We start from the raw sequence: 54,295 nt of genomic DNA on the forward strand, positions 1-54,295 counted from the left end.
CCCACCACGGGTGCCCCGGCCCACTCCTCACGTCCGGTACGACTAAAGCCCCTGCCACAGTGGCTTCGCCGCATACGTGGCGCGGAAGTAGTCCGCCAGCTTCAGCTTCGACGCGGCAGCCTCGTCCACCACCACCGTCGCATGCGGATGCAACTGCAGCGCCGACGCGGGCACGATCGAGGCCACCGGCCCCTCCACCGTCTGCGCCACGGCGTCCGCCTTGCCCTCCCCGGTGGCGAGCAGGATCGGGTGGCGGGACTCCAGGATGGTGCCGATGCCCTGGGTGATCACGTGGTGCGGCACCTGCGTGATGTCGTTGTCGAAGAAGCGCGCGTTGTCGACCCGGGTCTGCTCGGTGAGCGTCTTGATCCGCGTACGGGAGGCGAGCGAGGAGCACGGTTCGTTGAAGCCGATGTGCCCGTCGGTGCCGATGCCGAGGAGCTGCAGGTCCACCCCGCCGGCCTCGGTGAGCGCCTGGTCGTATGCCTGGCAGGCGGCCAGGACGTCCTCGGCGGAGCCGTCGGGGCCCATGAAGGACGCCTCGGACAGGCCGAGCGGTTCGACGACCTCGCGCAGCACCACGGAGCGGTAGGACTCGGGGTGGCCCGCCGGCAGCCCGACGTATTCGTCGAGCTGGCAGATGCGGGCGCGCGAGGCGTCGACGGCGCCGGAGCGGACCTTGGCCGCCAGCGCCTGGTAGATGGGCAGCGGGGTAGAGCCGGTGGCAACGCCGAGAAGGGCGTCGGGCTTGCGGCTCAGCAGGGCGCCGATGGCTTCCGCGATGAGTTCGCCGCCTGCCTTGGCGTCCGGGACGATGACAACTTCCACGCGGGGCCTGCCGATCTGAGAGTTGAATCATGTGGTATAGACCAATCGGGGTCCAATCTAGCAGAATCCGGTAACGCGGACACGACGGCCGTACCCGCCCCGGCCGCGGCCCGCTGGCGAGTGTCCGGTTCGCCGTGGTCGACTTGGTCGAACGGCGTTCCTGACGCACCGGGACACCCCTGGGAGGCACTCGACATGTCCGCCACGACTTCGGCAGGGGAGAGTGAGCGGCCGGGCCGGATCATGTCCGGCGAGATGGCCGAACAGCCCGGAGTGCTGAGGCGCATCCTCGACCGGGGCGCCCCCAGGATCCGCGAGGTGGCCGCCGGGATCGCGGCGAAGAAGCCGCGCTTCGTCCTCCTCACCGCCCGCGGTACGTCGGACAACGCCGCGCTCTACGCCAAGTACCTGCTGGAGATCCGGCTCGGCCTGCCCTGCGGTCTCGCCTCGATGTCCACCACCACCGCGTACGGCGCCAAGCCGGACCTCAAGGATGTCCTGGTCGTCACCGTCAGCCAGTCCGGCGGCTCGCCCGATCTGGTGGCCTCCACCGGAGCGGCCCGCGAGGCCGGCGCGATCACCCTGGCCGTCACCAACAACCCGGACTCGCCGCTCGCCGCCGTGTCCGAGCACCACATCGACATCCTGGCGGGCCCGGAGAAGGCCCTCCCGGCCACCAAGACGTACACCGCGTCGCTGCTGTCCCTCTACCTCTTCGTGGAGGGGCTGAGAGGCGGCGACGGGGCGGCCGCCGCGATCCTGCCGGAGCTGGCCGAGGCGATCCTGGCCCGCAGGGACGAGGTCAAGACCCTGGCCTCGCGCTACCGCTTCGCCGAGCGCATGGTCATCACCTCACGCGGCTACGGCTACCCCACGGCCAAGGAAGCCGCTCTGAAGCTGATGGAGACCAGCTACATCCCGGCTCTCTCCTACTCCGGCGCCGATCTGCTGCACGGCCCGCTCGCCATGGTCGACAACATCTCCCCGGTGATCGCCGTCGTCACGGACGGCCGGGGCGGCGAGGCCCTCCAGCCGGTCCTGGACCGGCTGCGCGGCCGTGGCGCGGACCTGTTCGTGGTCGGCCCGAAGGCCCAGGTGGAGGCGGCGTCCGCGGGCTTCGTGCTGCCGACGGCTGGGGTCGCCGAAGAGGTCCAGCCGATCCTGGAGATCCTGCCGCTGCAGATGCTGGCATACGAGGTGACGATCGCCCGCGGTCAGGACCCGGACGCGCCGCGTGCGCTGGCCAAGGTCACCGAGACCCGCTGATCACGGGGCCGGGCACGGGCGACGCCCGTAGAACACCCGCGGGCCGCGGCGCCGGGACGGGACCCTCAGCCCGTCCGGCACCGCAGCCCGGAGTTGCTCGGCCGGCGGTGTGCGGTGCCCCCGGCCGGGGAGAGGTGCCTGCGCAGTCAGGGCAGAGAGCGCGGGTACCTCGATCCACTCTCCTGTGCGGGGAGAGCGGAAGCTCTGTCTTGAGCATTGTGGACTAGACCATTCACCCGTGTCCATCCATCGGACCGCCGCAATTTTCCGGGTCCTCTACCTTTACACGCGCGGCCGGGTCGTTCGGTTCGGAACCATTGCCCATCCGCGGGTACGCTCGCACACGTGCCCTCCATGAACGACCTGGTCCGCCAGCACACAGCCCTCAGTGACACCGACCTGGAGTGGCTGCATCTGCTGGTCTCGGAGTGGCAACTGCTCTCCGATCTGTCCTTCGCCGACCTCGTGCTGTGGGTGCCCACCCTCGACGGCACCCGCTATGTGTCCGTGGCCCAGATGCGGCCCAACACCGGTCCCACCTCCTACCAGGACGACATGGTCGGCCACCTGGTGCCGCGCGGCCGCCGCCCGCTGCTCGACGCGGCGCTGGACGAGGGCCGGATCGTGCGCGAGGGCGACCCGGAGTGGCGCGAGGAGGTGCCGGTACGGGTCGAGTCGATCCCCGTACGCCGTGAGGGCCGGGTCCTCGGTGTCATCGCCCGCAACACCAACCTCCTGACCGTCCGTACACCGTCCAGGCTGGAGCTCACCTACCTCCAGTCGGCCTCCGACCTGGCCCAGATGATCGCCGCCGGGTCCTTCCCGTTCCCCGGCCAGCAGGTCGACATGGACGCATCGCCGCGCGTCGGCGACGGGCTGATCAGGCTCGACGCCGACGGAGTCGTCCAGTACGCCAGCCCCAACGGTCTCTCCGCGTACCACCGCCTCGGCCTCGCCTCCGACCTGGTCGGCCAGCACCTGGGCGGGATCACCGCCGAACTCGCCCCCTCCCGCGGCCCGGTTGACGAGGCCCTGGTCAAACTCGCCAGCGGCTACGCGCCCCGTGAGTTCGAGGTCGAGTGCGCGGGCGGGGTGATCCAGCTCCGGGCGATCCCGCTCAAGCCCAAGGGGGTCAGGATCGGCTCCCTGGTCCTCCTCCGGGACGTCACCGAACTGCGCCGCCGCGAGCGGGAGTTGATCACCAAGGACGCCACCATCCGGGAGATCCACCACCGGGTGAAGAACAACCTGCAGACCGTCGCTGCCCTGTTGCGGCTCCAGGCCCGCCGGATGGACTCGGCCCAGGGTCGCGAGGCGCTCAACGAGGCGGTACGGCGCGTCGGTTCGATCGCCATCGTCCATGAGACGCTGTCCCAGAATCTGGACGAGCGGGTGGAGTTCGACGAGATCGCCGACCGGGTCATCGCGATGGTCGCCGAGATCTCCCCGGGCAAGGTCACCTGCCGCCGTACGGGACGCTTCGGCATTCTCGACGCCGAAGTGGCCACACCGCTGGCGATGGTGCTCACCGAGGTCCTGCAGAACGCCCTGGAGCACGCCTTCACCCTTGCCGAGTCCGGCACGGTGGAGGTGTCGGCGGTACGCGGCGGTTCCTCTGCCGGGACGCGGCTGCTGATCACGGTCCAGGACGACGGCTGCGGGCTGCCCGAGGGTTTCGACCCGCAGCGCGCCGGCAACCTGGGGCTGCAGATCGTGAGGACGCTGGTGGAGGGCGAGTTGAGCGGCACCTTCGGCATGGTCCCCGCCCCGGACCGCGGCACCCAGGTCGTCCTCGACATCCCGGTCAGCGCCGAGAAGTAGCCCCGGCGGTCGGCAAGGCACGAACACAGCAGTGAGCCCGGACCGTTGATCACGGTCCGGGCTCACTGTTCATGCATGCGCTTCGGGGGTACTGCGCGCTGCGACTCGGGGGGCGGGGTTGTGCGTACGCTCTGTACGCGCCGCCCGGCTGAGGCTCGTAGCGGTGGCGTCGGATCAGGCGCTGGCGTTACGCGCCCGGTTGCGAGCGGCACGGCGCTTCATCGCGCGGCGCTCGTCCTCGCTGAGGCCACCCCAGACGCCGGAGTCCTGGCCGGACTCGAGCGCCCACTGCAGGCACTGCTCCATGACGGGGCAGCGACGGCAGACGGCCTTGGCTTCCTCGATCTGCAGCAGCGCAGGACCGGTGTTGCCGATGGGGAAGAACAGCTCGGGGTCTTCCTCACGACAAACGGCGTTGTGACGCCAGTCCATGGCTGCTACCTCTCCTTGGTAATTACATACTGTTGCTTGTGAATGTGAACGCTTTCACGAATCCCCCCGCAGCTGATGGGCCGACGCCCAGATGAACTGGTTGTGGTCCTGTGAAGTGAGGAGGGGTTCTGGCTCTCAGTGGAGGCCGTTGTTGCGGGCCGTCCCGATCGCCATGTAGAGATTCGCAAACCTCAGCTGCGGATACAACCCCTTCTGGAAACTTTTTTTTGATTCCTCGGTGTCGACTAGGTCACAGCCGTACTTCTATGGGGTGGAGCCCAGCCCAAACGTTCGAGTTAAAGGACTTTGGTCCCTTCCACTCACACAATCACACGCAGTGCACGGCGTACGCCTGTGAACGTCACACTGGTACGCACTCCCAGGTGGTCGCCGTCCATCTGGAAGGGCAGTGGCACCTTTGAATGCAAGGTGAAGTCCGTGAGGTCATGGAGTGAAACGGCGTGCTTGCCGGACGGGCCCTTCTCCGGGCTCGAAGTGAGCAGCTGGGTGCCGTAGCGGGTGACCGCCGGGGTGGAGAGCCGCTTCAGTCCGAGCACGTCCAGGCCGGTGTCGAAGGTGGCCTTCGGGGACGCGTACAACGGGCGATTCCCCAGGTAGGACCAGGGTGCGGTGTTGGAGATTATGGACAGCGCGAGGTCGGTGACCGGTTCCTGTCCGGGCGTCTCCAGTGTCATCACCCCGCGCCGCCGGTGCGGCTCCTCCAGGAACTGCCGGACCACCTGGCGTACATACAGCGCATGCGTCGAGCGCTTGCCGCGTTCGCGTTGCTGTTCGACCCGGCCGACCACGCCCGCGTCGAATCCGAGACCGGCGCAGAAAGTGAACCAGCGCTCCGGGACCGACTCGTCCTCGGTGCCCGGGGTGCCGGCTGCCAGCCCGAGACCGACCGTGCGTTCGGTGTGGTTGGCGAGCGCGTCCAGGATCGCGCCGGTCGCCTCCACCGCATCATTGGGCAGGCCCAGGGCGCGCGCGAAAACATTGGTGGAGCCACCGGGAACCACCGCGAGACTCGGCAGGTTGTCCAGGTCGGGGCCGTTGTGGAGCAGTCCGTTGACGACCTCGTTGACCGTGCCGTCGCCGCCCAGGGCTACCACCAGGTCGATCTCCGAGGAGTCCGCGGCCCGCCGCCCCAGGTCCCGGGCGTGGCCCCGGTACTCCGTGGTCACGGCCTCCAGCTTCATCTCGCTGGCCAGCGCGTGGATGAGCACATCACGCGTCCGCGCACTGGTGGTGGTAGCTGCTGGATTGACCACAAGGAGTGCGCGCATGACGGCCAGACTACCTACCGCGTGGTATCGCTCTGAAGTCCTGCCCCATGACCTTCACGCTCGGTGACGACCGGGCGCGGTCGGACGGGGGGTGGCCGTCCGTTTTCCTTACCCTTCCCGACCCCGGCTTCGCTTTCGCAGGGCCGGGATGTCAACCTGCAAGGGTGAGTACTCAGCAGAACACGCCCTCCTCGTCGCCTTCGCCGTCGGTCGGACAGGCGAAGCCGAGCAGGATCACTCTCGTGGCCGGACTCACCGCTCTGGAAGGGGCGGCGCTCGTCGGCGGCGGGATCTACATGCTGGTGATGGGGCTGCTCGGGCGCCCCGAGAGCCCGCAGCAGGCGGAGATGGGCGGCCTCACGCTGATCGCGCTCGGCCTGATCCCGCTGTTCGCCGCGCGTGGTCTGCTGCGGCGGCGCAGCTGGAGCCGCGGCCCCGCGCTCATCACGCAGATCATCGCGCTTCCGGTGGCCTGGACGCTGCTGAGGTCCCACGGCGTACTGATCCCGGCCGGGATCGTCCTCGCCGCGGTGGTCCTGACGGCGCTCTACCAGCTGGTCAGGCCGACGACGGTCGAGGCACTCGGTATCCGCCGACCGGGCACCACGCCGGACGCCTGAGCCGGATGCCCGGTGTCCGGGTGAGGCGGCCTTCGGGTGCCGACGACTCCCCGGGCGCAGGGGCTGCACGCACGAGCTGACCTCCGGGCGCCGCTGCCGCGCGTGGGCGCGGCCGTTTCCGCCGGCCCACCCGCGCCCGGATCGGCCCTTTGCGCTACTCCTCGATGAGCAGCCGCTCGCGCAGCTGCGCCAGCGTGCGGGCCAGCAGCCGCGAGACGTGCATCTGCGAGATGCCGACCTCCTGCGCGATCTGCGACTGGGTCATGTTGCCGAAGAAGCGCAGCAGCAGAATCCGCTTCTCGCGCGGCGGCAGGTCCTCCAGCAGCGGCTTGAGCGACTCCCGGTACTCGACGCCCTCCAGTGCCTCGTCCTCGGAGCCCAGCGTGTCCGCGACCGCCGGGGACTCGTCGTCCGTGTCCGGCACGTCCAGCGAGAGCGTGCTGTACGCATTGGCCGATTCCAGGCCCTCCAGGACCTCTTCCTCGGAGATGCCCAGCCGCTCCGCCAGCTCGTGCACCGTCGGCGAGCGGCCGTGCTGCTGGGAGAGTTCGGCGGTGGCCGTGGTGAGCGAGAGCCGCAGCTCCTGGAGCCGGCGCGGCACCCGGACCGCCCAGCCCTTGTCACGGAAGTGGCGCTTGATCTCGCCGACGACCGTGGGGGTCGCGTACGTTGAGAATTCGACGCCGCGGTCCGGGTCGAACCGGTCCACCGACTTGATCAGGCCGATCGTGGCGACCTGGGTCAGATCGTCCAACGGCTCGCCGCGATTGCGGAACCGGCGGGCCAGATGCTCCACGAGCGGCAGATGCATCCGCACCAGCTGATTGCGCAGCTCCGCCTTCTCGGCCGACCCGTCGGGAAGCTTGCGCAGTTCGATGAACAGCGCCCGCGCCCCGCTGCGGTCGTGTGGATCGTGGTGCCCGTGCTCGCTCATCTGGCCTGCCCGCTCCGCCTGCGACTGCTCCACCGCGACCGTACGGCCCGCAGGCCCGTCCGCCCCGTCCTCCGGATGGGGCAGGGCCTGCTGTTCCGGGATGCCTGCTGGTCGCACCACCCCTGGTCGGATCGTCTCGTCCCGCACAGGACCGTCCCCGTTCCCGTTGCTCACGCCGGCCCGGGTCCCGCGCCGCGCTGTTTGTAGAGGCTGATGCTGACAGTACGGTCGTCGGCAACCGAGGAGTCGACCTTTCCTGCCAGTGCGGAGAGCACCGTCCAGGCGAAGGTGTCTCGCTCGGGCGCCCGGCCGTCCGTCGTGGGGGCCGACACCGTCACCTCGAGAGAATCCTCGATGAGTCGGAAGACGCAGCTGAGGACGGAGCCCGGCACGGCCTGCTGAAGCAGGATCGCGCAGGCCTCGTCGACCGCGATGCGAAGATCCTCGATCTCGTCGAGAGTGAAGTCCAAGCGCGCTGCGAGACCGGCCGTTGCCGTACGCAGCACCGACAGGTAGGCACCCGCAGCGGGCAGCCGGACCTCTACGAAGTCCTGATTCCCGGGCTCGCCTGCGATCTGGGACACCCTCACCTCCAAGGTGGCACAAACTCTTTCGAGGATCCGGGAAGGGTGCCCCGGAGCCATGCGGTACGTCTTCGGTTCTGGTCCGGCGACGCTATCGCGATCCATGATGCCGTGTCGCCGGACCCCCAGCCCATGGCTGTCACTCATGGTAAGCCCATGAGTACACACAGTGGGTAGAGGTCTGCGGCGGTCAATTACGAACAACCGGCGCCGGTTTGACGTACCCAGGCGTCAGACGATCGAACCGTCCTCGAAGCACCAGCGCCAGCTTTCGCCCGCCTCGAAGCTCCGCATCACCGGATGACCGGTCTCCTTGAAGTGCGCGGTGGCGTGCTGCAGCGGTGACGAATCGCAGCAGCCGACATGACCGCAGAGCAGACAGAGTCGCAGCTGCACCGGGTGGGTGCCCGCCTCGAGACACCCGAGGCAGGTCTCGCTGAGCGGGGCCGGCTCGGGGCGCGGCAGTTCGGACACATGCGCGCAATCACTCATGATTGTCAGGTTACGACGGATGCGAGGACCGTGAAATGGACGCATTGCCGCTGGTGGCATTGGTCGCGGCCAGTGCGGCCGTGGCAGGGGCCGCCCGCCGTACCCCGGTGCCGGCCCCCCTGCTGCTGGTCGCGGTGGGGCTGATCGCCTCGTATCTGCCCGGGGTGCCGACGTACACCCTGAACGCGCACATCGTGCTGCCGCTGCTGCTGCCGCCGTTGCTCTACACGGCGGCCGTCGACAGCTCGTACCTCGACCTGCGGGCCAATCTCCGGCCGGTCGCGCTGCTCTCCGTCGGTTACGTCCTGTTCGCGACCGTCGCGGTCGGCTGGCTGGCCTACCGCCTCGTACCGGACCTGCCACTCACCGCCGCGCTGGTGCTCGGCGCGGTCGTCGCCCCGCCGGACGCCGTCACGGCCGCCGCGATCGCCCGCCGGGTCGGGCTGCCCGGCCGGGTCACGACGATCCTGCAGGGCGAGTCCCTGGTGAACGACGCCACCGCGATCACTGCCTACAAGGTGGCCCTCGCCGCCGCCGTCGGCGAGGGCATGAGCTGGGGTGCCGGGATCGGTGAATTCCTCCTCGCCGCGGTCGGCGGCGTCGTGGTCGGCCTGGCGCTGATGGTGCCGCTGCACTGGCTCCGCACGCACCTCAGGGAAGCCCTGCTGCAGAACACGCTGTCGCTGCTGATCCCCTTCGTGGCGTACGCGGCGGCCGAACGCGTGCACGCCTCCGGAGTGCTCGCCGTGGTCGTCGTCGCGCTCTATCTGGGCCACCGCTCCTGGCAGGTCGACTTCGCGACCCGGCTCCAGGAGGCAGCCGTCTGGAAGATGGTCGCGTTCATCCTGGAGTCCGCGGTCTTCGCGCTGATCGGGCTCCAGCTGCCCTTCGTGCTGACGGGGCTCGGCACGTACGCAGTGGCAGACGTCCTCTGGCACGCGGTGGCCGTGTTCCTCGCCGTCGTCGTGGTCCGCTTCGTCTGGGTCTACCCGGCGACGTATCTGCCCAGGTGGCTGTCGAAACGGATCAGGGAGCGCGAGCCCGAGACCAACTGGACGGCGCCGCTGATCGTGGGCTGGGCCGGGATGCGCGGGGTCGTCTCGCTCGCCATCGCCTTCTCCATCCCCGTGCTCGCGACCGACGGGCAGGCCTTCCCGGCCCGCAATCTGGTGCTGTTCCTGACCTTCACCACCGTCATCGGCACTCTCGTCGTCCAAGGGCTCAGCCTGCCATTGCTGGTGCGCGTCCTGAAGCTTCCGGGGCGCGATGTCACGGCGGATACCCTGGCCGAGGCGCAGGCGCAGAGCGAGGCGTCCACGGCCGCCGAGGCGCGCCTGGAGGAACTGCTCACCGACCGGCGCAACTCGCTGCCGGGACCGCTCGCCGACCGGCTGCGCACCGTCCTGGAGCGCCGCCGCAACGCGGTGTGGGAGCGGCTGGGTGCGGCCAATCCGGTGACCGGGGAGTCGGCGGACGACACGTACCGGCGCCTGGCCAGGGAAATGATCGAAGCCGAGCGCGAGGTCTTCGTACGGCTGCGGGACGAGCGGCAGATCGACGACGAGATGCTCCGCACGCTGCTCAGACGGCTCGACCTGGAGGAGGCTGCTGCCTACCGGGAGGAGTCGCAAGCGCCTTAGGTGTTCCGTCCGGTGGGATGCGCCTGCGGCCGGCCCGTGACGACGGCCGCGACCGTGGTTCCCGCGGGGAACGCGCCCTCCTCGGCCAGCGCAGTGAGTGCGTACAGCAGCTTGGCGACATAGAGGCGCTCGACGGGCAGCCCGTGCCGCTGCTCGAAGTCGTCCGCGAAGGCGTGCAGCTGCGGGGTCGTACGGGCGTAGCCGCCGAAGTGGAAGCGCTCGTCCAGGGACCACGACCCGGCGGGCCCGCCGAACGCCTCCTGCTGCAGTTCCCGTACCGCGTCACCGAGGAAGCCGCCGCGCAGCACCGGGATACCGAGGGCGCGCTGCCCCGGTGCGAGGCCGGCAGCCAGTCCGGCGAGGGTGCCCCCGGTGCCGCAGGCAACCGCGACCACATCGGCCCGGCCGCGCAGCTCGCGGCCCAGCTCCGTACAGCCCTGTGCGGCCAGGGCGTTGCTGCCGCCCTCCGGGATGACGCAGCAGTCCCCGAAGGCGCTCAGCAGCCCCGCCAGGACCTCTGGATCGGCCTTCGCGCGGTACGTCGTACGGTCCACGAAGTGCAGGGTCATCCCGTCGGCGGCGCAGCGGGCGAGCGAGGGGTTGAGGGGGCGGTCGGCCAGTTCGTCACCGCGTACGACCCCGATGGTGGGAAAGCCGAGCAGCCGTCCGGCGGCGGCGGTGGCCCGCAGATGGTTGGAGTACGCGCCGCCGAAGGTCAGCACGGTGCGCCCGGCGGCGGCCCGCAGGTTGGGGGAGAGTTTGCGCCATTTGTTGCCCGGGAGATCGGGGTGGATCAGATCGTCGCGTTTGAGCAGCAGCCGTACGCCGTGGCGCGCGAAGCGTCCGTCCTCGGCCGGTTGCAGGGGCGAGGGGAGTACCGGCCGCAGGCGGGAGAGGTCGAGTGCTTCGGAGCGCATGCCGCAATTGTCGCCGTGCCATGCCGCGCCGGGTGGGTGCGGGTCATTTCAGGCGGTCGTGGATCCGGTCCCGCATGGAGTCCATCGAGAAGCCGCGGGGATCGACTTTGCCGGGCTGCCACTCCTTGTGGCCGATCACCGAGCGGGACGTCCAGCCGTGGTGACGGCAGACCGCGGCGGCGGCTTTCTCGATCGCTTCGAGCTGTTCGTCGGGCCAGGGGTCCTCGCCGTCGCCGAGGTTCTCGCACTCGAAGCCGTAGAAGTGCCTGTTCCCGTCGGTGTCGGCCTCGTTGTCGGACGGGAGGCGCTTCTCGGCGACGACGGCGCGCAGCACGTCGTCGTCGCCGAGTCCGGCGTGGTTGGCGCGGCCGTAGCCGACCAGGTGGACCCGGCCGTCCTTGGCGATCACGCCGTGGCACAGCGGGCCGGGCAGCTCCGGATGGCCGTCGCGGCAGATGCGGACGGTGGAGGCGGTGCCCTCGGTGACCGTGTGGTGGATCATCACGCCGTTGACCGGGCCCCAGGGGCCCTTGTGGTTGCGGTTGTGGGTGCGCCAGTCGCCGATCTGGACGATGGTGAGCCCCTCGTTCATCAGGGCTTCCAGAAAGGTGCTCGCGGACATGGGTGAGGACATGGCCGACTCCTTTTGCGCGTGGGGGACCGGGCTTTAATGCGCTTGTATCGGAATGTCGGTCTCCGGGCCATCCCCGGACCGGTTGTTCGGTCCGTGTGCGAACCGATGCGGTCAATTCCGCGAGCGGTGGGCCGGGTTCAGCCCTGGGCGAGCCACAGGTCGGGGCCGAACACCTCGTAATGGATGTCCGCCGCCGGGACGCCCTTGGCCAGCAACTGGGTGCGTACGGCGCGCATGAAGGGCAGTGGTCCGCAGAGGTAGGCGTGGGTGCCGGGGGCGACCGCGAGGCCGCTCAGGTCGACCCGGCCGGTGCGGTCGGCGGGGTGGCCGGGCTCCGGGGTCTCGTACCAGAAGTGGGCGATGGCGTCGGGGAGTTTGCCGGTGAGCAGGGCGTGGTCGTGGCGCATCGGGTGGTCGGCGGGGGAGCGGTCGCCGTGCACGACGGTGACCGGGGCGCGGTGTCCGGTCGCCGCGAGGTGTTCCAGCATCGACAGCATCGGGGTACAGCCGATGCCCGCGGAGGCGAGCAGGAGCGGGGCGTCGGCGGAGTCGAGAACGAGATCGCCGTACGGGACGGAGACGCGCAGCCGGTCGCCCGCCCCGACCTCGGCGTGCAGATGACGGGAGACCTCGCCATCGGGTGAGCCGCCGCCGTGCACCCGCTTGACGGTGATCGAACGGAGCGGGGAGCCGGGGGCGCTGGAGAGGCTGTACTGGCGTATCTGGCGGGCCCCGTCGGGGAGTTCCACCTGTACGGAGACGTACTGGCCGGGGCGGAAGGCGGGGGCGGGTGCGCCGTCTGCCGGGCGGAGCTGGAAAGTGGCGACATCCGCCGTCTCCTCGATCCGGGCGGCCACCTCCCACTCGCGCCACACGTCACCGGCGACGACGCCCTGCTGTGCGTACAGCCGCTCCTCGATCGAGATCAGGGCGCCCGCCATCAGCCAGTAGACCTCGTCCCAGGCGGCGGCGACGTCCGGGGTCACCGCGTCGCCGAGCACCTCGGCGATGGCGGCGAACAGATGGGTGTGCACGATGTCGTACTGGGCGGCGGTGATGCCGAGCGAGGCGTGCTTGTGCGCGATCCGGCTGAGCATCACATCGGGGCGGGTGTCCGGGTGCTCGACCAGCTGGGTCGCGAAGGCGGCGATGGAGCCCGCGAGAGCCTGGCGCTGGGCGCCGGATGCCTGGTTGCCGCGGTTGAAGAGGTCACGCAGCAGCTCGGGGTGGGCGTCGAAGAGCTTGCGGTAGAAGAGATCGGCGATGTCTCCGATGGCCGCTCCCACGGCGGGGAGAGTGGCACGGACGGTGGCGGTCGACGTCTCGGAGAGCATCGGTGACTCCTGGGTCATTGAATTGGTATTTGAGATTCGCATTTTTGAGCAGTGTGAAACCGGGCGATGGCGCCCGTGGTGCGGTGTGCGGTGGCTCAGTCGGTGGCCGGGCGGCCGCTGCTGATGCCGATGAGCAGCGGTCCGGTGGGGGAGGTGACGAGTTCGGCGACGGTGATGGGATCGAGCGAGGCGTAGAAGGCCTCCTCCGCCCGGCGCAGGGCGCCGCGCAGCCGGCAGGCCGAGCGCAGGGGGCAGGGGGTGGCGCCCTCGCACTCGACGACGTCGCCTGGTCCCTCCAGCTCCCGGACGAGTCCGCCGATCGAGGCGGCCCGGCCCGCTCCGGTGAGGCTGAGCCCGCCGCCGCGGCCCCGGCGCGCCTCGATGAGGCCGAGGTGCTGGAGCCTGGCGACGACCTTCGCGGTGTGGGTGTACGGCACCTGCATGGTCGCCGCCACCTCCCGGGTGGTCGGCGGGTCCTCGTTCTCCACGACGGCGAGGCGCATCAGTACGCGCAGCGCCACGTCGGTGAATCTCGTCAGCCGCATGACGGACACGATAGATATGTTGCATCAGGGATGCAAATTAATGGGATCCGTGGACATCGCTGAGCGTCGTGCCCAGCCCAAAGCCCGAATAGTCACACTCTTTTGTGTAATGGCGTGCCGACTCTCCGTGCTGAAAGGCTTCTTCACGCAGGTCAGCCGATGATCGAGAGGACGTCAGATGTCCGTTGGTGAAGAGGTTCAGAACGCGCCGGTGCCGCCACAGCAGAGTCTGGGCACGGCAGCGGCGCGGAACCTCGCGACGACCACCAAGTCCGCTCCGCAGATGCAGGAGATCACCTCACGGTGGCTGCTGAAGATGCTGCCATGGGTGCAGGTGCAGGGTGGCACCTACCGGGTGAACCGCAGGCTGAGCTACTCGGTCGGGGACGGCCGGGTGACTTTCGTGCAGACCGGTGACCGGGTCGCGGTCATCCCCGCCGAACTCGGAGAGCTCCCCGCCCTGCGGGAGTTCGGCGACGAGGAGGTGCTCGGCGAGCTGGCCCGGCGGTGCGAGCAGCGTGAAATCGCCGCAGGCCAGGTGCTGGCCGGTGCGGGGGACACGGCGGACCGTGTCTTCCTGCTGGCGCACGGCAAGGTCGAGAAGGTCGGCACCGGCCCGTACGGGGACGAGGCGGTGCTCGGGGTCCACGCCGACGGGGCCTACTTCGGCGACCATGCCCTGATCGACGGCGACGCCGTCTGGGAGTACACGGCCCGTGCCGTCACCGCCTGCACGGTGCTGACACTGAGGCGGGCCGATGTGCTGAATCTTGCCGAGCGCGCGGATTCGCTCCGCACCCATCTCGCCGCACTGCTCAGCATTCCGCAGCAGCGCACCAACAAGTACGGCGAGGCGGAGATCGATCTCTCCGCCGGCCATGTCGGCGAAGCCGTCGTCCCGCACACGTACGTGGACTATGAATCGGCACCGCGCGAGTACGAACTGAGCGTCGCCCAGACCGTGCTGAAGGTCCACAGCCGGGTCGCCGACCTCTACAACCAGCCGATGAACCAGACCGAGCAGCAGTTGCGGCTCACGGTCGAGGCGCTGCGCGAGCGCCAGGAGCACGAGCTGATCAACAACCGGGAGTTCGGTCTGCTCAACAACTGCGACTACGAGCAGCGCCTCCAGCCGCACGACGGGGCGCCCGGCCCGGACGACATGGACGAACTGCTCTCGCGCCGCCGCGGCTCGAAGCTCTTCCTCGCGCATCCGCGGGCCATCGCCGCGTTCGGCCGTGAATGCAACAAGCGCGGTCTGGTGCCGGAGAGCGTGGAGGTCGGCGGACACCATGTGCCGGCCTGGCGGGGCGTACCGATCTTCCCGTCCAACAAGATCCCGGTCACCGACGCCCGGACCACGTCGATCATCTGCATGAGGACGGGTGAGGCCGAGCAGGGCGTCATCGGACTGCAGCAGACCGGTATCCCCGACGAGATCGAGCCCAGCCTGTCGGTCCGGTTCATGGGCATCGACGAGCAGGCGATCATCTCCTACCTGGTGACGGCCTACTACTCCGCAGCCGTCCTCGTACCGGACGCCCTCGGCGTACTGGAAAACGTAGAGGTCAGTCGCTGGCGGTAGCCCATCGGGGGCCCGGACGGCGATGTCCGGGCCCCTGTCAACCTCCGCCACCGGGCAGCCGTGCCCGGGGCGGCCTCGGGAGGACGCCCCAGTGAAGACCCACCATGCACCCCAACCACCCACACCCCGGGCCCCGGGCGACAACGACCCGGCCGCCCTCGCAACGCAGGGCCATGAGGCCACAGCCCTCCTGGAACAGACGCGCACCCTCGTCGATCCCCAACTGCACGCCGCCGTCGACTCCTTGCCCGGATCGATCCGGCGCGTGGCCATGTACCACTTCGGCTGGCAGCAGGCCGACGGCACCCCGTCATCGGGGCGGGCGGGCAAGGCCATCAGGCCCGCGCTCGTCCTCGCCGCCGCACGGGCGCTGGGCGGTGACCCGCAACGGGCGGTACGGGCAGCCGTCGCCGTGGAGCTGGCCCACAACTTCACCCTGCTGCACGACGACGTCATCGACGAGGACCGGACCCGTCGGCACCGGCCCACGGCCTGGGCGGTCTTCGGCATTCCGGACGCGGTCATCGCCGGCGACGCCATGCTCGCCCTCGCCCAGCGGCTGATCGCCGAGGACACCGGCCCGGCCTCGGCCCGCGCCTCGGCGAGGCTCTCGACCTGTGTCATCGAGCTGTGCGCGGGCCAGCAGGCCGACTGCGCCTTCGAGGAACGCGGTCCGGACGAAGTCTCGCTGGACGAGTGCCTGACCATGGCCACCGCCAAGACGGGCGCCCTGCTCGGCTGCGCCTGCGCACTGGGTGCGCTGTACGCCGGCGCGGGGGAGCGGGCGGTCGGCGCGATGGACGGATTCGGCCGGGAGGCGGGCCTCGCCTTCCAGCTCATCGACGATCTGATCGGCATCTGGGGGGATCCGGCACAGACCGGAAAGCCGGTCGGGGCGGATCTCGCCGCCCACAAGAAGTCCCTGCCCGTGGTCGCCGCACTGACCTCCGGCACGCCCGCAGCGGCCGAACTGGCCGCGCTCTACCGGGGATCGATGAACACGCCCGGTGAGGTGAGCCGTGCCGCCGATGCCGTCGACCGGGCCGGCGGCCGGGACTGGGCTCAGATCTGCGCGGCCGACCGGATGGCACGCGCGGTCCACCACCTGTCCCGGGCGGTCCCCGACCTGGCCCCGGCGGGCGATCTCCTGACCCTGGCGGAGTTCGTCACCCGCCGGACGCACTGAGCGCAGAAAGGAGGGAGCGGGACACGGAGCGGGATCGGAGGGGGCACGGAGAAAGGAGCGGTGAGCCGAGAACAGCGAAGGGGGCGGAGGAAGGAGGACGGAGCAAGGTGCCGAGGTCACAAGGCCCGTGAGAAGAAAAGGAGGGCGACCGGGCGACTGTCATGGGCACGGGCTACAGTCCGTGCCCATGACAGATGAGTCATGGGCAGGGTGGTACCGGGACCGACAGGGTTCCGACGCCGTCATCCTCACCACCGACGGACAGCAACTCCGCCTCCGGATCAGGGGCATCGACTTCGAGGGCGAAAGCTTCGACGGCCTCACCCCGGCGGCCGGCACACCACCGGCCGACGAGCAGTTCGCCCTGGTGGACGGTGCGTTGGGCGACTGTGTCCTGGAGTGGGACCTGCCGCTCCCGGTCCTCTGGGACGAAGCGGTCCATCAGGCCACGCTCAGCTGCCTGTTGTCGCTGCGCCGCCCCGATCCGTATCTCTACCTGGAGCTGCAGTTCGGCGGCGCGGCCTACCGGTCCCATCGCGCGGAGAGCGACTTCGCCTCCGCCCTAGCCACGATCCAGCGCGCCCTGCCGCCCGGCGTGCGCCTGCAGACCTGCATCGCCTGCGCCTTCTCGGACTACTTCCCGGCCCCCGGCCGCGGCCTCTCCGGCGGCCTCGCATGCTTCCGGGGCGCCAAGGACGCCTATCGCGGGGCGGCCGGTGAGGGCGATGTCCTGGATCTGTGGGACCGGCGGACCGGATTCGTCCAGGAGATCTGGAGCTGCCGCGAGTACGAGCCCCGCCCGGACCGGGGCGCCGGAACCGGGCACCGGGGTGCGTTCCCGCTGGAGCTGGCTTGATCTTTACTGCCTGACCGGTTGTTGTCGCCCTCCAGTTGCTCGGCGGACCGTTCCTGACCACGACGAGGGCGGTCCGTACCTGATCCCGCCATCCCGACGGCATGCCATCCCGACGGCATGCCGTCAAAGCTTTGCCATGCCTCCATTGTTCTACTAGCATGCAAACAATGGAGGTTTTCATGAAGCGTAAGAATCTGGGCAGCGCGACTCTCGTCGCCCTGCCGTTCCTGCTCGCGCTCGTCGCCGATCTGGTGCTGCTCGCCGTCTTCCGCGACCGGCTCCCCGGACAACTGGCCAGTCACTTCCAGGCCGATGGCCGGGCGGACGGCTATACGGGGCAGGTGTGGCACGCCGTGGCCAACGTGCTGCTGTTCGCCGTGACCGGTGTTCTGTGGGCCCTCACGGTGGTACGGGGGAAGTTCTACGGGTGGGCCTACCGCTGGCTGGTCGCCGGTGGATATGCCTTCGCCGGATTCCTCGGCTGGGTGATGGCGGCCGTGCTGCTCGCCAACGTGGATGCCAGTGAGAATGCGCAGGGGGAGGCGCAAGGTGCGTCGTTCCCGATGTGGCAGCTCGCCGTCGCCCTGGGGGTCGCCGCGCTCGCCGGAGGGCTGGGGATGGTGCTGGCCGCGCTCGGTCCCGTACCGAAGCAGCCGGCCGCGACCGGGCAGGCCGGGGACGGTGCGCGGATCGCGCTCGCCGACGGGGAGGTCGCCGGATGGGCGCGCAGCACCGGGAGTTGGTGGCTGCCGCTGATCGCGCTCGCGCTCGTGGCCGGCGGGGTGGTGCTGCTGTTCGTCTCGGGCTGGGCGGCCGCGATTCCGCTGCTGCTCCTCGGTGTGCTGCTGGCCGCCTTCGCCCGGCCGTGCGTGGTGGTGGACCGGCGCGGCATCACCATCTCGGGAATGCTGCCCTGGCCGCGCCTCAGAGTGCCGCTCGACCGGATCGAGGCCGCGACCAGCAGGGACATCAACCCACTCGCCGAGTACGGGGGTTGGGGCTATCGCATCCGTCCGGGACGGAGCGGTGTCATGATCCGCTCCGGTGAGGGAATCGTGGCGACACTGGCCGGCGGCCGGGACTTCGCGGTGACCGTCGACGATTCGGCGACCGGCGCTGCGCTCCTCAACACTCTCATCGACCAGCGCCGAGCGGAGCACTGACCATGCTCTTCCGGGTCGATCCCACCTCCACCGTGCCGCTCGGTGATCAGATCGCGGCGTCCGTGCGCCGCGCCGTTGCCGAGGGGGCGGTGGTGCCGGGCGAGCGTCTGCCCGCCGCCCGGGTGCTCGCCGATTCCCTGGGGGTCAATGTCCATACGGTGCTGCGGGGTTATCAGCAGCTCCGCGAGGAGGGGCTGATCGAACTGCGCCGGGGGCGCGGTGCGGTCGTCACCGGCGGCGCGTCCCCGCACCGGGCCCGGCTGCTGGAGCGCGTACGCGAAGTGGTCGCGGATGCGCGCGAGCTGGGGATGACCGAGGACGAGCTGCTGACCCTGGTCCGCACCGCACTCAACAACCCGTAGGTCAGCGCAGGCCGTCCCAGCCCCAGCGCGGCGTCGGGCCGGGATCGCCGAGGTCCTCGCCGACCGGGGACGCCGACACATCGCGGGCGATGCCCGTGCCCCAGTCGAAGTACTCCAGGATCCGGCGGCGCAGCAGCGCGTCGTCCGGGAGTTCCTTCTCGACGGCGTTTGTCATCAGCTCCATCCAGCGCAGCCGCTGCGGCTCGGTGATGGACAGCCCGAGGTGGGCGCGCAGCAGGGCCTGGTGGCCACCGTGTTGCGCGGTGAAGTCGGCGGGACCGTCGAAGATCTCGGCCAGCCAGACGGCGACATGCTCGATATGGGTCGGGGTGAAATCCGCGAAGACGGGTGCGAGCAGCGGATCCGCCAGCACGTTGTCGTAGAAGGTGTTGCTCAGCCGGCGCAGTGCGTCCATGCCGCCGACGGCTTCGTGCAGGGATTCGGGACGCTCGCTCACGCTCATACCTCCATGGGGGGCGGCCCGCTTGTGGTGGCCGTTTCCAGCATCCCCCGGAACGAGTGGCGCGCGCGGCCCGTTCGCTGCGGGCGGATCAAGTGGGGGTGAGCGTTCATCCGTCCGTCAGGGGCTCAAGGGGCCACCCCGTCCTACGAGGTGGCCCCCGGTGCCGCTGAGCAGCCGGACAGTGGTCAGGAGCCGCTGCGGGCGAGTGTGGCAGCGAAGCCGTTCTGCCACAGGTAGTTCACCTGGCTGCGCTCGTTCGCATTGGGATACGGGTTGGTGCAGGACGTGCCGGGGCCGCCGCCCGACATCAGCTCGCTGCACGGACCGGAGTAGTGGTCCGGAAGGCCGAGCACATGACCGGTCTCGTGCGCGGTGACGCGGGTCGAGTCGTACTGCTGGTTCTGTGCGTAGTCGAGGAAGATGTACCCGTTGCCGTGCCCGTCGGTGCTGGCGTACGAGCCGCTCGGGTCGTTGCCCTCGTAGTAGGCGAAGTCGGCGTTCGAGCCCTCCTGGAGCCGGACGTTGGAGACCGAGCTGTTCCAGATCTGCGCACTGCTGGATATCTCGGAGCGGAAGCTCGGCGCGTTGGCGGTGCTGTAGACGATGGTGACCGCCTGGGTGCCGGGGTTCGCCGCCCGCTTCTTGGCGACGGACTTGGCGACCGCCTCGAAGAACGCCTTGTTCGCGGCGGCGCTCTCGTGCGACCCGGAGTCGGAGGTGTAGCCCGCGTGGGCCTGGGAGGCGGCGGCGGGGGGTGCGGCGGGTGCGGGAGAGGAGGCGATGGCGGGTGCGGTGCCCAGCGCGGCCGCGAGTCCGAAGCCGAGGCCGACCACGGCCGACATGACGGTCCTGGGGTGTCTCATGGGGGGTCTCCTACCGATTGCCTGTCCGATGAACCCGTCCGGTCATCGGACTCGGACGGGGTGCGGTACGGAGAGAGTGTCGGGGAGCGGAAGCCGTGGCGGATGATGTCAACCGGCGATAGCACCGGCCTATCGCCACCAGCGGTGCCGTTGTCGACGACTCCACCAACTCCCGGTGAATTAACGGACTTTGATGGGATTGGGACGTCTGGTGCGACAGTGGCCCGCCGTCCTACGCTCGACCGTATGGAGCTTGAGGTGAGACACCTCAGGGCGCTGTGCGCCATCGCCGACACGGGCAGCCTGCACCGAGCGGCCCGCAGGCTGGGCGTGAGCCAGCCCTCCCTGACCACCCAGCTGCGGCGGATCGAGAACACTCTGGGCGCCGAGCTGTTCAGCCGCGAACGGACCGGCTGCCGGCCGACGTTGCTCGGCCGGGCCGTCCTCAGCCGGGCCCGCCCCCTGGTCGACGGAATGACCGCCCTGGTCAGCGAGGCGAAGGCGGAGGCCGACGCGGTCCGCGCCTCGGGCCCGCGGCTGCGCATCGGCTGCACCGCGAGCCGGGTCATCGGCGGCTGGCTGCGCAGGCTGCGGCTCCGGCTGCCCGGCACGGACATCTCGCTGCGGGTCGACGTATCGGCCAGTGCCCTGCTGCATACGGTCGATGCGGGCGGGCTCGATGTCGCCTTCGTGCACGAGGTCGAGGGCTGTCCGCTGGCCATCCCGGAGGGCCTGGAGCAGCGCGTACTCCTGGACCGTGAGCCGCAGTTCATCTCCATGGCCCGGGACCATCCGGCCGCCGCCCGGCCCGTGGTCGACCTCGTGGACCTGGCCGCCGACCGGTGGATGGTCGACCCCACGGTGGACGGCGAATGGGACGGGCTGCGCCGGGTGTTCGGCGAGGCGGGCCTCGCGCCGACCGTCCTGCACGGCGACTACCTCACCGCCGCGTCCCTCGTCGTGCTCGGCGAGGCGGTCGCACCCTGCCAGCCCACCTCCGGGCCGCGCGACGACATGGCGATCCGTCCGTTGCGCGACGACCCCCTGGCCGTACGGCTGCTGTTGGTGTCCCGGCCGGGCGCCGACATGGCGACGGTGTACGGGGAGCTGGAGGCGGCCTACCGGGAGGCGGCCCAGCGGGCGGCCGGGTACCACCAGTGGCTGCTGCGCAACCGCAGCCCGCTCGCCCGCACACAGTGAAGGACCGCCGTCCGATTCTGCCGAGAGCGAGGACCTGTTCCGGTCCGGCCGTCCGGCGGGCAGAGTCGGTCCCATGAGGCTTCTGATGCTGGGCGGTACGGAATTCGTCGGTCGCGCCGTAACCGAGGCGGCGCTCGCGCGCGGCTGGGAGGTCACGGTGTTCCACCGCGGCCGTCACGCACCCCCGCAGGGCGTGACGGAACTCCTCGGCGACCGCACCACCGGCGACGGCCTCGCCGCGCTGGCCGCAGCCGCCGGCCGCCACGGGGGCACGCCCGACTGGGACCTGATCGTCGACACCTGGAGCGGCGCCCCCTCGGCCGTACGGGACGCGGCCCGTCTCCTGGCCGACCGGGCCGCCCGGTACGCGTATGTTTCCAGCCGTTCCGTGTACGACTACCCGGCCCCGGCCGGTCTGCCCGAGGACGGCCCGCTGGTGGCCGGCGCCTCGCCCGACGCCGGTGGGGACGTCTCGTACCCCCTTGCCAAACGCGGTGGCGAACTGGCCGCACTCGACGCCTTCGGGGACCGGGCCCTGCTGGCCCGCGCGGGACTGATCCTGGGCCCCTGGGAGAACGTGGGCAGACTGCCCTGGTGGCTGCTGCGGATCGCCCGCGGCGGGCCCGTACTGGCCCCGGGGACACCGGACCTGATGCTCCAGTACATCGACGCCCGCGACCTCGCCGATTGGCTCCTGGACGCGGGACGCGGTGGTCTGCACGGGCCGTACAACCTGGTCAGCCGCCCGGGTCACGCCACCATGGGGCAGCTGCTGGACGCCTGTGTGCGCGCCACCGGCTCAGACGCGGAACTCCGCTGGACACCCGCTCGGACCATCCTCGCGGCAGGCGTGGAGCCCTGGAGCGACCTGCCGGTCTGGCTGCCGCCGGGCGAGCTGTACGACACCATGCACCGGGGCGACGTCAGCAAGGCGTACGCGGCCGGTCTGCGCTGCCGGCCGGTCGACGAGACGGTCGCCGATACCTGGAAGTGGCTGGTCGAACTGGACGGTGCGGCCCCGCAACGGCCGGACCGGCCCGCAGTCGGTCTGGACCCGCGGGTGGAGGCCGAACTGCTGGCGGATACGGCCTGACGCGCGCTCGCGCGCCCCGACGCGGCACTGCATTCGGGGCATCCGGGTGCATCTGAAACCGGCCGGCCCACCCTTACCCCCTCGGAGACGGAATCACCCACCCAGGCCCCTGCGGAGACGACACCCGCACCGACGCCCACCCACTCCTGGCCGCACGGGCCCGACCACAATCGGCCGGACGACGCCGGCCACGGGGGCTTGCTCCCGAACAAGGTTTCCCACGGCGGTGAGGTGAAGGGATGCTCGGCGGCATCGCGGCAGTTCTTCTCGCTGCCGCATCGGCGGCCGCGCTGATGGCCCGCAGGGCGCGTCGACGCAGTTAGCTTTGGCCCATGGCCGAACTGCTGCTGCACCTCACCGAAGGCCCCTTGTGGGAGGCGGCCCGCGGGATCGGGACGTACGAGATGTCCACCCGCGGCCGCACTCTGCACGAAGAGGGCTTCATCCACTGCTCGCTGCCGCACCAGCTCACAGGCGTGGCCGAGATGCTGTACGGCGCCGGGAGCCGGGCCGGGACCGGTGACCAGGATCTGGTGGTCCTCGTCATCGATCCCGCCCGTCTTCCGGCACCCGTACGTTACGAGTCCGTCGCGCCCGGCGGCGAGGAATTCCCGCACATCTACGGACCCGTCCCGGTGGACGCGGTCGTGGAGGTGCGCCCCTGGCCGCGAAAGGAAGGCGAGCCCGCATGAACCCCCCACCCCCCACGGACCCCACCGACCACACGGACCCGGGCGCCCCCATCATCGCCGTCACCGGCGCGAGCGGTGCGGTCGGCGGCCGTGTCGCACAGCGCCTGGTGCGCGCCGGTGTGCCCGTGCGGCTCCTCGGCCGTGACCCGTCCCGGCTGCCGGAGCTGCCCGGCGCCGTCGCCGCACCGCCCGCCCCCTACGGTGATGGGGAGGCCATGCGCCGCGCCCTCGCCGGGGCGCACACGCTGTTCCTCGTCTCGGCACACGAGAGCCCCGACCGGGTGCGCCAGCACACGACGGCCGTGGACGCGGCGGTCGCGGTGGGCGTCGAACGCATCGTGTACATCTCCTTCCTCGGCGCGGCGCCGGACGCCACGTTCACCTTCGCCCGGGACCACTGGCACACCGAGGCGCACATCCGGGCCGCCGATGTCCGCTACACCTTCCTGCGCGACAGCCTGTACCTCGCCGGGCTCCCGGCGATGACCGGAGCCGACGGGGTGCTGCGCGGTCCGGGTGGCGACGGCCGGGTGTCGGCGGTGGCGCACGAGGACATCGCGGACGCCGCGACCGCGGTGCTGCTGGCCGACACCGAGAGCGACGACACCCGCCACGACGGGGTCACGTACGACCTCACGGGCCCCGAGGCGTTCACCCTCGCCGAAGCGGCCGAGGAGATGGGCCGGGTCACCGGCCGGACCATCACCTACGTACCGGAGACCCACGAGGAGGCCTATGCCTCACGGGCGCAGTACGGTGCCGAGGACTGGGAGGTGGCCGGCTGGGTGACGTCGTACGAGGCCATCGCCACCGGCGAGATGTCCACGGTCTCGGACGCGGTACCGAACCTCACCGGCCATCCGGCGATGAGCCTGGCCACCTATCTGAGGGAGCATCCGGACAGCTGGCGGCACCTGCTGAAGACGGACTGACGCCACGTCGGGCGACATCGGAAGAGGAGAGGGGCCGGCAGCCCATGCGTACGGAAACTCCCTGGGGCCCATGGGATCCGGCCTCGCTCGAAGAGGCTGCCCGCCTCTTCGCCCCGTTGCGTGCGCCCTGGTGGATCGCCGGCGGATACGCGGTCGAACTCGCCGTGGGCCACACCTTCCGGGTCCACGGCGACATCGACGTACTCCTGCTCCGCCGCGACCAGCTCACCGCCCAGCAGATCCTGGCGGGCTGGGAGTGGTGGGCCGCCGATCCCCCCGGCACCCTGCGCCCCTGGCTCCCCGGCGAGGTCCTGCCGCGTCACGTCCACGACATCTGGTGCCGCCCCGGGCCCGCCGAGCCCTGGCGCGTCCAGCTCATGCTCGACGACGCGGAGGGTACCGATTGGCTGTTCCGCCGCGATCCCCGCATCCGGCTCCCGCTCGACCGGCTCGGCCGGGTCTCGAAGGACGGCGTCCCGTACCTCTCCCCCGAGGTGCAGCTCCTGTACAAGGCCAAGTCCCCGCGGCCCAAGGACGAACAGGACTTCGCGACGGCGCTGCCGGCCCTCACCGCGGACCAGCGCGCCTGGCTGACGGAGACGATCACATCGGTCCAGGGCGCCGGCCACCCGTGGGCGGCACGTCTGCGTGCCCACCCGGTCGGCTGACCACCCCTCACCTCACGTACGCGCCCGCCCGCGCCGCCGCGGCCGCGGCAGCGGCGGCGCGGTCCGCCGCCGCCTCGTCGAGCGGGTCGCCGCTGGCCAGCAGCCGGTAGTAGAGGGGGGCCGATACGGCGCGGATCACCTCGTCCGCGTCCGTGCCCGCGGGCAGTTCCCCGCGTTCGACGGCCTCGGTGACGCAGCCGGACCACTCCTTGATGCGGATCGCGTAGAAGCGGTGCAGGGCTTCGGCCGTGCGCGGGTCGCAGGTCGCCGCGGCGATCACGGACTTGAAGAGGGCGCCCTGCCGTGGATCGGTGAGGGTGGTGACCACCAGCCGGGCATTGGCCCGGAGGTCCTCGGTCAGGGAACCCGTCTCCGCACGGGGTGAGGACTGCTCGGCCATGTCGTCGAGCAGGTCGGCGATCAGGCCGGTGGGGGTGGACCAGCGCCGGTAGACGGTCGTCTTGCCGACTTCCGCACGGCGCGCGACATCGGCGAGGTCCAGTCGGTCGAAGCCGTGCTCGGCCAGGGCATCGCCCGCGGCCCGCAGGACCGATTCACGGACCCGGGCGGTACGGCCACCGGGCCGGACGGTGCCGGGCTCCACACCCTCAGAAGTCATAACGGGTCTCCAGTTCCATTAACAAGCTTCCCCTGCTACGGTGGCTCTCACATTAACGGAACCATAGTCCCATTAATACCTCTCCCTGAGGAAGGGCAGCCATGTCCGCACCCAGCCGGGCCCAGTCTTCCGACACCACCTGCGCCACTCCCGCCGTGCCGTCCTCGAAAATCCGCATGACCGGACGGCAGAAGCTGGTCCTCGCGCTCCTCCTCGGCGCCCAGTTCATGATCGCCGTGGACTTCTCGATCCTGAACGTCGCACTGCCGGTCGTCGGCGAGGGCCTCGGCTTCTCCCTCTCCCACCTGCAGTGGATCGCCACCGCGTTCGCACTCGCCGCCGCCGGCTTCACGCTGCTGTTCGGCCGCGTCGCCGATCTCGTGGGCCGTAAACGGCTGTTCCTGGGCGGCATGGTCGTTCTCGGTCTCTCCTCCGCCCTGGGCGGTCTCGCCACCTCGCCCGAAGTCCTTCTCACCGCAAGGGTGTTGCAGGGTCTCGCCACGGCGGCTGTCACCCCGGCCGGACTCGCGCTGCTGACCACGGCCTTCAAGGAAGGCTCGCTGCGGGAACGCGCGCTGGGTCTCAACGGCGCACTGATGTCCGCCGGATTCACCGCCGGAGCCATCCTCGGCGGCCTGCTCACCGATCTGCTCTCCTGGCGCTGGGCCTTCTTCATCAACGTACCCGTGGCCGCCCTGGTGGTCGCCCTCGCCCCGGCCGTCATCACCGACTCGCGCCCCGCACGGCGCCCCCGGCTCGATGTCCCCGGAGCCGTGACCGTAACCGGCGGACTGCTTCTGCTCGTCTACGGACTGACCCAGGCCGGTGAGTCCGGCTGGACCACGCCCACCACCCTGGCCGCACTCCTCGCAGGTCTCGCGCTCCTCCTCGGCTTCTGGTTTGTCGAGAAGAGGGCCGCGGCGCCCCTGGTCCCCGTACGCATCCTGAAGCGGCGCAGCGTCATCTGGGGCAACACCGCCGGATTGATCGCCTTCGTCACCGAGACCTCACTGGTCTTCCTGCTCACCCTCTATCTGCAGGAGGTCCTCGGTTACTCGCCACTCGCCACCGGTCTCGCCTTCGGCGTCCTGGGGATCGGCACCGTGACCGGCGGCGCATTCGGCGGCCGTGCGGTCGGCCGGTACGGCAGCCGTACGACCATCGTCACCGGCGGCGTCATCCAGGCCGTCGCCACGCTCTCCCTGGTGGCGCTCGGGACATCGGGGGCCTGGATCTGGCTCCTGTTGGTGGCCACCTTCATCGGCGGCATCGGCAACATGCTGATGATCGTCGGCTTCATGGTCACCGCGACCTCCGGACTCCCCGACGAGGAGCAGGGCCTGGCCACCGGCCTCGCCACCATGACCCAGCAGGTCGGCATCACCATGGGTATCCCGGTGATGAGCGCCGTCGCCACCGCCCGGATGTCCGCCCTCGGTGACACCGGACCCGAGGGCGTCCTGTCGGGAGTCTCGGTCGCGATCCTGGTCGACTCGGCACTGGTCCTGGCCGGCGCCCTGCTCGCCGGCGCCTTCCTCGGCCCGCACCGCGCAAGGGGCGCAGCGCAGCGGTGACGACGGGCTCACCCGCCGATGGAGCGAAGACGCCGGGACCAACCTCCGCCCGGCGTCCTCGCCCTGTCAGCCCTCGTCGTGCGCCTTCTGCAGCGCGGCGATGTCCAGCTTCTTCATGGCCATCATCGCCGCCGTGGTCCGCGCGGCCTTCTCGGCGTCCTGATCGCCGATCAGATCGATCAGCACCTCGGGAACGACCTGCCAGGAGACCCCGTATCTGTCCTTCAGCCAGCCGCAGGGCCCCTCTTCGCCCCCGTCGGTGAGACGGCTCCAGTAGCGGTCCACCTCGTCCTGGTCCGAGCAGCGGATCTGGAACGAGATGGATTCGTTGAACGTGAACTGCGGCCCGCCGTTCAGTCCCACGAACTTCTGCCCGTTGATCTCGAACTCGACCGCCATCGCCGAACCGGCAGGCCCGGGACCTGCTTCGGTGTAGCGGCCGATCCTGCCGAGGCGGGAGTTCTCGAAGACCGAGAGGTAGTACTCCGCCGCCTCCTCGGCCTGCCCGTCGAACCACAGACATGTGGTGAAGCCCTCGGTGGTCATCGTGTCTCCTGTCGTGAGCGCATCCCCGTCGTGTGCGCATGTCCACCCATACCGACTGATTCCGTCCCGGAAACTCACCGGTCGCACATGGGGGGCATCGGTGGCGCCCGGCCGACGGCCGACAGCCGCCAGCCGCAGCTCAGCGGGCGTCCGGGCCGGAACCATTCCCGTCTGCCGGGTACGAAGAGGGGGATCGGCGACGATCGGCTCCACATGACCCCGGACCGGCCGGAATCGGCAAGGTCATGGTGATGACGGAGATTCGGCCGCCGACCGCCACGACCTTATCTCCCGGTCCGGTGACGGGCCCTCAAATTTTGCTCAAACCCGTTGCGTTCGCGAATTCAACGGTGCATGATCCCGTTCGGGCTCTACCGGCCCAGCGGGATCGGACTCCGGACTCACAGGGAGAGCAATGAGGCATGACTTCAAGGCAGCCGTCGTCGTCTGCGCACTAACGGCCGCTACAACACTGGGATTTGCCAGTACTCCGGCCAATGCCGCGCTGATGTCGTTCCGTCTCAAGAACCAGACCACGGGCAAGTGCCTGAAGTGGAACGGATACGACAAGCCGGTCACGCAGGTAACCTGCGCAAAAGTGAAGAGCCAGTACTGGGGAGTCGGCGGAACCCACCTGGTCAGTCTGGCCACGCCTCTCGTGGGCGAGGGCTGCCTGACCGGCCCGAGCAAGCACGAGGGACGGGTGTACGGGCGGGCCTGCTCGAAGATGAAGGGCAATCGAATCAGCTGGAGCATGTACTCCCACAACAACAACTCGAAGAACACCCCATGGAACCCGGTGGGCGGATACCTCAAGGTCTCGAAGTCCGGCAAGGTGGTGGCCGGCGCGAGGGTGAGCGGTAACCGGGACGTCTGGATCGTCAAGACCTGACGCCCGGTGCGCTGTTCCCGGACGATCCCGGGAACTCAGAAGGGCCCGACCGGTCGAAGCGGTCGGGCCCTTCTGGTCGGTCTTCATCGGCGAGCCTCCTGCCGCCAGGCGCGGCCGAGCCGCACGGATGTCAGGCACGAGACTCCAGCGCGGCAGGTGGCGCAGGTCACGGTGTGTCCGAGCCAGGTGCGGTATGCGGCATCGGCGGTGGCCGACTTCTCCAGCGCATAGTGACTCATTGCATCCGCTCCGTCCGCGGGCCAGCCGCATCTTCGAGGGCGGCCTGCAACGCTGCGGCCTTGGTCGTCCACACCTCAGCGGCAGGGCATACCCGCCAGCGCGGACCAGGTCCCTGCGTGCGCCTGACCGGGGGAATGACCAGATGGGCATCCTCGTCGAGGACACGAGTGCCAGCCACATCCCAGGTAGTGGCGTCGCCTACGGGGATGAACCAGTGCAGCGCGGCTGAGAGCGGGTCTTCGAGGACAGCCCCGGACTGACCGCCGAGGATGGCGAGGGCATCGAGGCCGACGCTGCGGGGCACGCGGACCGCGTCCCAGGTACGGCCGGCCTTTTCGAGGCGGCAGTCTCTGATGGTACGGATGCTGGGTGGGGGCATGGCTGCGGCTCCTCGGGGGCACCGTGCTTGGCAGTGCGCTAAGACTGGCCCTCGCGGGGATACGTATCGAGGACTTCCAGAGGTCTTTTCGCGGCACCAAAGAGGACTTTCATGCCGTCGTTCGGGTGACGACTAGCCCACGAAAGGGCCTGCTGTGAAACTGACTTGAGATGCCGTCATGGAGGTCCCGCATGTCGCAGCCCGCAAGCAACGTCCGTCTCAGGTCAGCCCGTCATGCCGCGGGCTACCGTTCCCAGCAGGAGTTGGCCACCGCCCTCGGGGTCGGTGTCCGGCAGGTTCGGCGCTGAGAGTCCGAGAATCCGCCGTGGCCTCATCCCGACCTTCAGCAGGCTCTCACCGAACTGCTCGGGCAGGACATGGAATCGCTCGGGTTCACTCCTCCGGCTGGACGCGACCGGCCCGACCCCGTGCGGCGCTCTCTGGTCGGTGCGTCCGTGGCGGCTGTCGGGCTTGCGGCTGTGCCGATGCAGTCCGCAGTAGCGATGCAACCTGCCTCTGTCGCGGCGGACTTCGAGGCGGTGACCCGTTCGCACCGGCGTCTGTACTGGTCCGTTGCACCGGCCACCCTCCACCCTGCGGCCGTCGCTCACGCCACGCTCGGGTGCGCGGTGCTGACCGAGACGGCTGGGCAGACCCGCCGCACCGTCGCCGCGGCACTGGCCGAGTCGTACCTTCTGGCCGGACGAATCGAGTTCTTCGACCTCCGCGACGGCGGCCAGGCAGCGAAGACGCTCCTGCTCGCGCTCCAGGCAGCCGGCCAGGCAGACGATCCGCTGCTCGGCAGCGCAAGCCTCGCGCACTCCGCTTTCATTCCGGCGTGGGTAGGCGAACGCGATGCGGCAGTGGAGCGCATGGTGGCCGCCCGAACCTACGCCCGACGCGGCCCTGCGTCGGCCGAGTTCCTGGCGTGGCTGGACGCAGTCGAGGCCGAGTGCGAGACCCGATGCGGGAACACCCGTACCGCTCTGCACCTGATCGGGCACGCCGAAGATGTTCTGGCTACGGGCGCCGAGCACGCAAGTCCGGCATGGCTGGACTGGTTCAGTCCAGTGAGACTGGCTGCGTTCAAGGGCAATACTCAGCTGAAGGCAGGGCACCTTCCGCAGGCGCGTACCACGCTCCTCGGAGTCCTCGACGACATGCCGACCACTGAGGACAAGCAGCGCACCGTCATCTACGGCGACCTTGCGGCAGTCGAGGCGGCGGCCGGGAATCCTGAGGCAGCGTGCGAGTACGCGTGCCGGGCGCTCGATCAGCTTGAGGTCACCTGGTACGCCATGGGCATGGACCGAGTACGGGAAGTGCGCCGGGCCCTGGCCCCGCGCCAGCATGAGCAGTGTGTGCGGGACCTGGACGAGCGGCTGTACGGGTGGGCTACGACTGTGAGCGCGCTCGCTCGTTGAACTTCAGGATCTGCTCTGGCAGTTCGGTGAGCGACTCAATGCGGAATGTCGGCAAGTCGCGGGCCTCGGCGGTGTTCCACTGGATGGTTCCCCAAGGCCCGCGATGGATCAGCGCGGTGTGCATCCCGGCGGCCACGGCCGGGCGCAGGTCGTTGTCGACGCGGTCACCGACGTACAGGATCTCCCCGGGGTCGTGCGGGACGACGTCGGCGACCCGGATGAAGAACTCCGGATCGGGCTTCGACGCACCCCAGTCGTCTGAGGTACCGATCAGGTCGACGTCGGCGGTGAAGAGGTCTCGCAGGATTCCGCCGGCCCGCACGGTCTGGTTGCCCGCGATGCCGAGCCACAGTCCTGCGGCTCGAAGTTGCGCGAGGGCCGGACGAACGTCCGGGTACAGGTCGGTCTCGTCGAAGTGCTCTGCCTGTCCGGCCTGCGCGCGCCTTTCCCGCTCGGCGTACAGGTCGAACCCGGCCTGGAACTCCTGGAACGTGTCGCGGTAGTCCCGCCCCTGGGCGATGACGGCACCGAACATGGCGGCGAACGTGTGCCGCGGTACGCCGAGCCAGTCGGCCCAGGTGCCGTACTCGCGGGTCTCGTCTACCAGGCACTCACCGACATCGAACACCACTGCGCGAATCATGGGGCGCATCCTATGCGGACGCACGAAACCGCCCCCCTGCCCGGCCGTAGCCGGAACAGGGGGTGTGGTGGTTCATGAGCGGCGGCGGTCCGCCGGGAGACCGACGAGCGCCAGGCTTGATGGTCGCTGTCCCCTTCCCCGAGGAGGGGGCGAGTCGGGTCACTCCATAGTTGCGGTGCGTTGGCAAGAGGCCCCCGAGCCGATGCAGTACGTTACGTTCCGTATCTAATGGATACGGAACGTAACAGGTTCGAAGTAGAGGAGTCCTTCATGCGCATTCGATCTGCCTGCGTCATGGTCGCCGTAGCGTTAAGCGCGACCGTACTCGGGGTGGGCACCGCCGACGCGACCGGGCCGTTGAGCGGCACCAAGGTCCGCAACTGGCAGACCGGCTTCGTTCTTGGCGTCGCCGGTAACTCGACGGTCGGCGGCGCTGAGGTCCAGTACCAGGCCGACACCGGCGACCTGGCCCAGAAGTGGGCCATTGACCCGGTCACCAGCAGCACCTTCCTGCTGCGCAATCTCAACAGTGACATGTGCGTCACCGCGGTGGGCGGCGCCGACCTGGAAGCCCTCCAGCAGCGTCCGTGCGACCCCCGGTGGGACGAGCAGGTCTTCTCCATGGAGGCCTCCAGCAAGCCCAGTCGGTACCAGCTGAAGAGCCAGGCCCACAGCAAGTGCCTGGTCCCTTACGCCGCCACAGCCCCCACCTACGCCAGGGTTGCCACCTGTGGCCCCACGAACGGGTACATGACCCACTCGTTCGACGTCCGCTGACGTCTTCAGGGCGGCCGGGCGCACCGGTATGAAGCAGCATGACGAAAGCCCCCTGCCCTGGCCGAAGCCGGGCAGGGGGCGTGTTGGTTCATGAGCGGCGGCGATCTGCCGGGAGACCGAAGACGGCCGGGCTCGGCTGAGCTGGGTCCGGGCTGCTCGGCGCGTTGCGGCGGCACACCAGCACATCCGGATCGTCCGGCGGAGGATGGAGGCTGTACCCCGCCGGGCAGGTCTGCCCGTCGGCGCCATCGCGGCCGTTCGTACCGTCCCTCCCGTTCGTACCGTCCCTCCCGTTCGTACCGTCCCTCCCCGCCGGACCAGGCGGGCCCGCAGGCCCGGCCGGCCCCGGGACAGTGGAGTCGGCGCCGGCCTGCCCAGTCGCACCGTACGGGCCAGGCACCGGAGTAGCAGCCGGTCCGGCCGGGCCGCGGTCACCCTTCGCGCCTGCCGGCCCCGGCGGGCCGGGGACCGGTACGGGCACCTCAGCACGGGCGGGCAGATCGGCGACCGCGTCCCCAGGGTCCGGCGCGGCCGGCGTCTCGCCCTTCGCCTGGATCTGCGAGCGGAGCTCCCGCACATCGGTGGCCAGTGTGGTGACCGCGCCGCCGCGTCGGTCCGCCTCGGCGGCCAGCTGGCACGCGCGCTGGTCGGCCTCGTTGATCCGGAGAAACGTGAGCGCGACGGCGCCACCAAGGGGAAGGAGCGCCGCCGTGATCCACAGCAGGTAGCGGCGCCGGTGGAACAGGCGCTCTGTCCGCGTCACGGTGTGCCTCCCAACTGGGTGACCAGCAGCCGCAGACGCGCGGTCTCCGCCTTCTCCGCCGCCAAGTCACTGCGCAGTGTGGCCGGCTCGGAGCGTAGTTCTTTCCGTTCCTCCTGCAGTTGGTCGGTCAAGCTGCTGAAGCCTGTCTGGCGGGAGAAGCGCTCTTCCTGACCTCGTCTCCCGAACGTCTCCCAAACGATCTGCGAAAGACGGAAAGGCCCGACCGCTCGAAGCGGTCGGGCCTTTCGAATTCCTGCTCTGACCTGCGGTCCAACCTGGGGCTGAACGGCGGGCCGATCAAGCCTTCTTGGTCTCCTAGTAATGGGCCGGGTCGGTGACCTGCGGGGATCTTGCCTGCGGGTCGCTGACCTGGCCTTTTGTCGATTACTGGCGATGGGGTGCGACGGTCTTGAGCGGGTGTCTTGCGGACTGTGTGCGGACTGGCTGGGGACCTCCCGTCACGGGTTTCGTGGCCTGGGTACAGGGAGGGTTCCGCCTGACTCGCACATGGCAGCGCTTACGTGCTGCCTGATCCATCGTTTGTGATCCAGGGGGGCGGGTTCCACTACGAGTTGGTTGTCGGCAACGGCAACTCTGACAGTGCCGGCGCAAGACCTGTTTCCTGTGTTGCCGGCAGCAGGGCGATTGAGTAGATAGCCTCTCTCGCCCTCAGGCACGGTGCCAGCGTGGCAGTTCTCGGAAAGCTGTGTGCAGGCCACGCGCGTATCTGGGAATGAGCGGGTTATCTCCTCCACAACCTCGGGCAGTGGATTCGTGAACACCCCTCGGCCCATGGAGAACAATACGACGTCTGGAGAGACTGCGTCGCATAGAATTTTTGCGAAGGATTCCTCTGGGCCGCCTCCGCTATGTCCACCGTGATGTGGATAAACAAGAACGTGAGCCGATACGTCTTTATCGCGGCCGAGTATTTGATCCAGGCCGGTAGAGTCGAGGTCGCCAGGAAGAAGCAGCGCAGGAATTCCTTCGAGGAGGACGCGAAGTACGACGGACATCCCATTGGTCGTAATCTCTGGGCGGACTCTGCCTCTTTTTCCGGTGCCATGACCGATATCGGTCAAGGTGGGATGGATAACATCGATTAAGACGTTTTCGAGAGAGAGGTCCCAGCCGTCGAGATCGCAGATGGCGAGTCTGGCCTTTAGGCGCCCAGCTTGGTGCAAAGCTGTCAGAAGCCCCAGTAGCTCATGCCATTTCTGGCTGTCTTTCTGGCTGTCGGAGTTTACCCATACCGTTCCAACTTCGAAGTCTTCATTGGGGAGTAGCCTCAAAGCACCAGCGATGTGGTCACTGTCGGCGTGAGAGAGCACCAAGTGCTCGATGCGGCGCACGCCTGATGCCATAAGTTCTTGATAGAGCAGCTTGTCGGACTTGGCGTCCACTATTACGCACCTACTGCCATCGCGAAGGACGGCACAGTTTCCATGACCCACGTCCAAGATAACTGCTTCTGTCGCAACTTTCGCGGTTCGCGGCATGGGATGGATCCCCGCTTGGGCCGTGGTCATTCGGACTTCCAATCAGTGGGGATCTCTGGCGCTGGCCGAAGTTCGTGAAAGAATAACTCGGATTCTTCCTCGGCGTAGAAATTAACGTTACCGAGAAAGACCTGACCGATGAGTCCGGGAACGAGTTTTCGGTACGTTACCGGGAGGCGGGTAGCAGGAATCGTCACTCTGGTGTCCGGCTTCCATGCGGTCACGGTAACTTCCACCGTTGGGTATCCTGAATCGCGGTGAATATCGACGACCCGAATCGGGGTGAGGAAGCCTCGCCGCTCAAGTGGGCGCACACCATCTGATTCTTCCTTGGCGGCTTTTAGGGCTCCCGGGATCACTTTGACGGACCCAGGTCCCTTCTCTACGACGCGGGGGATGAAGTAGCGCCACTCGCGGATTGTTGTCGCTTCGTCATCCTCTACGTATGCGCTGTACAGGATTGCTGGTAACTTTCTCTCGTTAGCCCTGTATACGAGTTCCGCACCATCGAATCCGACATGCGATTGATGACGTAGGCGGTGATCCGAAATCAAAGCGTTGCAGCCGCGATCCCGGATCTCCTTGAGCACGCTATCGAGCGTCTGAGTTTCCCGTAGAAGCATCGATTCAACGCTGAGGGGTAGATCCTCCAGGAGATCGCAAGTCCTGGTCAGTGCATCCTTGCGATCATCCACAAGGGCAACTCTTATCTCATCGAGCCCTTGGAGGTCAGATGTGGCCGTGTTGAGCATCGGGTTGTGCTACCTACCTGTCCCTACCGTCGGCCTGCTTGGGCAACCGGATGTGAAATGCGGCGCCCCCCAGCTCCCCGTGGATTTCAGCCGACAGTTCTCCGTCTTCCAGCACGCTCTTCTTCCCATGAAGGTCGGCCACAATATCCCTGACAATCGTCAGCCCCAGACCTGTCCCGTCGGATCTTTCGCCCCCCTCGCCTGGTAGCCACATGTTCTCCACGGAGACGTCAGTTAGTCCCGGCCCTGAGTCGGCCACGTCGATGAATACATGGCGAGGGTCTATTCGGGTGCGAATCAGAACTACTTGTTCACCTGAAGGTTCCGTCGAATGCGAGAAAGCATTCGCTGAATTAATGACTAGATTGGTGTAGATCGACTCAATGTCCGCTACAGGTGTGAGCACCCGCGCCGGTTCATCGCACAAATCCAGGTCCAGCAGGATATTTCTGTCGCTAAGGTAGCCCCCGAACATCTCGGCAAACTCTCGGCAGGCGTCATTCACGTCTATTACTGCCGCTCGACGTTTGCTGCGCCGCAGCATACGCAGGGGAACCTTCGCGAATGAATGGATGGATGTGGCGCATGCCTTGGCACGGATCAGGATTTTTTCGAGGCGCGCAGTGTACGAGGATTCTTCAGTCAGCTCCTGGATACGGCTCTCCAGTAGCTCCAGGTCCTCGCCGAGTCCGGCGGAAGTTGTCAGCGACTCATGGGCAAACACTGCGGTGCTAATGCCGACTGTCGCCAGAGACCTGTACAGGAGGCGGTCGCGCTCAAGGGCTTGAATGTATCGCTCTTGAGTGTCAACCAACTCCGAGACTTCTGCCGCCTGAACTGGATTGAATCTCCTGATCTCGTTCAGTACCGTATTGATCGAACGCTTGGCTTTCTCCTTCTCCTTTTTGGCTGCTGCAGCTCCGCCGACCCTTCCGTCTTCGCGAATTCGAAGACGCTCGCGCGCCGCCCAGTCAGTCGCCCGTCGAGCAAACTCGCGCAAGTCGATGAAAGCCAGATTCTCCTGAAACCCCATCCGGTCGGTTTTGGGAGTTAGGACGTCTTCCGGATCCTCCACGGAAACGCGACCCACGCTAGTATTGCTAGAGGGGCGAAGTTCTGGACTGCGCGACCGTAGGAGGTTCAGATCTAGCCAATCGAAACCGGGATCACCGTATGGGTGAACGCGTAGATCTCGATGAAATAGATGCACTCCGCCGATCACTTTAAGCCATGGCCTGAGGTCGGAGTGTTTGTGGGGTGAAGCCCGGCGGGTAAAGGATTTGGCATCCAGGAGGAACATCCACAGTTCGAATGTTGCTGGCGGTGCCTGATAAGCGAGTGGTGCTTGCAATTGACCCCGCACGCGGCCCTGTGCCACATCAAAATGGTCGCCACGCGCAACTTCTTCGTTCTTCCAGTTGTAGAGTTCCGCGCTTGCGTGTCCCTCTTCGTTTAGATGAGCTACCAGTCTGTACTCGTAATCATCGAAGAATCCGTTATTTACTGCAGCGGCGACTTTCTCGAACTGTGGTGCATTGAGCGTGGCCTGAAAGCCGGTGTCCTGATCTTCGAAGAATCCTGTGAGGAGGCGCATGGCTCGTGCGAGCCGCTGCATTTCGCTGTCATCGAATCCTTGGCGCAGGCCGTAAATCGTGAGACTAGTGCCTGGATTCTTCGTTGTGGGTCGCGCCTCGACATTTAATTCAACGTCCTCGACGGTATTTACCGACTCGTATTCTGCCCAGTCGATGTGGAGCACATACTCGATACCCAACTCTTCGCGTGGTCGAGTTATCAGATCCACTCTGCGCCCCAGGCGCAAGGCCGCAAGCCGCCCCAGCCCCTTCTCGCCTACTTTGCGTCGATCCTTGCGCGTCAGTGGCGAGCCAGGCTTCGTCGAGCGACCGATCAGGAGGAAGCCGTCCCTGATGTCCTCTGCGGTCATGCCGTCACCGTTGTCTTCGACAACCAGTGTCCCGCCAGGCTGGGATGCGTTGGTGAGGGTGACGTTGCAGTAGTCAGCGTCAGCGTCGTAGGCGTTCCGGACCAGTTCGATCACCCCCAGGTCGGGGTGCGGGATGAGCTCCTCGCCGAGTCGCACCAAGATCTCTGGGGCGAAGCGCAGATGAGTAGTCAAGGGTCCCCCTCCGAACTGGACCCACCCCGGGGTTCCGGGGCGTGGCCAGCCTGCTGCAGAATAGCGGCGCACTGATCGTCAATGTCAGCTACATATAAGGCAGTTGACACCGTTGGGGAAGGGGACCGCGTGCGAACGGCCGAATATGGGGTGTACACCGACCGACTGAGGTTGCTTGCCGCGGACGTTGTGCGTGGGTCGTGGGGGCGTGTTGAGCAGGACGTTCATCACGCCTTGAACGGTCAGGCGGCGCAGCAGTTGCGTTCTCTGGTGCCGCTGCAGGTGCGACGTGACGAGGGAGCCTTCTTCACGGGTGGGCCGGTACGAGCCAAGTTCGCCGCGTTGCTCGGTGGCCCTGAAGCGTCCGCGACAGTGGATCGCTACTGGGACCCCTCATGTGGCGCTGGGGATCTCCTGATCGCTGCTTCTGAACGCCTGCCCACTGCTCCCACCCTCGCCGGCACGGTGAGGTTGTGGGGCAGCAAGCTCCGTGGTTGCGATCTTCACCAGCCGTTCGTGGATGCTGCCCGGTTACGCTTGTTCCTTGCTGCTGCCGCACGCCATCAGGGGGAGGTCCAACCGCAGAGTATCGATCTTGAGACGGGCCTAAGAGCCTTCCGGGGGGTTGAGGTCGGAGACGGACTTGCCGCGCTCCGCGCTACTGCCGGATATCAAGGTCATCTCCTGCTCAATCCGCCCTATGGGAACACTTTCGCTGACGATGACTGTGATTGGTCGAGTGGTGCAGTCTCCCAGGCTGCCGTATTTGTTTTGGCAGGTGCGCAAGCGCTAAAAGTGGGCCAGCAGTTGTATGCGGTCCTGCCGGACGTGTTGCGTAGTGGCAGTCGGTATGAACCGTGGCGCTCGCGAATTGAGTCAGTGCTGAGGGTCGATCGAGCGGAACTGCACGGCCAGTTTGATCCTCATACCGACATCGATGTTTTCTTTTTGGGTGGGGCACGCAAGAGGAAGAGTCGGCCAGTAGCCACTGTCGCGCCGTGGTGGCCGGCACCCATAGGGGCCTCCACCATTGAAGAGGCATTCGAGGTACGTGTCGGGCCGGTGGTGGACAACCGGGATCCGCATGCAGGGCCGAGTGCGCCCTTCCTTACGGCTCGCGACCTCCCGACCAGTGGAACGAGGGGGGTTCCAGGTCGTACTCGGCAGTTTGCCGGGCGTCTTGTTGCGCCGCCATTCGTTGCAATCCGGCGAACGTCACGTCCTGGCGCTCGGGCAGGAGGTGAGGCGCGGGCGGCTGGTGTATTGGTTACGGGCGTCGAGCCCATTGCAGTGGATAATCATCTTATTACCGCCTCACCGCTTAGCGGCGGCGAGTCCGACTGTAAGCGTCTCCTGGAAATCTTGGAGTCTTCTACGGTCTCGGATTGGCTGGATCAGAGAATTCGCTGTCGGCATCTCACGGTTGGCGTAATTCGATCCCTGCCGTGGCCTCATTGAATTATATGGCTTCCCGCCCGTCAAGGAATTTTTGGAAATGTCCGTCGCTGGATTACTTCTGAAGGATCTCCTGTGGGGTCGTGCGTTCGATTTCGATAGCTAGGGCACCGAGATTTTCCTTTTCTGGCGGATAGATGGTGCGGATATTGGCGAGCTGCTGGTCGCGGGTGGAGGCCGGGTTGACGTTGGCTGGCCCCTCGCCGTCGAGGAGAGTTTCGAAGTTGAGGTATTCGGTGACCCGCTTGACCTTGACCTCGCAGGTTTCGTCGGTGCCCTTGATGCGGAAGCGGATGATGTCGCCTGCAGTGAGGTCGGCGAGGTGCGGGTATTTCACCCGCACCTCGATGGTCTTGGTGCCTGCGGCGACGAGGTCGAAGTACTGGCGGTAGAGGTTGAGCTCGCGGACGCGGGCGGTGGTGTCGGTCATGGGGCGGGGACGCTCCTGGTGGCTGGTGCGGTCATCATGCGGCTGATCTCGGAGGCCGAGTACGAGCGGAAGAAGTGGCGGGGGTCGGACAGCAACGTATCGGTCATGGCCAGCAGTTGCTCGGCGTACTCCGCGATGGTGCCGGGCCATTGCCGGGTGTCGAGCATCCAGTCGGCTGCGCCTTCGGGCAAGAACGCATGGCCCTCGCGGATCAGCGACTTGGACAGCTTGGCGCCGGTGTCGGTGACGACCTGCGGGCAGAACAAGCGGGCGGGGAGCTGAGCGCGAGTGAGGCCGACAGCCTGGAGGGCTTCGTCGACCAAGTGGGAGCCGAAGACCCAGTCGCCGCCCTTGACCATGACGTGCAGCGTGCCGTGCGGGTTGGACAGGGCCAGCTCTTTGACCATGTTGCGGTACAGGGTGGCCAGGTCCAGGTAGGCACCTCCAGTTGGGGTGATGGTCGCCTGGTAGGGGCCGTGATGGAGGCAGACGGCAGCCACTTGCGCGGTCTCGCGGTCAGCGAGGCGGACATGCGTGCGCTCGGCGTGCTTCTCGGCCCAGCCGCAGCCGGAATGCGGGCAGGGGACGCGCAAGTGCGGGGTGCCGGTGGAGGGGGCGAGCCACCAGCGGGCGGCGTCGAGGCGGGGCAGGAGCCGCAGCCAGGTGCGGCGGAAGTGCTCGCCAGCCTGCTGCTGGCTGTAGGTCTCGACCCGGTGTGGGATGCCCAGGCGGCGGGACAGCGCGGTGAACAGGGGTTGGTAGAGGGCGGTGACGAGGTCGGTCAGGGCCTGGTCGCCGAGGGCCTGGGCGTAGGCGCGTTGGTAGCGGTGACCGCTGACCGGGTCGGTGGACAGCTCGTAGGGGGCGTTGTCGAGGGCACTGAACAGCACCTCGGTGGGGATGCCGAAGCGGTCGCGCAGGCGGGCGGCCATGGCGAAGGCCAGGGACTGCACGAGCGAGGTGCCGATGTGCGGGGCACCGTTGATCTGGGTGCCGACGACCAGCACGATCCGCTCGGGTGGGGTGGCCAGGATGCGTGGGGTCAGGATGTCCTCGGCGTGGTGGAGGGCGTTGGCCAGGACGGTGTTCGGTGAGACGGGGTGGGTCGTCACGGGATGTCCCCCTGGGGTGGGTTGGGGTTCATTCGGTTCGGGTGTGGCCGAAGAGGAGGCGCTGGCGAAGCGTGGCGTGGTCCAGGTAGGCGTCGATCTCCGCCGGTGTGGCACTGGGGGAGAGCGGGTCGAGGCCCAGGACGAGGGCCACCGGGGTTCCTTGGCTGAGCAGCAGGGTCCAGGGGCGGCCCGCGGGGATGCGTTTGCGGTACGGGGTGCCGTCGAAGCGCAGGGCCACCTCGGCCGGAGTGAACAGACGCAGACGTGGCCCGATGTCCGGTGGGGGTGCGGTGGCGGGGCCGAGGTGCAGAGCTTCGCCAACTGCACGCATGCGTTGCTCGATGACGGCCGGCGTCTCATGGAAGGTGCGGGGAGGTTGGGGCACCAGTAGGAGGCAGCACAGGGTGGCGCCGGTTGAGGTGGCGTCGAGCCATGTGGTGGTGGCCAGGGAAGCGATAAGACCGGCGGACGGAGCGAAGGACTCGGTGCGGGCAGGCATCAGCATGCGGGCACCACCCCGTGGTGGAAGGAGGCCCAGACGCATTTTCCGGGGCCCTGGCGTTCCTCCACGCCCCAGTGGTCGGCGACTGCGGACACGAGCAGCAGGCCGCGCCCGTCGGCGGCGGTCTCCCGTGCCTCTCGCTTTTCGGGTCTCCCGTTGCCGCCGTCGTGCACTTCGATACGCAGCACGGTGGCGTGCAGTTCGACGCGTACGAGGACCTGACCGCCCGCAGGGGCTCCGTGCAGAACGGCGTTGGTGGCCAGTTCGGAGGTGCATAGCTGGACGTCGTCGAGGCGTTCGGTCTGGCCCCACTGGGTAAGGGTCTCGGCGACGAAGGAGCGGGCGGCGCCTGGGGTGGTCCGGCGCCGGTCGAAGAGCATCGTTTCGTGCTCGACGGCGCCGTCGAGGGCTTGGCCCGGTGCGAGTGTGTCCGGCTCGTCGGGCAGTCTGCTGGGCATGGCCAACAGCCAACCTCCGTCGCTCGTTTGGGTCGGGAGCCAGCATGGGGGTCATACCGGGGGCCACTATGGGGGCCAGAGTTCGCATGCTCCGGGGAGAGGGATGGGCGACACGGGGATCGGCGCGTTGCTCATTCGGCTGCGTACCGCGCGCGGCTGGACCCAGCAGCGGGTGGCCGACGAATACAACGCCATCGAGGGGCGTGCCGCCAAGACCGGTAAGGAGATTGGGCGTTACGAACGCGAGGCGCGCATCCCGGTTCCGTACACCCGCAAGTACCTGGCGCAGGTGTTCGGTGTCGATGTCGAGGTGCTCGACCGGGCTGTAGCGGTCAGCAAGAGCCTCGGGGGCGAGGAGAAAGGCGTCCCAGGGGCCTTGCAGGAGCGGCCAGCGCGGCCTGCCGAGCCTTCACGCTCCGGCGGGGGTGCCGTCTCGGCGGACGCGGTGATGTCAGCCGACTTCGCCCGGTTCATCGCGCAGCGCAACGCCGACGAGTTCGTCGTCGAGCAGTTGGAGGCCGATGTCGCCCGGCTCGCCCGCGCCTACGTCAGCCATCCGCTGCTGGAGCTGTACGTCGAGATCAAGCGATTGCGAGACGGGGCGTTCGAGCTACTGCGAGGGCGTCAGCACCCGCGGCAGACGGCTGACTTGTATGTCGCGGCCTCCCGGTTGTGCGGGCTGTCCGCGCACGTCTGTCTGGACCTGGGCGAGTACGACTCCGCAGCCACCCATGCCCGTACTGCCCGGGCGTGCGCCGAGGCAGGTGGGCACGAAGGGATGCTGGCCTGGGTTCGGGCCGTCGAGTCCCTGATTGCTTACTGGACCGGACGGTACGAGCAGGCGGCGCGGCTGGCGCAGGCCGGCCGTCATCATCGGGCTCGCGGCAGCATCGGCGCCCGGCTGGCGAGCCTGGAAGCGCGGGCACTGGCCATAGCAGGAGATCGGGCGGGCGCGGTGGACGCCTTGGTGGACGCCGAGCGCTCCCGCGAGGCGATGGCCGACCACGACGAAGTGCCGGGCATCTTCGCCTTCCCCGCCGCCAAGCAGTTCGCGTACGCCGGGACGACCCAGCTGGCTGTGGGTGGGCGGGAGTACGTTCAACAGGCCATCGTCAGCGCGGACACCGCGATCCAGCTCTACCGCAGCAGCGAGGACGACGACCAGTCGGTCGGCGACCTGTTCGCCGCCCATGTCGATCTCGCCCGTGGCCATCTACTCCTGGGCGACTTGGACGGCACCGGGGCGATGCTCGGATTCGTCCTCGACTCCCCGCCGGAGCGCATGTCGGCCAGCATCGTGCGCCGGCTCACCGCTCTGGGCCGGGAGCTGGGAGGGCCGCAGTACGGTGGAGCCGCGCAGGCCGCACAGCTACGCGAACGACTCCAGCACACGGCCGTCCTCGCGGCCTCACCCACCGCCCACCCACCGGAGCTGCCGACGTGACCGAACTGCCCGCCGCACACGATGCCGCCGTCACCGACCGGAACCGCCTCGCGGGAAGCGCCTACAACAGCGACCGGGACCTGGCTGCCCGCCAGTCGCTCTACCAGTGGCAGACGCCCCGGTACGACCTGCCCGGCATCGTCGCCGAGCAGCTGAGCGGCGTGCGCGGGCGTGTGGTCGATGTCGGCTGCGGCAATGGCAAGTTCATCCAGCGGCTTCGCGACGATCGGCCCAACCTGGCCCTGCTCGGCCTGGACATCGCTCCCGGCATCCTCGCCGGCGTGCCCGGCCCGGTCGCCGTGGCGGATGCCACCCACCTGCCATTGGCCACGGCGAGCGTCGATGCCGCCCTGGCGCTGCACATGCTGTACCACGTCCCCGACATCCCCCAGGCAGTGCGAGAGCTGTCCCGCGTCCTCGCCCGTGACGGGCTGGTGATCGCCTCCACCAACAGCGACAGAGACAAGGCGGAACTCGACGATCTGTGGCAGCGGGCCGCCGGAGACGTCCTCGGCACCGGACGCGGCCCGGCCCGCATCTCGCTCAGCGCCCGCTTCTCCCTGGAGAAGGCCCCGGCCTTCCTGGGCGAGGAGTTCGGCCGCGTGGAGACGATCGAACTGCCTGGCACCATCACAGTCCACGATCCCGAGCCGGTCATCGCACACATGGCCTCCTACCGGGCGTGGGCAGACCAGCACGACGTGCCCTTCGAGACCACGATCGAGCGGGCCCGCTCGATCCTTGTCGATCACATTGCCCAGCATGGGGCCTTCGAGGTCACGTGCCTGGGCGGCATTCTCGTCTGCCACCGCTGATACAGGGATGTCCTCAACCAGACTTGGTCAACCGAGGTGCCATCCTGGTAGCAGGGCGCGCTGGACTGTCTCTTGCGCGGGGTGCATCCAGGCAACGATCTCAATTTGTTGGTCGCGGTCGGCCTTCTCCGTGATTAGTTGCCGATGGGCTTCGCCGGCAGCCAGTAGCAGAACCGGTAGAAGCCTGTGGCGGAGTTCTGAAACTCTGCCAGCTACCGGGTAGAGCACTGCGTATGGCTGACCTTGGGCGTAAATGGGAACCCCCATCGCCCACTCGGCGCTCGCAGTGTCAGAGATCGTGATCTCTGATGTCGGCGCCCTTTCGGATACCAAGGCCAGCGCCCGCTCTGTAATATCTCGCTGACGCTTGGCCCAGACCTGGTTTGCAGCTTGCCGATGATCACCTTTGGTTTCATCGTCATCCTGGAGACAGGAATCGAGCGCCTGCTCGTACTGCCGATCACGGCGAATACGTGCAGCTATCTCTTCCTGCGCGGCATCTACATCGGCACGAGTGGTGAAAGCAAATTCCCAACGCACGCTTCCCTGGTAGCGGCCTTCCCACCACCGATGTCGATCGAGATGGAGTTTTCCGTTGCATACAGCGCCGATGGCCTCGGTGAGCTCCATGGGACCGGCACCTTCCCAACTCCCATGTCCAGCACACGGACCGGGAGCGCAGACAAAGGTTTTGGAAGGGTCGGTGCACCACCGGGGCACGAAGCGAAGGACACCGCCGGTCACAGCCAGAGGGCCGCGCTCGTCATTCGCCTCTACTCGCAGCGACGCTACTTGGCCCAGCCACGGCCCATCGCGATCGGTCACCCAGCAAGCGTCGATCCCCTCAGCCCCCATCCGTCGTGTCCGGTCATGGACCTCGTCGAGTGTGATGCTGGACAGCTGGGCTTCGAAGGCGATCTGGCGACCACTGTTCGGTTCGGTTACGAGTACATCCGCCCGCCAGCCGTTGCCCGACACTTCGAGCTCAGCCTCCCACCCGGCGGCCTCGGCAGCGTTCTTGAGCTCGATCTTGAGGAGCCGGTGTGCCATCGACTCCTGTGTCAACGAGCACCTTGGTGACCCAGGATCGTGAGCGAAATACCGCATGCGTCTGGGGGATAGCTTGGCGTGGATTGAGTGTCCGCACTCCGGGCAAGCGAGCGGAACTCTCGGCCGCCTCTTGTAGATCTTTGCCCAGTCCCAGCTGCATCCGAGGTCGTCCAAGGTTGCATCAAGTCGTCCCTGCTCGCGGTGAACTGCAGTCAGCGGCATTGCCCGAACCTCCAGGTCTGGGGTCTCGGTCTCAGGTTGCCATCCGCCTCTGACAACGACGTGTGGGGCCGTCGGCACCGTCATCGACGCTGCCCTCGTCCTTCCCGCGGTCGTCCTGCTGGTGAGTCAGCCCGAGGTGAGGGGGTAGCCGAGGCAACGGTGCCCGCCTTGCCACGCCTCAAGGCCGCCTGTCGGCGCCTGTTGGGCTGCACGGTGATGCGCCAGTTGATGACCTCGGCGGGGCGATCGGCGGTATCGAGTTCTCGCTGGGCGGCGACTTCGGCCAAGAGGTGTCGGGGGTTGTGGCCGGCGGTCTCGGCGCGGGCGAGGGTTGTGGTCAGGGCCGGCCAAGCGGGATCGGCGAGGACGCGGTCGGCGTGGTCGGGGAGGGCTGCGCGTAGGTCCTGTTCGAAGCGACTGATGGTGGCGGCGCGTGGGGCGCGGCGGGCGAGATCCGCCAGGACCGGCTGGGCGGCCTGCTGGTAACCGGCCTGTAGGTGGCGGAAGGCTTCATCGGCTGCTGCGGCCTGCTGCTCGTGGCCGCGTTGCTCGTGCCACTTGGCGGCTGCGCGTGCCAAGTGGAGCGCGGCGAAGACCAGGGCGATGGCGAGTCCACCCGGATCGTGTGTGGCGTAGGCGAGTTCCTTGGCTGCTTCCCGCAGGACAGTGGCGGCCTGATGGTCGGCTCGGATTGCCGAGCGGCGGGCGCGGTTGAATGCCCTTGCCGCAGCTTGCAGTTCAGCCCGATGCGCGCCGTGTGTGGCGAGGGCCAGGTTGTGGAGGGTGTCGCCGAAGGCATCCAGGTGGCCTTGGGCCACAGCGTCGTCGCCCGAGTCGAGGACGACGTGGCGGGCGTGGCGGATGGCGGTTTCGGCGCGGTGCCACGTTTCGGTCGGGTCCGCCACCTGCTGGGGGCGGTCGGCCAGGTCCTGGGTGGGGAGGCGTTCGCACAGGCGGTCGTAGGACAGGTCAGGGGCGAGCTTTGAGCCGCCGTACCAGACCGGCTTGCCGCTGGTGGTGTCGCCGGGCGCGGCCAGGCTGTAGCCGGTCACCTCGCCGGTCTCGGGGCCGATGCGCGGCCTGACCTGGATGCCGAGGGAGCGCAGCACGGTGAAGTACTCGTCGATGCTGCGTACGGCGGCGGCCGCGTACGCCTGCTCGCGTAGCCACTCCCGCGCGGGCTCTTCCAGGCCCTGGCGCTCGGCCTTGGCCCGCTCGGCGCCGGTGGGCGTACGTGGGGCGGTGAGGTCGCCGGACTTCAGGCGGCGCAGCCCGAACTCGGCCTCGATCTTGCGGCATTCCCGCTGTGCCCGCCATCCATCCCGGTTCGTACGAGGGCGGCGGCCGTCGGCGCGGACGGTAGTGGCCATGATGTGGATGTGGTCGTCGGCGTGCCGGACCGCGATCCATCGGCACGCCTTCTCGTCGCCCTCGGGGGCGATGCCCGTTGCGGCGACGACGCGGCGGGCGACCTCGGCCCACTCGGCGTCGGTGAGGTAGCGGTCGCCGGGCGCGGTGCGCACGGGGCAGTGCCATACGTGTTGCGGCGGCTTTTTGCCGCCCAGCTCGCGGGTGCGCAGGTCGACGTGGTGGTCCAGGCGCCGGGCGAGCCGGGTGTAGGTGGCCTCGGGGTCGCGGCCGGGGTCGGGGGCGCCGGCCATATCCCAGGCGGCGACGATGTGGGGGTCCGTGTGCTCGTCGCGCCGCCCCTTGCCGAAGAGGTAGTTGATCAGGCCGAGGGTGCTGGAGCCGGTGGAGACGTCAGGCACCATGCGCGTTTCCCTCCGCAAGGAGCCGGTCGATGAGCCGGTAGCTGTTCTCGGCCGTCTGCTCGACGCGGGCCAGCACGGCCTCGGCGTGCTCGGGAACAGTTCCTCGGTGGATGGCTCCGCTGATCTGGTTGAGGTTGTTGCCGATGCGGTTCAGCGCGACGGTGTGGGCCTCGATGGCCTCGATCAGCGGGCGGATGGCATCGTCCTCCGGGCTGCCGGCCAGGCCCGCCTTGCCGAGGGCGACGGCGAGTGCGGCATCGCCGACGAACCCGGCGAACGTCTGGCTTCGCCGGTCGGCCTCCTTTGCGATGACGCGAACTGCGGTCGGGGTGAAGCGGATGGTCTTGTGCTGGTCGCGGTTCTCGGTGGTGCGCTTGCGGTTCATCACTGTGGGCAAGACAGGGGCGTCGGGCTCGCGCCACGAAGGCTGCTCGACGGGCGGTCGGGCATCGGCAGTCGGATCGGCGTGAGGGGCAGCGGAGTCAGCATCGAGCGCGATGTTGGGCTCGGCCACCCCCTCCCAAGGCTCGGGCGCCCGCTGGCGCTCGGCCTCCTCCGCCACCCCTGGGGCGGGGGCAAGCGCGGACGAAGCCTCGTTAGAGGCTCGTCCGCTCCAGCTTGCTGCTGTTCGGTGGGCCAGGCCGAACCATCGACTGCGGCGAGGAGCGGGGCTGGGGTCGTGGGTGTCGGTGTCGTGCATGGTGGTGCTCCAGTGGTGTGTGGGCGGGACGTCGTCACGTCCGTCGCATCCGTTGCCGGGCTGGTCAGGGCAGGTACGGACGCGGGAGCTGGTACGGAGAAGTCCGTCCCTGTGAGGATGTCCGTCCCCGCGCTGACCTGCGCGGGGACGGACGCGACGGACTGAGACGGACCCAGGGAAAGTTGGGTCAGCGGCCGCGCTGGGGGCCGGTTGTGCCGCCGGGCGGGCCGATGGGCAGCGATCCCGCCGGGGCGGCGGGCGGGTGCTTGAGGGCTGGCCGCGCGGCCTCCGATGCGGGATCGGGTGCCGCCTCGACGAGGTCGGGGCAGTTGCGGGCCCATGCGTCGAGGAAGCGGTTGCGCATGTATGCCTTGGCCTGCCTGCCCTGGGCGAACCGGTAGTTGGCCGAGCCGATGTTGAAGTCCCGCAGCAGGTTGCCCAGGTGGTAGGCGTTCAGACCCTTGGTGCCGTACTCCGCCCAGGGGGCGTCGGCATCCTGGATCAGGGCAGCGACCAGGTCATGGGTGGGCAGAGCCTCGGGGTTGTTCTCCCGCTCGAAGATGCGATGGATGTCGCGCAGCAGCCGCGTCTTCAGGCTGCTCTGCTCGTCCTGGACCGCCTCGTGGCGGGTCATCGCCAGGCAGGCCGCCCGAGCGCTCGCGGGCCAGTGGCCGCCGGCCAGTTCGGCGATGATGACCAGCGGCTCCCAGGTGTCCGCCGCCCGGTCCTCCACCGGCATCTTCGGCACCATGCGGGCAGCCTCGCTCCGTAGCGGACCCAGCCAGGCGGCCAGCTGGTCACGCAGAGCGTTGAGTTCCGGCACCGAGTACCGGGAGCGGAACTGGGCGACCTTCTCGTCGGGCTTGCGCTTCTGCATCCGCAGCACGACCGACCGGTCCGTGATCGTGTCCGGGAGCTCACCGATCCCCGCGATCGCGGCCATGGCGAAGGTCGGATACGGGGTCGGTTTGTGCTCCGGACCGGAGATCCGCCAGGCGGGGCGGTTGCGCTGGTGCCCGGCGTTCAGCAGCCCGCGCAGGATCTCACTGTCGCCACTCGCCTTGGGGCCGAAGATGGTGTCGGCCTCGTCCACCAGGAGCGTGCGAGGGTTCTTGCCGATGACCCGGAAGATCACCGCTGGGGAGGTGTTCACCGTCATCATCGGCTGGTGCACGGTCTCGTGGAGCACGTCCAGAACCCGGGACTTGCCGCAGCCCTTCGTCGGACTCATCACGGCCAGACGCGGCGCGTGCTGCAGAGCGGTCTGGATATGTGTGGCAGCCACCCACAAGGTGACCGCGGTGAGCGCCTCGTCGCTGGGCAGCACCACGTACTTGCCTATCGCCGCCCGCAATTCATCCAGCAGTGGGGCCCCGTCACCCGCCACCTTGATGCTGGCGCCGTCGTGGATTCCGGTGCCCGACCCGTCATGGGGGACCGGGGCGTCGTGTTGCACGGTCCCCTCCACGGGACCGTCGGTCCCCGGTGACTGGCGGGGACCGTGAGCACGGTCCCCATTGCGATCCCCTGGTGCAACACCCGCCCTTTGGGGACCGGTCCCCGTTTCCGCACCGCTGGCCTGCACGTTTCCACCGGATGCGGATATCGGGACCGCCGCTCGTGGGGACTGGGGGTCGGGAACATTGTGGGGACGGTCCCCAGCCGTGGCGTCAGCGGTGCGCTGGTCCCCGCGCGGCTCCGCACCCGTCGATTGCTCTGTAGCCCCCTGCGCAGGGGACCGTGTGTCTGCTTGGTCCCCACGGCGCCAGGGGACGCCCCCGCCGGGGACCGCAGCGGCGGGCCAGACAGCGGGGGATGTGTTCGTGGGGTTGGGGGACGTAGAGTCCTCCATAGACGTTCCTCTCCGGTGAGGAGCAGGACGGGCAATGTCCCGCCCCTCACCAGCTCGTTCGTTCAGCGATGGGCAGTCAGTAGGGGAATCTCCGGCCCTCGGCGTTGGCGTGCCGGGGGCCGTTGCCTTGCCAGGGGCCGGGGCCGGGGCCCGGCGCCTCACGCGGCGGTGCCCCACTCGCCCTGGCCCAGAGCCAGCGCCTGCTCGTAACGCAGCAGCTCGGCCTCGGGGTACAGCACCCGCTTTCCGACCTTGATGCCGCGCGGGCCTTTCCCGATCTGCCGCCAGTAGCGGACCGTGCTCTCGGCCGTGCGGTAGCGGTCGGCAACCTCGGCGGTGGTCAGGTGTCGAGCCATGCATTTTCCGATCCGACTAGGTAGCGATTCGATCTGCACAAGGTGTACCCGACGATCTCCGATTTTCCAAACCGGGAAGTGCATGTTTCAATTCGGATAGCGATGGTGAGGATGGGAGACGCGATGGCAGACGGCAAGGTGGGCGGCGAGGTGCCCCTGCTCTATAGCGAGGGGAATGTCGCAGCGAGAGTGGCGCTGGAGCGCGAAGTTCGGGGCTGGAGCACCACCGAACTGGCGGAGCGCGTGACCAAGGCCGGCGTGCGGATGAACCAGACCGCGGTCTGGCGCATCGAGAACGGCGAGCCGCGCCGCCGCATCAACCTCGACGAGGCCCTCGCCTTTTCCAGGGTCTTCGAGCTGCCCCTGGAAGAGCTCATGTCTCCGCCGCTCGAAGGCATCGACATGGACGGGCGGCGCCTCGTCCAGGAAGCCGTCGAGGCGTTCTACGAGTCCCGCGACGCCCAGGACCGCCTCCATCACGCAGTCGTCGCGACGGCCGAGCACATCCAGGCCCACCCCGACAGCTCACGCGCCATCCACGAGCAGTGCCTCCGCCTCATGGGCGAAGAGCGCGACGCCCGCGCCCTCACCGAGTACATCGACGGCGGCTACTACCACTGACCAACCCAAGGGAGAACCGACTTGGCCAACATCCAGAAGCGCCCCAACGGCAAGTGGCGGGCCCGCTACCGCGACCTCGACGGCAAGGAGCACGCTCGCCACTTCGATCGCAAGGTCGACGCCCAGCGCTGGCTCGACGAGGTCACGACCAGCATGGTCACCGGCCTGTACGTGGACCCGCGCGCAGGCAAGATCTCCTTCGAGAAATACGCGACGAAGTGGGAGGCCGAGCAGATCGCCGGCGAGGCGGGCACGCGCATCACCGACAACGCCCTGCGGCTCCACCTCATACCCGCGCTGGGCCCCTACGCGATGGCGTCACTGCGCCGAAGTCACATCCAGGCCCTGTTCAAGAAGCTGTCCGAGCAGCTCGGGCCCGGCAGCGTACGCAACGTCTACGACGTCCTGGTCCGCGTCATGACGGCCGCCGGCGAGGACAAGGTCATCCCCGTGACGCCGTGCAAGCGGATCACCCTCCCGCCCATCCCGGACGACGAGATCACGCCGCCCACCGTGGCCCAGGTCGAGGCGATGTCCGGTGCCATGCCGCCGTACATCCGCTCGGCGATCGTCGTCCTCGCCGGATCGGGCTTGCGCATAGGCGAGTTGCTCGGTCTCAAGGTCTCGGACGTCGACTTCAAGCGCGGCGCCATCCGGGTCGAGCGGCAGCGGCTGCAATCCGGCCTGATCGGGCCGCCGAAGACCGGCAAATCACGGCGCACGGTCCCGGTCGGCGAAGTAGTCACCGACGCGCTCCTGGCGCATCTCGCCGCGCGGCCCTCGAAAGAGTGGCTGCTCACGATGGAGGAGGGCGAACCCCTCAACTACCGTCGCTGGAAGACCGAATGGAACTGCGCTCGCAAGGCGCTCCAAGCGGCGGAGAATGAGGCGGCCGAGCGCGAGGGCCGCAAGTCCGTCGAGCTGCCGCACATGGTGACCCACGACCTGCGCCACTTCTACGCCTCCGCCCTCATCGCCGGCGGAGCGAGCGTCAAGCAGGTCCAGCTGGTCCTCGGCCACGCATCCGCCGTCATCACGCTGCGGATCTACGCGCACCTGTGGCCCGGAGAAGAAGACCGCACCCGCTCCGTCATGGACGCCGTTCTCGGCGGCCTGCGGACCGGGTGCGGACAGGTAGGCGATGCAACCCGCGAAACCGCAGGTCAGGTGGCCTAGCCATAGATCAAGCCTTCTTGGTCTCCCAGAAGATCTTGTCGATCTGGGCGATGTAGTCCAGCGCCTTCTGGCCCGTCGCCGGGTCCGTGGAGGCCTTCGCGGCCGACAGCGCCTTCAGGGCGTCGTTGACCAGCTGGTGCAGCTCCGGGTACTTCTCGAAGTGCGGGGGCTTGAAGTAGTCGCTCCACAGCACCGAGACGTGGTGCTTGGCGAGCTCGGCGCGCTGCTCCTTGATGACCACCGCGCGGGCCCGGAAGTGCGGGTCCTCGTTGGCCTGGTACTTCTCCTGGACGGCCTTGACGGACTCCGCCTCGATGCGGGCCTGGGCCGGGTCGTACACGCCGCAGGGCAGGTCGCAGTGGGCGCTGACCTTCACCTTGGGGGCAAACAGGCGGGAAAGCATTGAGCTGTCCTTCCTCGTGATCGTCTTCTCAGGTGGGACATTACTCCGTGAGAGACGGGATTTAGCGGGTGCCCCCATGGGCTTAGGCCAAAAGTCCGGGGTGAGGATGGGCCCAGTGGCCGAATGTACGGAACGCTGTACGGGACGGTGTACTGGACGTACCGGGGAGGTGCCGGAGAGATGCGGGAGGTGCCGGAGTTGCCTGAGCTGACGCAGGAGCAGCCCGGGCGAGGGCTGGCTGCGCGTGTGCCGTTTCAGGTGGTGGAGGTGACGGGGCCGTCGATGGTGCCCACGCTCCATCACGGGGACTGGCTGCTCGTGCAGTACGGGGCGACGGTGCGCCCCGGGGACGTGGTGATTCTGCGCCATCCGTTCCAGCAGGATCTGCTGATCGTCAAGCGGGCGGCCGAGCGTCGTCGGGGCGGCTGGTGGGTGCTGGCCGACAACACCTTCGCGGGCGGTGACAGCACGGATTACGGGACGGTGCCCGAGGAGCTCGTGCTGGCCAGGGTCCGGGCGCGCTACCGGCCGCTGAAGAAGGATCAGCGGTCGCTGTGGGGTGTGGTGACCTGGGCGGTCTCCGCGCTGCGGCCGGTGTCGGCGGCCCGTTCCGTCTCCAGGCGCTTGCGGGCCCGGTAGGCAGCCACGTTGGCGCGGGTCGCGCAGCGGTCCGAGCAGTAGCGGCGGGAGCGGTTGGTCGAGGTGTCGAGATAGGCGTTGCGGCACGGCGCCGCCTCGCACAGGCCGAGCCGGTCCACACCGTACGAGGTGAGATGGAAGGCGAGGCCCATCGCCGCGATGGCGGCGTACCCGGCCGTCGCGTTCGACGGGTGGTCGGTCAGGTGCATGTGCCAGTCCGGCTTGCCGTCCTCGTCGCGGAGATCGTGCCCGGAGATCTGCGGGCTGACCGGGAACTCCAGCAGCAGTGAGTTGAGCAGGTCGACGGCGAGTGTCTCGTCACCGCCGTCGGCCGCTTCGAAGACCGCGCGCAATCGTGCCCGTACGGACCGGAAGCGGGTCACATCCGCGTCGGTCGCCCGTCGGGCCGCCTGCCCGTTGGCGCCGAACAGCTCGCGGACCGCCTCGACGGAGGTGAGGGAGTCCTTGTTGCGGTCCGGCTCCTCGGTGTTGACCAGACGCACGGCATAGTCCGAGTAATAGGCCAGTTCCACTTGTAGTCCTTACGGCGTCGGTCTAAAGTCGATGCAGCGAACGATGTAATGGGCTTTGACGGTTCCAGGGTATTACATGGGAGGTTCCTCGTGACGGAGACAACGACAGGTACTGACTGGGCGGCCTGGCAGGAGAGCTGGGACCGGCAGCAGGAGTGGTACATGCCCGACCGCGAGGAACGGTTCCGGGTGATGCTGGACATGGTCGAGGCCATTGTGGGGCCCCGGCCGAGAGTGCTGGACCTCGCATGCGGTACAGGAAGTATTACGGACCGGCTCCTCAAGCGGTTCCCCGAGGCCACCAGCACGGGCGTCGACCTCGACCCGGCGCTCCTCGCCATCGCCCGCGGCTACTTCGACGGCGACGAGCGCGTCACCTTCGTCACCGCCGACCTCAAGGACCCGGACTGGGCAGGGCAGTTGCCGTACGACTCGTATGACGCCGTCCTCACAGCCACCGCCCTGCACTGGCTGCACGCCGAACCGCTCACCGCGCTCTACCGGCGGATCGGCGGGCTCGTCAGGGACGGCGGAGTGTTCATGAACGCCGACCACATGATCGACACCGAGACCCCCCGTATCAACGCGGCCGAACGCGCCCACCGGCACGCGACCATGGACCGTGCCAAGGCCGAGGGTGCTCTCGACTGGGCGGACTGGTGGGCCCTCGCCGCCAAGGACCCGGTTCTCGCCGGGCCGACCGCAGAGCGGTACAAGATCTACGGCGAGCACGCGGACGGCGACATGCCGTCCGTGCGGTGGCACTCCGACACCCTGCGAGAGGCGGGGTTCGGTGAGGCGCGGGCCGTCTGGGCATCCCCGTCGGACAGTCTGGTGCTGGCCGTGAAGTAGCGGCAGCATGCGCAGGAAGGGGCGGTACGGGCCTGGGCCCGTACCGCCCCTTCTTTTTTCTGCGCTCTGCTGCAACCCACTGTGCGTCCCGCCGCACTGGAAGGGTGAGACGGTCCGCACCCGCGGACCCGGAGAGGGGCGTCGACGATGCGGATCGATGACGATGCCGCGCTGCACGCCTTCGTCGAGGGCAGACGCACCGCACTGTTCCGCAGTGCGTATCTGCTGTGCGGCGACCGGCACGAGGCCGAGGACCTGGTCCAGGCGACGCTGGTCAAAGTGGTGCTCGGCGGACGGCGGCACGGGCGGCTCGACAACATCGAGGCGTACGCACGCAAGACCCTGGTCAACACCTACATCGCGGCCCGCCGCCGGTTCTGGCGGCGTGAACAGTCGTACGGCGAACTGCCCGACCGCGCGGACCATGCGCCCGACACGGACACCGGCCTCGCGGTGCGGGCGGCCCTCGCCCGGCTCACGGCCAAGCAGCGAGCCGTACTGGTGCTGCGCTACTGGGAGGACCTGAGCGTCGAGGCCACGGCCGAACTGCTCGGGATGCGGGAGAACACGGTCAAGAGCCATGCGGCTCGGGGGTTGGCGGCGCTGCGCGCCGAGATGGCAGAGGAATTCGTATGAACGACGTGCATGAGCTGTTGGGGCGGGTCGCCGCGGACGCGGGGCAGCCGGTCATCTCCACCCAGGCGGTGTATGCCAGGGCCGGCCGGGTGCGCCTGCGGCGCCGGGTCACCGTATCGGCGGCCGCACTCACCGTGGTCGCCGCCGTAGTGGTCGCGGTACCGGGCCTCGCCTCGGGGACGAAGCCGAAGGAGTCGTCGGTGGCGGCCCCGGCCGAGCTCGCGGGGAACACCGGCAGGGCCGAGCGGTTGGTCAAGCTGCTGCCCAAGGACGTGGGGGGCGTCGAACAGGTCTCGCTGGCCGTCATCATCAAGAACGCCACCCCCGAGCAGGCCGAGGAACACCCGGTGGGGCCGCTGGACGGGCAGTACGCCGTCCGCAGGGACGGCGGCGTCGGCTATCTCACCGTCGACCTGAGGGATGCCGAGTCCGTCGCGAAGAAGTTCGGCGGACTCGATCCGGCCGCGGATCTGTGCAAGCCGAACCGTGGGGAGCATCGCCCGGCGGACTGCGTACGCGAGGAGTTCCCGGACGGGCGGGTGCTGACCATCTGGAGCGACCCGATGAAGTACGGGGGCACGCCCCTGTGGGGGCCCGAGCTCGTCGGCCGGCTTGCCCTGAAG

General features: G+C 68.4%; 58 protein-coding genes and 1 pseudogene (1 of these 59 cut by a window edge). 26 read left to right on the top strand and 33 right to left on the bottom strand.

The features are described 5' to 3' along the window. Positions 1-42 precede the first annotated feature (42 nt). Positions 43-828, bottom strand: a complete 786-nt coding sequence (gene nagB / locus ACFVYE_RS34950) for a glucosamine-6-phosphate deaminase (protein ID WP_383979298.1) — start codon at positions 826-828, stop codon at positions 43-45. A 195-nt stretch (positions 829-1,023) separates the two neighbouring features. On the opposite strand from nagB, the gene ACFVYE_RS34955 reads away from it, so the two are divergent. Beyond that, positions 1,024-2,094: an SIS domain-containing protein gene (locus tag ACFVYE_RS34955; protein WP_383979301.1), complete on the top strand. Its 1,071-nt coding sequence runs from the start codon at positions 1,024-1,026 to the stop codon at positions 2,092-2,094. A 354-nt stretch (positions 2,095-2,448) separates the two neighbouring features. Beyond that, positions 2,449-3,915, top strand: coding sequence for a sensor histidine kinase (locus ACFVYE_RS34960; RefSeq protein ID WP_383979305.1), 1,467 nt, complete (start codon positions 2,449-2,451; stop codon positions 3,913-3,915). Between the two features lie 174 nt (positions 3,916-4,089). Here the strand turns inward: ACFVYE_RS34960 and ACFVYE_RS34965 are convergent, their stop codons facing one another. Together ACFVYE_RS34965 and ACFVYE_RS34970 are read right to left on the bottom strand one after the other, a co-directional pair. Then, positions 4,090-4,347 (bottom strand): WhiB family transcriptional regulator, encoded by a 258-nt coding sequence (locus tag ACFVYE_RS34965; RefSeq protein ID WP_003953983.1) that lies wholly within the window; start codon positions 4,345-4,347, stop codon positions 4,090-4,092. Positions 4,348-4,667: 320 nt separating this feature from the next. Then, positions 4,668-5,636, bottom strand: coding sequence for a diacylglycerol/lipid kinase family protein (locus ACFVYE_RS34970; protein ID WP_383972427.1), 969 nt, complete (start codon positions 5,634-5,636; stop codon positions 4,668-4,670). 242 nt (positions 5,637-5,878) lie between these two features. Here ACFVYE_RS34970 and ACFVYE_RS34975 point away from each other — a divergent pair, with 242 nt between their 5' ends. Continuing rightward, positions 5,879-6,256: a hypothetical protein gene (locus ACFVYE_RS34975; protein WP_383972464.1), complete on the top strand. Its 378-nt coding sequence runs from the start codon at positions 5,879-5,881 to the stop codon at positions 6,254-6,256. A gap of 154 nt (positions 6,257-6,410) precedes the next feature. Here ACFVYE_RS34975 and ACFVYE_RS34980 read toward each other — a convergent pair whose 3' ends face one another. From ACFVYE_RS34980 to ACFVYE_RS34990, 3 genes are all read right to left on the bottom strand, one after another. Further along, complete coding sequence (locus ACFVYE_RS34980; protein WP_383972429.1) at positions 6,411-7,364, bottom strand: RNA polymerase sigma factor SigF; 954 nt, start codon at positions 7,362-7,364, stop codon at positions 6,411-6,413. Beyond that, on the bottom strand, positions 7,361-7,774 hold the full coding sequence (locus ACFVYE_RS34985; RefSeq protein WP_073781878.1) for an anti-sigma regulatory factor: 414 nt from the start codon (positions 7,772-7,774) through the stop codon (positions 7,361-7,363). Before ACFVYE_RS34985 ends, ACFVYE_RS34980 begins: the two co-directional genes overlap by 4 nt. 231 nt (positions 7,775-8,005) lie before the next feature. Further along, positions 8,006-8,266 carry a UBP-type zinc finger domain-containing protein gene (locus ACFVYE_RS34990; RefSeq protein WP_327273003.1) on the bottom strand — a complete coding sequence of 87 codons (261 nt, stop codon included), beginning with the start codon at positions 8,264-8,266 and terminating at the stop codon, positions 8,006-8,008. Between the two features lie 35 nt (positions 8,267-8,301). Between ACFVYE_RS34990 and ACFVYE_RS34995 the strand changes: the two genes are divergently transcribed. Further along, entirely contained in the window at positions 8,302-9,906 is a 1,605-nt protein-coding gene (locus tag ACFVYE_RS34995; RefSeq protein WP_389608136.1) for a Na+/H+ antiporter, read from the top strand. Here the strand turns inward: ACFVYE_RS34995 and ACFVYE_RS35000 are convergent. The 4 genes from ACFVYE_RS35000 to ACFVYE_RS35015 form a co-directional block, all read right to left on the bottom strand. Beyond that, positions 9,903-10,823, bottom strand: a complete 921-nt coding sequence (locus ACFVYE_RS35000; RefSeq protein ID WP_383972433.1) for a 1-aminocyclopropane-1-carboxylate deaminase/D-cysteine desulfhydrase — start codon at positions 10,821-10,823, stop codon at positions 9,903-9,905. The two genes, ACFVYE_RS34995 and ACFVYE_RS35000, sit on opposite strands and share 4 nt — an antisense overlap. A gap of 43 nt (positions 10,824-10,866) precedes the next feature. Further along, on the bottom strand, positions 10,867-11,457 hold the full coding sequence (locus ACFVYE_RS35005; protein ID WP_383972434.1) for an N-acetylmuramoyl-L-alanine amidase: 591 nt from the start codon (positions 11,455-11,457) through the stop codon (positions 10,867-10,869). A gap of 137 nt (positions 11,458-11,594) precedes the next feature. After that, positions 11,595-12,791, bottom strand: a complete 1,197-nt coding sequence (locus tag ACFVYE_RS35010) for a globin domain-containing protein (RefSeq protein WP_383972436.1) — start codon at positions 12,789-12,791, stop codon at positions 11,595-11,597. Positions 12,792-12,886: 95 nt separating this feature from the next. Beyond that, complete coding sequence (locus ACFVYE_RS35015; protein ID WP_383972438.1) at positions 12,887-13,336, bottom strand: RrF2 family transcriptional regulator; 450 nt, start codon at positions 13,334-13,336, stop codon at positions 12,887-12,889. Positions 13,337-13,514: 178 nt separating this feature from the next. On the opposite strand from ACFVYE_RS35015, the gene ACFVYE_RS35020 reads away from it, so the two are divergent. The 5 genes from ACFVYE_RS35020 (at position 13,515) to ACFVYE_RS35040 (ending at position 18,488) form a co-directional block, all read left to right on the top strand. Further along, positions 13,515-14,921: a family 2B encapsulin nanocompartment shell protein gene (locus ACFVYE_RS35020; RefSeq protein WP_389608137.1), complete on the top strand. Its 1,407-nt coding sequence runs from the start codon at positions 13,515-13,517 to the stop codon at positions 14,919-14,921. Positions 14,922-14,943: 22 nt separating this feature from the next. Continuing rightward, positions 14,944-16,107, top strand: a complete 1,164-nt coding sequence (locus ACFVYE_RS35025; RefSeq protein WP_389608138.1) for a family 2 encapsulin nanocompartment cargo protein polyprenyl transferase — start codon at positions 14,944-14,946, stop codon at positions 16,105-16,107. 187 nt (positions 16,108-16,294) lie between these two features. Then, positions 16,295-16,963 carry a DUF6304 family protein gene (locus ACFVYE_RS35030; protein WP_389608139.1) on the top strand — a complete coding sequence of 223 codons (669 nt, stop codon included), beginning with the start codon at positions 16,295-16,297 and terminating at the stop codon, positions 16,961-16,963. 179 nt (positions 16,964-17,142) lie between these two features. Next, entirely contained in the window at positions 17,143-18,126 is a 984-nt protein-coding gene (locus tag ACFVYE_RS35035) for a DUF1648 domain-containing protein (protein WP_389608140.1), read from the top strand. A 2-nt stretch (positions 18,127-18,128) separates the two neighbouring features. Next, positions 18,129-18,488, top strand: a complete 360-nt coding sequence (locus ACFVYE_RS35040; RefSeq protein WP_351256520.1) for a GntR family transcriptional regulator — start codon at positions 18,129-18,131, stop codon at positions 18,486-18,488. Position 18,489: 1 nt separating this feature from the next. Here the strand turns inward: ACFVYE_RS35040 and ACFVYE_RS35045 are convergent, their stop codons facing one another. Both ACFVYE_RS35045 and snpA read right to left on the bottom strand, forming a co-directional pair. Further along, entirely contained in the window at positions 18,490-18,945 is a 456-nt protein-coding gene (locus tag ACFVYE_RS35045; RefSeq protein ID WP_383972447.1) for a group II truncated hemoglobin, read from the bottom strand. Positions 18,946-19,136: 191 nt separating this feature from the next. After that, positions 19,137-19,793, bottom strand: a complete 657-nt coding sequence (snpA, locus tag ACFVYE_RS35050) for a snapalysin (RefSeq protein WP_383972465.1) — start codon at positions 19,791-19,793, stop codon at positions 19,137-19,139. Positions 19,794-20,060: 267 nt separating this feature from the next. Between snpA and ACFVYE_RS35055 the strand changes: the two genes are divergently transcribed. From ACFVYE_RS35055 to ACFVYE_RS35075, 5 genes are all read left to right on the top strand, one after another. Further along, entirely contained in the window at positions 20,061-21,014 is a 954-nt protein-coding gene (locus ACFVYE_RS35055) for a LysR family transcriptional regulator (RefSeq protein WP_383972449.1), read from the top strand. A gap of 85 nt (positions 21,015-21,099) precedes the next feature. After that, on the top strand, positions 21,100-22,107 hold the full coding sequence (locus tag ACFVYE_RS35060) for an NAD-dependent epimerase/dehydratase family protein (protein WP_389608168.1): 1,008 nt from the start codon (positions 21,100-21,102) through the stop codon (positions 22,105-22,107). Positions 22,108-22,439: 332 nt separating this feature from the next. Further along, positions 22,440-22,799: a DUF952 domain-containing protein gene (locus tag ACFVYE_RS35065; protein WP_383972450.1), complete on the top strand. Its 360-nt coding sequence runs from the start codon at positions 22,440-22,442 to the stop codon at positions 22,797-22,799. After that, positions 22,796-23,731, top strand: coding sequence for an NAD(P)H-binding protein (locus ACFVYE_RS35070; protein WP_389608141.1), 936 nt, complete (start codon positions 22,796-22,798; stop codon positions 23,729-23,731). The genes ACFVYE_RS35065 and ACFVYE_RS35070 overlap by 4 nt, the downstream gene beginning before the upstream one ends. 44 nt (positions 23,732-23,775) lie before the next feature. After that, a complete protein-coding gene (locus ACFVYE_RS35075; protein WP_383972454.1) occupies positions 23,776-24,399 on the top strand; it encodes a nucleotidyltransferase domain-containing protein in 624 nt (207 codons plus the stop codon). Between the two features lie 7 nt (positions 24,400-24,406). Here the strand turns inward: ACFVYE_RS35075 and ACFVYE_RS35080 are convergent, their stop codons facing one another. Then, positions 24,407-25,018: a TetR/AcrR family transcriptional regulator gene (locus ACFVYE_RS35080; protein WP_389608142.1), complete on the bottom strand. Its 612-nt coding sequence runs from the start codon at positions 25,016-25,018 to the stop codon at positions 24,407-24,409. 101 nt (positions 25,019-25,119) lie between these two features. Between ACFVYE_RS35080 and ACFVYE_RS35085 the strand changes: the two genes are divergently transcribed. Beyond that, positions 25,120-26,592 carry an MFS transporter gene (locus ACFVYE_RS35085; protein WP_389608143.1) on the top strand — a complete coding sequence of 491 codons (1,473 nt, stop codon included), beginning with the start codon at positions 25,120-25,122 and terminating at the stop codon, positions 26,590-26,592. A 66-nt stretch (positions 26,593-26,658) separates the two neighbouring features. Here the strand turns inward: ACFVYE_RS35085 and ACFVYE_RS35090 are convergent, their stop codons facing one another. Next, positions 26,659-27,138 carry a VOC family protein gene (locus tag ACFVYE_RS35090; RefSeq protein ID WP_389608144.1) on the bottom strand — a complete coding sequence of 160 codons (480 nt, stop codon included), beginning with the start codon at positions 27,136-27,138 and terminating at the stop codon, positions 26,659-26,661. A gap of 415 nt (positions 27,139-27,553) precedes the next feature. On the opposite strand from ACFVYE_RS35090, the gene ACFVYE_RS35095 reads away from it, so the two are divergent. Continuing rightward, a complete protein-coding gene (locus tag ACFVYE_RS35095; protein WP_383972462.1) occupies positions 27,554-28,030 on the top strand; it encodes a ricin-type beta-trefoil lectin domain protein in 477 nt (158 codons plus the stop codon). Positions 28,031-28,113: 83 nt separating this feature from the next. On the opposite strand, the gene ACFVYE_RS35100 is transcribed toward ACFVYE_RS35095, so the two are convergent. Together ACFVYE_RS35100 and ACFVYE_RS35105 are read right to left on the bottom strand one after the other, a co-directional pair. Further along, complete coding sequence (locus ACFVYE_RS35100; protein ID WP_383979243.1) at positions 28,114-28,269, bottom strand: hypothetical protein; 156 nt, start codon at positions 28,267-28,269, stop codon at positions 28,114-28,116. Further along, on the bottom strand, positions 28,266-28,649 hold the full coding sequence (locus ACFVYE_RS35105; RefSeq protein WP_383979240.1) for a hypothetical protein: 384 nt from the start codon (positions 28,647-28,649) through the stop codon (positions 28,266-28,268). Before ACFVYE_RS35105 ends, ACFVYE_RS35100 begins: the two co-directional genes overlap by 4 nt. 191 nt (positions 28,650-28,840) lie before the next feature. Between ACFVYE_RS35105 and ACFVYE_RS35110 the strand changes: the two are divergent. Next, positions 28,841-30,073: pseudogene (locus ACFVYE_RS35110) on the top strand (transcriptional regulator). Here ACFVYE_RS35110 and ACFVYE_RS35115 read toward each other — a convergent pair. Beyond that, positions 30,045-30,716 carry an HAD family hydrolase gene (locus ACFVYE_RS35115; RefSeq protein ID WP_383979238.1) on the bottom strand — a complete coding sequence of 224 codons (672 nt, stop codon included), beginning with the start codon at positions 30,714-30,716 and terminating at the stop codon, positions 30,045-30,047. The pseudogene ACFVYE_RS35110 and the gene ACFVYE_RS35115 sit on opposite strands and share 29 nt — an antisense overlap. Positions 30,717-30,986: 270 nt before the next feature. Between ACFVYE_RS35115 and ACFVYE_RS35120 the strand changes: the two genes are divergently transcribed. Next, a complete protein-coding gene (locus tag ACFVYE_RS35120) occupies positions 30,987-31,493 on the top strand; it encodes an RICIN domain-containing protein (protein ID WP_383979235.1) in 507 nt (168 codons plus the stop codon). An 88-nt stretch (positions 31,494-31,581) separates the two neighbouring features. Here ACFVYE_RS35120 and ACFVYE_RS35125 read toward each other — a convergent pair whose 3' ends face one another. The 9 genes from ACFVYE_RS35125 to ACFVYE_RS35165 all read right to left on the bottom strand — a co-directional run bounded on the left by ACFVYE_RS35125 (position 31,582) and on the right by ACFVYE_RS35165 (position 40,601). Further along, positions 31,582-32,256: a collagen-like protein gene (locus ACFVYE_RS35125; protein WP_383979233.1), complete on the bottom strand. Its 675-nt coding sequence runs from the start codon at positions 32,254-32,256 to the stop codon at positions 31,582-31,584. Then, positions 32,253-32,387 (bottom strand): hypothetical protein, encoded by a 135-nt coding sequence (locus ACFVYE_RS35130; protein WP_389608145.1) that lies wholly within the window; start codon positions 32,385-32,387, stop codon positions 32,253-32,255. The genes ACFVYE_RS35125 and ACFVYE_RS35130 overlap by 4 nt, the downstream gene beginning before the upstream one ends. Positions 32,388-32,714: 327 nt before the next feature. Then, on the bottom strand, positions 32,715-33,785 hold the full coding sequence (locus tag ACFVYE_RS35135) for a ComEC/Rec2 family competence protein (RefSeq protein ID WP_389608146.1): 1,071 nt from the start codon (positions 33,783-33,785) through the stop codon (positions 32,715-32,717). Then, positions 33,782-34,507, bottom strand: a complete 726-nt coding sequence (locus tag ACFVYE_RS35140) for a hypothetical protein (RefSeq protein WP_389608147.1) — start codon at positions 34,505-34,507, stop codon at positions 33,782-33,784. The genes ACFVYE_RS35135 and ACFVYE_RS35140 overlap by 4 nt, the downstream gene beginning before the upstream one ends. Before the next feature lie 13 nt (positions 34,508-34,520). Then, positions 34,521-36,644 carry an ATP-binding protein gene (locus ACFVYE_RS35145; RefSeq protein WP_389608148.1) on the bottom strand — a complete coding sequence of 708 codons (2,124 nt, stop codon included), beginning with the start codon at positions 36,642-36,644 and terminating at the stop codon, positions 34,521-34,523. A 1,510-nt stretch (positions 36,645-38,154) separates the two neighbouring features. Next, complete coding sequence (locus ACFVYE_RS35150) at positions 38,155-38,529, bottom strand: ASCH domain-containing protein (RefSeq protein WP_389608149.1); 375 nt, start codon at positions 38,527-38,529, stop codon at positions 38,155-38,157. Next, complete coding sequence (locus ACFVYE_RS35155; protein WP_389608150.1) at positions 38,526-39,641, bottom strand: hypothetical protein; 1,116 nt, start codon at positions 39,639-39,641, stop codon at positions 38,526-38,528. The genes ACFVYE_RS35150 and ACFVYE_RS35155 overlap by 4 nt, the downstream gene beginning before the upstream one ends. A gap of 28 nt (positions 39,642-39,669) precedes the next feature. Next, entirely contained in the window at positions 39,670-40,146 is a 477-nt protein-coding gene (locus tag ACFVYE_RS35160) for a hypothetical protein (protein WP_389608151.1), read from the bottom strand. Then, a complete protein-coding gene (locus tag ACFVYE_RS35165) occupies positions 40,140-40,601 on the bottom strand; it encodes an ATP-binding protein (protein ID WP_389608152.1) in 462 nt (153 codons plus the stop codon). The genes ACFVYE_RS35160 and ACFVYE_RS35165 overlap by 7 nt, the downstream gene beginning before the upstream one ends. Positions 40,602-40,704: 103 nt before the next feature. Between ACFVYE_RS35165 and ACFVYE_RS35170 the strand changes: the two genes are divergently transcribed. Together ACFVYE_RS35170 and ACFVYE_RS35175 are read left to right on the top strand one after the other, a co-directional pair. Beyond that, positions 40,705-42,045, top strand: a complete 1,341-nt coding sequence (locus tag ACFVYE_RS35170) for a helix-turn-helix transcriptional regulator (protein WP_389608153.1) — start codon at positions 40,705-40,707, stop codon at positions 42,043-42,045. Further along, on the top strand, positions 42,042-42,860 hold the full coding sequence (locus tag ACFVYE_RS35175) for a class I SAM-dependent methyltransferase (RefSeq protein ID WP_389608154.1): 819 nt from the start codon (positions 42,042-42,044) through the stop codon (positions 42,858-42,860). The genes ACFVYE_RS35170 and ACFVYE_RS35175 overlap by 4 nt, the downstream gene beginning before the upstream one ends. A gap of 27 nt (positions 42,861-42,887) precedes the next feature. Here ACFVYE_RS35175 and ACFVYE_RS35180 read toward each other — a convergent pair whose 3' ends face one another. From ACFVYE_RS35180 to ACFVYE_RS35200, 5 genes are all read right to left on the bottom strand, one after another. After that, a complete protein-coding gene (locus ACFVYE_RS35180) occupies positions 42,888-44,216 on the bottom strand; it encodes a competence protein CoiA family protein (RefSeq protein ID WP_389608155.1) in 1,329 nt (442 codons plus the stop codon). Continuing rightward, on the bottom strand, positions 44,213-45,904 hold the full coding sequence (locus tag ACFVYE_RS35185; RefSeq protein ID WP_389608156.1) for a relaxase/mobilization nuclease domain-containing protein: 1,692 nt from the start codon (positions 45,902-45,904) through the stop codon (positions 44,213-44,215). The genes ACFVYE_RS35180 and ACFVYE_RS35185 overlap by 4 nt, the downstream gene beginning before the upstream one ends. Further along, a complete protein-coding gene (locus tag ACFVYE_RS35190; protein WP_389608169.1) occupies positions 45,894-46,466 on the bottom strand; it encodes a hypothetical protein in 573 nt (190 codons plus the stop codon). The genes ACFVYE_RS35185 and ACFVYE_RS35190 overlap by 11 nt, the downstream gene beginning before the upstream one ends. A gap of 325 nt (positions 46,467-46,791) precedes the next feature. Continuing rightward, on the bottom strand, positions 46,792-47,991 hold the full coding sequence (locus ACFVYE_RS35195) for a DUF3631 domain-containing protein (RefSeq protein WP_389608170.1): 1,200 nt from the start codon (positions 47,989-47,991) through the stop codon (positions 46,792-46,794). Positions 47,992-48,614: 623 nt separating this feature from the next. Next, the gene (locus ACFVYE_RS35200) at positions 48,615-48,812 is read right to left on the bottom strand and encodes a helix-turn-helix transcriptional regulator (RefSeq protein WP_389608157.1); all 198 of its coding nucleotides are present in this window, start codon (positions 48,810-48,812) and stop codon (positions 48,615-48,617) included. A gap of 123 nt (positions 48,813-48,935) precedes the next feature. Here ACFVYE_RS35200 and ACFVYE_RS35205 point away from each other — a divergent pair, with 123 nt between their 5' ends. Then, the gene (locus tag ACFVYE_RS35205) at positions 48,936-49,433 is read left to right on the top strand and encodes a helix-turn-helix transcriptional regulator (protein WP_389608158.1); all 498 of its coding nucleotides are present in this window, start codon (positions 48,936-48,938) and stop codon (positions 49,431-49,433) included. Between the two features lie 21 nt (positions 49,434-49,454). Next, positions 49,455-50,609, top strand: a complete 1,155-nt coding sequence (locus ACFVYE_RS35210) for a tyrosine-type recombinase/integrase (protein ID WP_389608159.1) — start codon at positions 49,455-49,457, stop codon at positions 50,607-50,609. 7 nt (positions 50,610-50,616) lie between these two features. On the opposite strand, the gene sodN is transcribed toward ACFVYE_RS35210, so the two are convergent. Next, a complete protein-coding gene (sodN, locus tag ACFVYE_RS35215) occupies positions 50,617-51,012 on the bottom strand; it encodes a superoxide dismutase, Ni (protein WP_093899557.1) in 396 nt (131 codons plus the stop codon). A gap of 180 nt (positions 51,013-51,192) precedes the next feature. Between sodN and sodX the strand changes: the two genes are divergently transcribed. Further along, positions 51,193-51,651, top strand: a complete 459-nt coding sequence (gene sodX, locus ACFVYE_RS35220; protein ID WP_327278033.1) for a nickel-type superoxide dismutase maturation protease — start codon at positions 51,193-51,195, stop codon at positions 51,649-51,651. Here sodX and ACFVYE_RS35225 read toward each other — a convergent pair. Continuing rightward, positions 51,555-52,184, bottom strand: a complete 630-nt coding sequence (locus tag ACFVYE_RS35225; protein ID WP_383972955.1) for a CGNR zinc finger domain-containing protein — start codon at positions 52,182-52,184, stop codon at positions 51,555-51,557. The genes sodX and ACFVYE_RS35225 overlap by 97 nt on opposite strands. Positions 52,185-52,232: 48 nt before the next feature. Between ACFVYE_RS35225 and ACFVYE_RS35230 the strand changes: the two genes are divergently transcribed. The 3 genes from ACFVYE_RS35230 to ACFVYE_RS35240 all read left to right on the top strand — a co-directional run. Then, positions 52,233-53,036 carry a class I SAM-dependent methyltransferase gene (locus tag ACFVYE_RS35230; protein ID WP_383972953.1) on the top strand — a complete coding sequence of 268 codons (804 nt, stop codon included), beginning with the start codon at positions 52,233-52,235 and terminating at the stop codon, positions 53,034-53,036. A gap of 147 nt (positions 53,037-53,183) precedes the next feature. Continuing rightward, positions 53,184-53,672 carry a SigE family RNA polymerase sigma factor gene (locus ACFVYE_RS35235; RefSeq protein ID WP_389608160.1) on the top strand — a complete coding sequence of 163 codons (489 nt, stop codon included), beginning with the start codon at positions 53,184-53,186 and terminating at the stop codon, positions 53,670-53,672. Continuing rightward, positions 53,669-54,295, top strand: partial view of a hypothetical protein gene (locus ACFVYE_RS35240; protein ID WP_389608161.1) — the 5' portion only. The gene runs 141 nt beyond the window's last position; 627 of the gene's 768 nt are visible here — the first part of the coding sequence; the start codon lies at positions 53,669-53,671; its stop codon lies off the right edge, out of view. The genes ACFVYE_RS35235 and ACFVYE_RS35240 overlap by 4 nt, the downstream gene beginning before the upstream one ends.

Origin of the sequence: Streptomyces sp. NPDC058239 (genome assembly GCF_042882185.1) — a bacterium.
Lineage (GTDB): Bacteria > Actinomycetota > Actinomycetes > Streptomycetales > Streptomycetaceae > Streptomyces.

Coding starts and splice junctions, on each gene's coding strand:
- sodX (WP_327278033.1), top strand. CDS start 51,193: ATGCGGGAGGTGCCGGAGTTGCCTGAGCTGACGCAGGAGCAGCCCGGG.
- ACFVYE_RS34965 (WP_003953983.1), bottom strand. CDS start 4,347: ATGGACTGGCGTCACAACGCCGTTTGTCGTGAGGAAGACCCCGAGCTG.
- ACFVYE_RS35075 (WP_383972454.1), top strand. CDS start 23,776: ATGCGTACGGAAACTCCCTGGGGCCCATGGGATCCGGCCTCGCTCGAA.
- ACFVYE_RS35180 (WP_389608155.1), bottom strand. CDS start 44,216: ATGACGGTGCCGACGGCCCCACACGTCGTTGTCAGAGGCGGATGGCAA.
- ACFVYE_RS35065 (WP_383972450.1), top strand. CDS start 22,440: ATGGCCGAACTGCTGCTGCACCTCACCGAAGGCCCCTTGTGGGAGGCG.
- ACFVYE_RS35095 (WP_383972462.1), top strand. CDS start 27,554: ATGAGGCATGACTTCAAGGCAGCCGTCGTCGTCTGCGCACTAACGGCC.
- ACFVYE_RS34995 (WP_389608136.1), top strand. CDS start 8,302: ATGGACGCATTGCCGCTGGTGGCATTGGTCGCGGCCAGTGCGGCCGTG.
- ACFVYE_RS35140 (WP_389608147.1), bottom strand. CDS start 34,507: ATGCTCAACACGGCCACATCTGACCTCCAAGGGCTCGATGAGATAAGA.
- ACFVYE_RS35055 (WP_383972449.1), top strand. CDS start 20,061: ATGGAGCTTGAGGTGAGACACCTCAGGGCGCTGTGCGCCATCGCCGAC.
- ACFVYE_RS35090 (WP_389608144.1), bottom strand. CDS start 27,138: ATGACCACCGAGGGCTTCACCACATGTCTGTGGTTCGACGGGCAGGCC.
- ACFVYE_RS35165 (WP_389608152.1), bottom strand. CDS start 40,601: ATGCCCAGCAGACTGCCCGACGAGCCGGACACACTCGCACCGGGCCAA.
- ACFVYE_RS35080 (WP_389608142.1), bottom strand. CDS start 25,018: ATGACTTCTGAGGGTGTGGAGCCCGGCACCGTCCGGCCCGGTGGCCGT.
- ACFVYE_RS35025 (WP_389608138.1), top strand. CDS start 14,944: ATGTCCGGGCCCCTGTCAACCTCCGCCACCGGGCAGCCGTGCCCGGGG.
- ACFVYE_RS35115 (WP_383979238.1), bottom strand. CDS start 30,716: ATGATTCGCGCAGTGGTGTTCGATGTCGGTGAGTGCCTGGTAGACGAG.
- ACFVYE_RS35150 (WP_389608149.1), bottom strand. CDS start 38,529: ATGACCGACACCACCGCCCGCGTCCGCGAGCTCAACCTCTACCGCCAG.
- ACFVYE_RS35070 (WP_389608141.1), top strand. CDS start 22,796: ATGAACCCCCCACCCCCCACGGACCCCACCGACCACACGGACCCGGGC.
- ACFVYE_RS35105 (WP_383979240.1), bottom strand. CDS start 28,649: ATGCCCCCACCCAGCATCCGTACCATCAGAGACTGCCGCCTCGAAAAG.
- ACFVYE_RS34955 (WP_383979301.1), top strand. CDS start 1,024: ATGTCCGCCACGACTTCGGCAGGGGAGAGTGAGCGGCCGGGCCGGATC.
- ACFVYE_RS35015 (WP_383972438.1), bottom strand. CDS start 13,336: ATGCGGCTGACGAGATTCACCGACGTGGCGCTGCGCGTACTGATGCGC.
- ACFVYE_RS35030 (WP_389608139.1), top strand. CDS start 16,295: ATGACAGATGAGTCATGGGCAGGGTGGTACCGGGACCGACAGGGTTCC.
- ACFVYE_RS35185 (WP_389608156.1), bottom strand. CDS start 45,904: ATGGTGCCTGACGTCTCCACCGGCTCCAGCACCCTCGGCCTGATCAAC.
- ACFVYE_RS35000 (WP_383972433.1), bottom strand. CDS start 10,823: ATGCGCTCCGAAGCACTCGACCTCTCCCGCCTGCGGCCGGTACTCCCC.
- ACFVYE_RS35205 (WP_389608158.1), top strand. CDS start 48,936: ATGGCAGACGGCAAGGTGGGCGGCGAGGTGCCCCTGCTCTATAGCGAG.
- ACFVYE_RS35010 (WP_383972436.1), bottom strand. CDS start 12,791: ATGCTCTCCGAGACGTCGACCGCCACCGTCCGTGCCACTCTCCCCGCC.
- snpA (WP_383972465.1), bottom strand. CDS start 19,793: ATGTCGGCCGTGGTCGGCCTCGGCTTCGGACTCGCGGCCGCGCTGGGC.
- ACFVYE_RS35170 (WP_389608153.1), top strand. CDS start 40,705: ATGGGCGACACGGGGATCGGCGCGTTGCTCATTCGGCTGCGTACCGCG.
- ACFVYE_RS35135 (WP_389608146.1), bottom strand. CDS start 33,785: ATGACCACGGCCCAAGCGGGGATCCATCCCATGCCGCGAACCGCGAAA.
- ACFVYE_RS35230 (WP_383972953.1), top strand. CDS start 52,233: ATGGGCTTTGACGGTTCCAGGGTATTACATGGGAGGTTCCTCGTGACG.
- ACFVYE_RS35160 (WP_389608151.1), bottom strand. CDS start 40,146: ATGCTGATGCCTGCCCGCACCGAGTCCTTCGCTCCGTCCGCCGGTCTT.
- ACFVYE_RS35100 (WP_383979243.1), bottom strand. CDS start 28,269: ATGAGTCACTATGCGCTGGAGAAGTCGGCCACCGCCGATGCCGCATAC.
- ACFVYE_RS34960 (WP_383979305.1), top strand. CDS start 2,449: ATGAACGACCTGGTCCGCCAGCACACAGCCCTCAGTGACACCGACCTG.
- ACFVYE_RS35200 (WP_389608157.1), bottom strand. CDS start 48,812: ATGGCTCGACACCTGACCACCGCCGAGGTTGCCGACCGCTACCGCACG.
- ACFVYE_RS35085 (WP_389608143.1), top strand. CDS start 25,120: ATGTCCGCACCCAGCCGGGCCCAGTCTTCCGACACCACCTGCGCCACT.
- ACFVYE_RS35120 (WP_383979235.1), top strand. CDS start 30,987: ATGCGCATTCGATCTGCCTGCGTCATGGTCGCCGTAGCGTTAAGCGCG.
- ACFVYE_RS35035 (WP_389608140.1), top strand. CDS start 17,143: ATGAAGCGTAAGAATCTGGGCAGCGCGACTCTCGTCGCCCTGCCGTTC.
- ACFVYE_RS35060 (WP_389608168.1), top strand. CDS start 21,100: ATGCTGGGCGGTACGGAATTCGTCGGTCGCGCCGTAACCGAGGCGGCG.
- ACFVYE_RS34990 (WP_327273003.1), bottom strand. CDS start 8,266: ATGAGTGATTGCGCGCATGTGTCCGAACTGCCGCGCCCCGAGCCGGCC.
- ACFVYE_RS35040 (WP_351256520.1), top strand. CDS start 18,129: ATGCTCTTCCGGGTCGATCCCACCTCCACCGTGCCGCTCGGTGATCAG.
- ACFVYE_RS35005 (WP_383972434.1), bottom strand. CDS start 11,457: ATGTCCTCACCCATGTCCGCGAGCACCTTTCTGGAAGCCCTGATGAAC.
- ACFVYE_RS35235 (WP_389608160.1), top strand. CDS start 53,184: ATGCGGATCGATGACGATGCCGCGCTGCACGCCTTCGTCGAGGGCAGA.
- ACFVYE_RS35020 (WP_389608137.1), top strand. CDS start 13,515: ATGTCCGTTGGTGAAGAGGTTCAGAACGCGCCGGTGCCGCCACAGCAG.
- sodN (WP_093899557.1), bottom strand. CDS start 51,012: ATGCTTTCCCGCCTGTTTGCCCCCAAGGTGAAGGTCAGCGCCCACTGC.
- ACFVYE_RS34970 (WP_383972427.1), bottom strand. CDS start 5,636: ATGCGCGCACTCCTTGTGGTCAATCCAGCAGCTACCACCACCAGTGCG.